46 protein-coding genes and 2 pseudogenes are annotated in these 57,671 nt (G+C 65.7%); 28 read left to right on the top strand and 20 right to left on the bottom strand.

Annotated features, from left to right (window positions below):
- The first annotated feature begins 248 nt into the window (after positions 1-248).
- The 4 genes from EU513_RS16005 to EU513_RS14000 all read left to right on the top strand — a co-directional run bounded on the left by EU513_RS16005 (position 249) and on the right by EU513_RS14000 (position 4,883).
- Positions 249-416: a hypothetical protein gene (locus EU513_RS16005; RefSeq protein WP_168990293.1), complete on the top strand. Its 168-nt coding sequence runs from the start codon at positions 249-251 to the stop codon at positions 414-416.
- A gap of 1,091 nt (positions 417-1,507) precedes the next feature.
- Positions 1,508-2,098: a helix-turn-helix domain-containing protein gene (locus EU513_RS14010; RefSeq protein WP_168990292.1), complete on the top strand. Its 591-nt coding sequence runs from the start codon at positions 1,508-1,510 to the stop codon at positions 2,096-2,098.
- On the top strand, positions 2,095-3,363 hold the full coding sequence (locus EU513_RS14005) for an MFS transporter (protein WP_129626971.1): 1,269 nt from the start codon (positions 2,095-2,097) through the stop codon (positions 3,361-3,363). Before EU513_RS14010 ends, EU513_RS14005 begins: the two co-directional genes overlap by 4 nt.
- A gap of 1,145 nt (positions 3,364-4,508) precedes the next feature.
- Entirely contained in the window at positions 4,509-4,883 is a 375-nt protein-coding gene (locus EU513_RS14000; protein WP_129626969.1) for a hypothetical protein, read from the top strand.
- A 103-nt stretch (positions 4,884-4,986) separates the two neighbouring features.
- On the opposite strand, the gene EU513_RS13995 is transcribed toward EU513_RS14000, so the two are convergent.
- The 3 genes from EU513_RS13995 to EU513_RS13985 all read right to left on the bottom strand — a co-directional run bounded on the left by EU513_RS13995 (position 4,987) and on the right by EU513_RS13985 (position 7,214).
- Positions 4,987-5,388, bottom strand: a complete 402-nt coding sequence (locus tag EU513_RS13995; protein ID WP_129626967.1) for a hypothetical protein — start codon at positions 5,386-5,388, stop codon at positions 4,987-4,989.
- A gap of 774 nt (positions 5,389-6,162) precedes the next feature.
- Complete coding sequence (locus tag EU513_RS13990) at positions 6,163-6,612, bottom strand: hypothetical protein (RefSeq protein ID WP_129626965.1); 450 nt, start codon at positions 6,610-6,612, stop codon at positions 6,163-6,165.
- A gap of 149 nt (positions 6,613-6,761) precedes the next feature.
- A complete protein-coding gene (locus tag EU513_RS13985) occupies positions 6,762-7,214 on the bottom strand; it encodes a hypothetical protein (protein ID WP_129626962.1) in 453 nt (150 codons plus the stop codon).
- 21 nt (positions 7,215-7,235) lie between these two features.
- On the opposite strand from EU513_RS13985, the gene EU513_RS13980 reads away from it, so the two are divergent.
- The 11 genes from EU513_RS13980 to EU513_RS13930 all read left to right on the top strand — a co-directional run bounded on the left by EU513_RS13980 (position 7,236) and on the right by EU513_RS13930 (position 21,928).
- Positions 7,236-8,921 carry a M23 family metallopeptidase gene (locus tag EU513_RS13980; RefSeq protein ID WP_129626960.1) on the top strand — a complete coding sequence of 562 codons (1,686 nt, stop codon included), beginning with the start codon at positions 7,236-7,238 and terminating at the stop codon, positions 8,919-8,921.
- A complete protein-coding gene (locus EU513_RS13975) occupies positions 8,918-9,568 on the top strand; it encodes a DUF6668 family protein (protein ID WP_129626958.1) in 651 nt (216 codons plus the stop codon). The genes EU513_RS13980 and EU513_RS13975 overlap by 4 nt, the downstream gene beginning before the upstream one ends.
- 10 nt (positions 9,569-9,578) lie before the next feature.
- Positions 9,579-10,061 (top strand): hypothetical protein, encoded by a 483-nt coding sequence (locus EU513_RS13970; protein ID WP_129626956.1) that lies wholly within the window; start codon positions 9,579-9,581, stop codon positions 10,059-10,061.
- Positions 10,062-10,105: 44 nt separating this feature from the next.
- Positions 10,106-10,900, top strand: coding sequence for a hypothetical protein (locus EU513_RS13965; protein WP_129626954.1), 795 nt, complete (start codon positions 10,106-10,108; stop codon positions 10,898-10,900).
- The gene (locus EU513_RS13960) at positions 10,897-12,804 is read left to right on the top strand and encodes a hypothetical protein (RefSeq protein WP_129626952.1); all 1,908 of its coding nucleotides are present in this window, start codon (positions 10,897-10,899) and stop codon (positions 12,802-12,804) included. Before EU513_RS13965 ends, EU513_RS13960 begins: the two co-directional genes overlap by 4 nt.
- A gap of 35 nt (positions 12,805-12,839) precedes the next feature.
- Positions 12,840-14,354 (top strand): SCO6880 family protein, encoded by a 1,515-nt coding sequence (locus EU513_RS13955; RefSeq protein ID WP_129626950.1) that lies wholly within the window; start codon positions 12,840-12,842, stop codon positions 14,352-14,354.
- 27 nt (positions 14,355-14,381) lie between these two features.
- The gene (locus EU513_RS13950) at positions 14,382-16,013 is read left to right on the top strand and encodes a hypothetical protein (RefSeq protein WP_129626948.1); all 1,632 of its coding nucleotides are present in this window, start codon (positions 14,382-14,384) and stop codon (positions 16,011-16,013) included.
- The gene (locus EU513_RS13945; RefSeq protein ID WP_129626946.1) at positions 16,010-17,353 is read left to right on the top strand and encodes a toprim domain-containing protein; all 1,344 of its coding nucleotides are present in this window, start codon (positions 16,010-16,012) and stop codon (positions 17,351-17,353) included. The genes EU513_RS13950 and EU513_RS13945 overlap by 4 nt, the downstream gene beginning before the upstream one ends.
- Complete coding sequence (locus tag EU513_RS13940; protein ID WP_129626944.1) at positions 17,353-19,146, top strand: type IV secretory system conjugative DNA transfer family protein; 1,794 nt, start codon at positions 17,353-17,355, stop codon at positions 19,144-19,146. Before EU513_RS13945 ends, EU513_RS13940 begins: the two co-directional genes overlap by 1 nt.
- A gap of 140 nt (positions 19,147-19,286) precedes the next feature.
- Entirely contained in the window at positions 19,287-20,030 is a 744-nt protein-coding gene (locus EU513_RS13935; protein WP_168990291.1) for a DUF4913 domain-containing protein, read from the top strand.
- Positions 20,027-21,928, top strand: a complete 1,902-nt coding sequence (locus tag EU513_RS13930; RefSeq protein ID WP_129626940.1) for a hypothetical protein — start codon at positions 20,027-20,029, stop codon at positions 21,926-21,928. The genes EU513_RS13935 and EU513_RS13930 overlap by 4 nt, the downstream gene beginning before the upstream one ends.
- Positions 21,929-21,994: 66 nt before the next feature.
- On the opposite strand, the gene EU513_RS13925 is transcribed toward EU513_RS13930, so the two are convergent.
- Together EU513_RS13925 and EU513_RS13920 are read right to left on the bottom strand one after the other, a co-directional pair.
- Positions 21,995-22,351, bottom strand: coding sequence for a hypothetical protein (locus EU513_RS13925; RefSeq protein WP_129626938.1), 357 nt, complete (start codon positions 22,349-22,351; stop codon positions 21,995-21,997).
- Positions 22,344-22,592, bottom strand: a complete 249-nt coding sequence (locus EU513_RS13920) for a hypothetical protein (RefSeq protein ID WP_129626936.1) — start codon at positions 22,590-22,592, stop codon at positions 22,344-22,346. The genes EU513_RS13925 and EU513_RS13920 overlap by 8 nt, the downstream gene beginning before the upstream one ends.
- Positions 22,593-22,910: 318 nt before the next feature.
- Here EU513_RS13920 and EU513_RS13915 point away from each other — a divergent pair, with 318 nt between their 5' ends.
- Entirely contained in the window at positions 22,911-23,120 is a 210-nt protein-coding gene (locus tag EU513_RS13915; RefSeq protein WP_240796070.1) for a DUF6364 family protein, read from the top strand.
- A gap of 129 nt (positions 23,121-23,249) precedes the next feature.
- Here the strand turns inward: EU513_RS13915 and EU513_RS13910 are convergent, their stop codons facing one another.
- Positions 23,250-24,998, bottom strand: a complete 1,749-nt coding sequence (locus EU513_RS13910; RefSeq protein ID WP_129626933.1) for a relaxase/mobilization nuclease domain-containing protein — start codon at positions 24,996-24,998, stop codon at positions 23,250-23,252.
- Between the two features lie 38 nt (positions 24,999-25,036).
- Entirely contained in the window at positions 25,037-25,462 is a 426-nt protein-coding gene (locus tag EU513_RS13905) for a plasmid mobilization relaxosome protein MobC (RefSeq protein WP_129626931.1), read from the bottom strand.
- 523 nt (positions 25,463-25,985) lie between these two features.
- On the opposite strand from EU513_RS13905, the gene EU513_RS13900 reads away from it, so the two are divergent.
- Positions 25,986-27,278, top strand: coding sequence for a hypothetical protein (locus EU513_RS13900; protein WP_129626929.1), 1,293 nt, complete (start codon positions 25,986-25,988; stop codon positions 27,276-27,278).
- Positions 27,279-27,602: 324 nt separating this feature from the next.
- On the opposite strand, the gene EU513_RS13895 is transcribed toward EU513_RS13900, so the two are convergent.
- Positions 27,603-28,220 (bottom strand): recombinase family protein, encoded by a 618-nt coding sequence (locus tag EU513_RS13895; protein WP_129626927.1) that lies wholly within the window; start codon positions 28,218-28,220, stop codon positions 27,603-27,605.
- 266 nt (positions 28,221-28,486) lie between these two features.
- Here EU513_RS13895 and EU513_RS13890 point away from each other — a divergent pair, with 266 nt between their 5' ends.
- Positions 28,487-28,837 (top strand): hypothetical protein, encoded by a 351-nt coding sequence (locus tag EU513_RS13890; RefSeq protein WP_129626925.1) that lies wholly within the window; start codon positions 28,487-28,489, stop codon positions 28,835-28,837.
- 415 nt (positions 28,838-29,252) lie between these two features.
- Complete coding sequence (gene pyrE / locus EU513_RS13885; protein ID WP_129626924.1) at positions 29,253-29,789, top strand: orotate phosphoribosyltransferase; 537 nt, start codon at positions 29,253-29,255, stop codon at positions 29,787-29,789.
- A gap of 1,427 nt (positions 29,790-31,216) precedes the next feature.
- On the opposite strand, the gene EU513_RS13880 is transcribed toward pyrE, so the two are convergent.
- From EU513_RS13880 to EU513_RS13870, 3 genes and pseudogenes are all read right to left on the bottom strand, one after another.
- Positions 31,217-32,326, bottom strand: coding sequence for a hypothetical protein (locus EU513_RS13880; RefSeq protein ID WP_129626922.1), 1,110 nt, complete (start codon positions 32,324-32,326; stop codon positions 31,217-31,219).
- Positions 32,327-33,282: 956 nt separating this feature from the next.
- Positions 33,283-33,813, bottom strand: a pseudogene (locus EU513_RS13875) (transposase); the annotation flags it as partial.
- Positions 33,814-33,971: 158 nt separating this feature from the next.
- The gene (locus tag EU513_RS13870; protein ID WP_168990290.1) at positions 33,972-35,654 is read right to left on the bottom strand and encodes a carboxylesterase/lipase family protein; all 1,683 of its coding nucleotides are present in this window, start codon (positions 35,652-35,654) and stop codon (positions 33,972-33,974) included.
- Positions 35,655-35,733: 79 nt separating this feature from the next.
- On the opposite strand from EU513_RS13870, the gene EU513_RS13865 reads away from it, so the two are divergent.
- Positions 35,734-36,120, top strand: a complete 387-nt coding sequence (locus EU513_RS13865) for a TetR/AcrR family transcriptional regulator (protein ID WP_168990289.1) — start codon at positions 35,734-35,736, stop codon at positions 36,118-36,120.
- Here the strand turns inward: EU513_RS13865 and EU513_RS13860 are convergent.
- Both EU513_RS13860 and EU513_RS13855 read right to left on the bottom strand, forming a co-directional pair.
- On the bottom strand, positions 36,046-37,419 hold the full coding sequence (locus EU513_RS13860; RefSeq protein ID WP_240796069.1) for an ISL3 family transposase: 1,374 nt from the start codon (positions 37,417-37,419) through the stop codon (positions 36,046-36,048). The two genes, EU513_RS13865 and EU513_RS13860, sit on opposite strands and share 75 nt — an antisense overlap.
- A gap of 251 nt (positions 37,420-37,670) precedes the next feature.
- Positions 37,671-38,519: a hypothetical protein gene (locus EU513_RS13855; protein ID WP_129626916.1), complete on the bottom strand. Its 849-nt coding sequence runs from the start codon at positions 38,517-38,519 to the stop codon at positions 37,671-37,673.
- A 52-nt stretch (positions 38,520-38,571) separates the two neighbouring features.
- Here EU513_RS13855 and EU513_RS13850 point away from each other — a divergent pair, with 52 nt between their 5' ends.
- The 7 genes and pseudogenes from EU513_RS13850 (at position 38,572) to EU513_RS16475 (ending at position 51,402) form a co-directional block, all read left to right on the top strand.
- Complete coding sequence (locus tag EU513_RS13850) at positions 38,572-42,066, top strand: hypothetical protein (protein ID WP_129626914.1); 3,495 nt, start codon at positions 38,572-38,574, stop codon at positions 42,064-42,066.
- 35 nt (positions 42,067-42,101) lie between these two features.
- Positions 42,102-44,339, top strand: coding sequence for an RHS repeat-associated core domain-containing protein (locus EU513_RS13845; RefSeq protein ID WP_205744790.1), 2,238 nt, complete (start codon positions 42,102-42,104; stop codon positions 44,337-44,339).
- 531 nt (positions 44,340-44,870) lie between these two features.
- A pseudogene (locus tag EU513_RS13840) lies at positions 44,871-45,020 on the top strand (ISL3 family transposase); the annotation flags it as partial.
- 102 nt (positions 45,021-45,122) lie between these two features.
- The gene (locus EU513_RS13835; protein ID WP_205744792.1) at positions 45,123-46,547 is read left to right on the top strand and encodes an IS1380 family transposase; all 1,425 of its coding nucleotides are present in this window, start codon (positions 45,123-45,125) and stop codon (positions 46,545-46,547) included.
- A gap of 390 nt (positions 46,548-46,937) precedes the next feature.
- A complete protein-coding gene (locus EU513_RS13830; protein WP_168990288.1) occupies positions 46,938-48,008 on the top strand; it encodes a site-specific integrase in 1,071 nt (356 codons plus the stop codon).
- Between the two features lie 1,010 nt (positions 48,009-49,018).
- Entirely contained in the window at positions 49,019-50,668 is a 1,650-nt protein-coding gene (locus EU513_RS13825; protein WP_240796068.1) for a class I SAM-dependent DNA methyltransferase, read from the top strand.
- Positions 50,665-51,402, top strand: a complete 738-nt coding sequence (locus EU513_RS16475) for a hypothetical protein (RefSeq protein ID WP_240796067.1) — start codon at positions 50,665-50,667, stop codon at positions 51,400-51,402. Before EU513_RS13825 ends, EU513_RS16475 begins: the two co-directional genes overlap by 4 nt.
- A gap of 457 nt (positions 51,403-51,859) precedes the next feature.
- Here the strand turns inward: EU513_RS16475 and EU513_RS13815 are convergent, their stop codons facing one another.
- Positions 51,860-52,261 carry a hypothetical protein gene (locus EU513_RS13815; protein WP_129626906.1) on the bottom strand — a complete coding sequence of 134 codons (402 nt, stop codon included), beginning with the start codon at positions 52,259-52,261 and terminating at the stop codon, positions 51,860-51,862.
- A gap of 92 nt (positions 52,262-52,353) precedes the next feature.
- Positions 52,354-52,680, bottom strand: a complete 327-nt coding sequence (locus EU513_RS13810) for a hypothetical protein (RefSeq protein WP_129626904.1) — start codon at positions 52,678-52,680, stop codon at positions 52,354-52,356.
- A gap of 900 nt (positions 52,681-53,580) precedes the next feature.
- On the opposite strand from EU513_RS13810, the gene EU513_RS13805 reads away from it, so the two are divergent.
- Positions 53,581-53,934, top strand: coding sequence for a helix-turn-helix domain-containing protein (locus tag EU513_RS13805; protein WP_168990287.1), 354 nt, complete (start codon positions 53,581-53,583; stop codon positions 53,932-53,934).
- Between the two features lie 85 nt (positions 53,935-54,019).
- On the opposite strand, the gene EU513_RS13800 is transcribed toward EU513_RS13805, so the two are convergent.
- The 5 genes from EU513_RS13800 to EU513_RS13780 form a co-directional block, all read right to left on the bottom strand.
- On the bottom strand, positions 54,020-55,012 hold the full coding sequence (locus EU513_RS13800; protein ID WP_129626900.1) for a hypothetical protein: 993 nt from the start codon (positions 55,010-55,012) through the stop codon (positions 54,020-54,022).
- Positions 55,013-55,389: 377 nt separating this feature from the next.
- Positions 55,390-55,962, bottom strand: a complete 573-nt coding sequence (locus EU513_RS13795; protein WP_129626898.1) for a hypothetical protein — start codon at positions 55,960-55,962, stop codon at positions 55,390-55,392.
- Complete coding sequence (locus tag EU513_RS13790) at positions 55,959-56,744, bottom strand: ParA family protein (protein WP_129626896.1); 786 nt, start codon at positions 56,742-56,744, stop codon at positions 55,959-55,961. Before EU513_RS13790 ends, EU513_RS13795 begins: the two co-directional genes overlap by 4 nt.
- Positions 56,741-57,055, bottom strand: a complete 315-nt coding sequence (locus EU513_RS13785; RefSeq protein WP_129626894.1) for a hypothetical protein — start codon at positions 57,053-57,055, stop codon at positions 56,741-56,743. The genes EU513_RS13790 and EU513_RS13785 overlap by 4 nt, the downstream gene beginning before the upstream one ends.
- Positions 57,056-57,228: 173 nt before the next feature.
- Positions 57,229-57,671, bottom strand: a 443-nt coding sequence (locus tag EU513_RS13780; protein ID WP_205744789.1) for a hypothetical protein, incomplete at its 5' end; no start/stop codon positions are given.

Genomic DNA, 57,671 nt, shown 5'->3' with positions numbered 1-57,671 from the left:
TTTCGTCGGCCGCTTGCGGCCGGTCTGTGGCCGTGAAGGTTGAGAAGTTGAAGGTTGGTTACTCGAAAAGCTGCCCCTAAGGGGGAAGGTGGACGAAGACCTGGTGAGTCAGTCGCGACCGCGGCGGCGTGGCTACCGAGGTAGATAATCCAGCGGCCGGCGTGGTGGCGGGTGAGTCGGGTGAACCGGCGGCTGATCGTCGGGGGGATGTAGGCGAGCTGCCACACCGAAGGGATCCCGCGTTGCGGGTGGCGTCCGAACTCGGCCGCAAGGGCCATGCGCTCGTCTCGACCGAGCTCGCGGCCGCGGTACAGCTCGAGAGCGATCCCGAACTCGGCGGCGATCGCCAGAGAACGTTGAACGGTCTTCGCCTCGCGACTGCAGTCGGCCGCCACGACCGCCTTTTCCGCCCGTAGCTCGCCGGTGCCGCCGTCCGCGTGCATCGCAGCTGACGTCATCACTGCGCACCAGGTGGTCACCGCGATCTCGTGCCGGCGGCACGCCGCGCGCAACTCGGGAGTGCCCGCGAGGGCCTGCACCAAGTCGATGTAGGACGATCTGCTCGACCACACCGGCAGCCGACGGCGAGCACGACGCGGAAGCGAACCCGGGCCAACACCGGACACCGGGGGAGCTGCAGGACGACGGGCACGCGTCGCAATCGCGGCCACCGTCGAGGCGCGCGCAGCCGGCAGCAACGGTTCCGGCACTCGTCGAGAAACACGGTGCCGCGTTGGCTTTACCGGAAAATGGGTAGGGGGTATCGTGGGCAGCAGACAACCCACCTCTCTGGCGAGTAGGTGTACATAGAGGCCGAGCGCTAACTCGGTTTCGCTTACGAGGGCTCCCGCGGTAACGGGGGCCTTCGTCATGTCGCGGCACTGCCGCGAAGCCTCATCCGGTCAAAGGCAACTCCCGTTGATGCACCGGACCCGGAGGAAGGTCACGTGGAGCTACGCGGTCGAGGGCTTTCCACTCGAGGTACGCCTGGACGCTGACTCCGCACTCCGCGGCACGTCGCTTCAGCTCGTCCCGGTCTGCCTTCGAGAGTCGGAACGCGACCGTGTGGCCACGCTCAGAACTGCGGTGCGCGGCGGCTGGAGTCGGCATGTTTCCTCCTTCAGAATCCTCGAAACGTTGTTTGGCATCCTTGCATGCAGGGAAGCGGGAGTCTGGAACTCACATGCTTGGCGTGTCGCGATGCCTCGCAGCCACCTCTACCCTACGACTTAGAGTACAGGTGTACCTTCTGAGCGAAAAGCGATGGGCCATCACCTTTCGTGGATGATGGCCCGTCAGATTACGGGAGTCAGCACATGGTGCATCGAGCAGCTTCGACTGATCCCGATGCCGCATCGCCGCTCGTCACGATCGGCGAAAGCACCGCAGCCGCGAGCATGAGTGCTGCAACGACCTTCCTCACGGGCCCCACCTCCGTTCTCCTTGTCACAGCGGTTTCAGCCCTGATCCTAGCGGGCCTTCGATAGACATGACTAGGGTCTACGCCGTGACCACGACCCCCCGAGACCACCTACAGCTTCGGTTTCGTGCGCTGTCAGACCCGACTCGGCTACAGATTGTCGAAGCCTTGCGCTACCGGCGACAACTGACGACAGCCGAGTTGATGAAGGTCACTAGCAGTCGGTCATTGGCTCATCATCTGCGCACTCTTGAAGAGGCTGAGATCATTCGCGTGGTCGGCGAACGGGACCGTACTCGGACGGTGTGGGAGGAAGTGCCCATCGGGCATCGGCCTCAAGCTGCTTGGGATGAAAGTATGACGACCGATCCAGAGATGACGGCAGCGATTCGCGCCCTGGAGCGCGCCACCACCTATCACCGAATCTCGCGGATGAGGGCGTTTGATGACCAGGTTCGTGATGGTGAATGGCGGGATGAGTGGGCGGACGCTGCAATCGGCCGCGACTATCAGCTCCAGCTGACAGCCGAGGAGTTGCAGCGCCTTGATACAGAGCTAGCCGAGGTGCTTGAGCGGGCAAAAAAGGCGTCGCAGAACCGGGGTTCAGGCGACAATGAGACTCAGCACATCTTTGTCACGCTCGCCGGCTTCCCAGTGGACTTAGGGATTCCTCGTTGAGTACAGCCGTAGAGCCCGTGGTCTGGCACCGCCGCCCCGGCGTGCGCCCCTACATCGCTGCCTTCGTGGTCGACACAGCCGCATCTGCCATCTTCTTCGTAGCACTGGCCTGGGTAATCGTTCACTCGACTAGCAGTGCATGGGTCACTGCGGCGCTGCTTGGCCTGGAGAGTGTTCCTCGCGCAATCTTGCTGGTCGCTGGCGGCTTGCTGGGAGATAGGTTGGGGCTCCTCAGCACAGCCAAGTGGACACTGACAGTGCGGATTCTCCTCGCGGCTGGCTTCGGTGCCGTCCTTCTCATGGACCCAGACACCCGACTAGTTCCTCTGATAGCGGTGACCCTGGTGTTCGGTCTAGTCGATGCGTTGCACATGCCGGCAATCGACGGACTACGCGGCCTTGTTGTGACCGAGCAAGAGGAACAAGAGCAACTGACCGCCACCATCGGGTGGACCACCCAGGTCGTCGAGGTCGCGGCGGCACCAGTCGCTGGGTCCTTGGTCGTTCTGGCTGGAGGAACGGTCGGGTGGTCGATGCTGGCCTTGCTCCTCTTGGCTCGGGCGCTGCTTGGCGTTGTGATCCGGGCGGGAACGATCAAGCGGGTAGAGGGTGAGACCGTCGAAGGGCTCGGACACCGGCCGCGAGCATTTCGACACCAACTAGCCGAAGGCATCCACATAGTGCGGTCTGACCGCGCAATCAGCTCGCTTCTCGGGGTGTTCATGCTGGGGAATATGGCTAGCACGGCGCCCCTGATCGCCGGAATTCCACTGAAAGCAAAGGAATTCGGTTGGTCAGGGACAGTCTTTGGAATCGCTACCCTCGGTTTCTCCCTAGGCGCTGCCCTGGGCGCTTTTCTCTACTCCCGCGCAGCTCGTCGACGTTCTGATCGCCTTCGCGCTGGCCTGCTGGTCATGCTTGCTGCCTGTGTGGCATTCGCTGCACTGGCGGTCTCCACCGAGCCGTGGCAGGTGACAGCTTCCGCGTTCGCTGGAGGCGTGATGTTGTCCTTCGCCGCTCAGACCTTCATCGCTTACATCACAACTGCAACACCCAGCGAGCATCTAGGGTTCGTTACTTCCCTGCGACAGGCGGCTATCTTCGGCGGTATCCCCGTGGGCTTCGCGATCTACGGTGCGCTCACGGCCGTCCTCGATGTCCCGAGAGCTGGCTTGGTCATGACATGCGTGCTAGCCGGCGTCAGTGTCCTCGCACTTGCGACAGTTAGAGCTCGTGACCACGACGAGCATCCCGCTCGAACGTGAGCCGGCGAAGCTCGTCGGCAAATATGCCCTCATCAAAGAAGACCCGAACGTCGACCGAGAGCGTTGAGGAAATGGCGAGCAGAACATAGCCAGACGGGTTCTTTGTGACTCCAGCCCGCAGGTTCGACAGCTGGCCGCGGGAGAGCTTGAAACCCTGTCGGGCCATAGCTGCCCGGAGGGGCAAGAGTCCCCACGGGCGAGGTGACTGCTGGTCGGAAAGATCCTCACTCGCCCCGAGGAGTGCATTGAATCGGTCGGTGAATGCCGGCAGGTGCATGGCGCGAGGATACCGCAGCCACTATCCAATATTGTGGATAGTAAAACCTTGTTCAAGAGTCGCCGCGACACCTTCCATGCCCGGCGTCGAGCAGGTTTGATGGCCGTCATCGGGCACAAGCTCGGAAGGGTCCGAAGGGGAGGCGCGCGATGGGGGATCAGAGCGTGATTGAGACACATTCTGACGGCGTCGCGACATGCGATCACCTAGCCGCTGAGCCGCACAGCCGCGAAGAACTGGCCCAGCTTGGCATCGTGGGAGTCAATCCTGACCTAGCCGCGCGTTTGCTCGCGTACGGTTACGCGGACTCGCCTGCCGCCTGAGTAGTACGCCGCTGCTTCACAAGCTGATCGATCTCGCGCTTGATTCGGTCAGCCTCGGACCAGAAGAAGCGGGGATCTACTCCAAGAACGTCTGATAGAACGAACAGAAGCTTGGCTGGCGGGGCCTTTCTTCGGCCGGACGCGTAATGTCGAAGGGCTGCTGGTGAAATCTCCGCACCCCGTGCAGCGCAGGAGTGGGCTAACGCCACGTACGTCCACCGCGCACCGGCAGGGTCCGGCAGGTGGTCCATCAACCACTGGAGATTCTCAGCAAGCCCGGGAAGGTCCTGTGATCCGGCGCGGTTAGCCATCCGCCACGGTTTCCTTCCTCTGGTTCTGGCTCACTCAAAAGGAGTTTGGGTGACCCGAGCTTAGGCCTACCTGCTGTTCCCGAGTTGGACAAGTAGTCAAGTCCCTTACGGATCGCAGTTCAGAAGAGGAAGCCGCTTGCACTGCGGGCGTACAGGTGTACTCTTGCAACGAACGGCAGGGGGTACACCTGTACGCAGAGTGTGCCGGCGACGGAGCTACGAGGGAGGCACAACATGCCGCACACGCCCGATCTACCCAGTTGGTCGATGTGTCTTGGGATGCCGGGGATCTATGTCGAGGTGGCCCGCGAGGTTGCCGCGCATGCTCTGGCGTTGATGCGGCTGGGGTCCCCTACGTCTGTGACGGTGGAAGGCAGTGGCCTCACGGTCCAGGGAGCGACCCGCCGCGATCTCATCGCGGGGTTAGGAGAGTCGTCCCGGCATTGGCAGGAAAAGGCTGACCGTTTGGCTTTTGTCGACCTTGATGGCTGGAGCGCTGCGGTGCTTCGCTGCGAGCACGCCCGCAGCTTGAAGGATTGGCTGCAGATCACCGAAAACAGTTCGCCAAGCAGGCGTGCCGAAACGCGCTTGTTCGGAGCTTTGGCGTGAGGAAGCAACCGAAGTCCTCCGAATCGAGACAGTGCCCGAGTGTGCCTGCTTTTCCGGTCTTGTCGGCTGAGGTCGATGAGGAGGGGGTGGCGTGGTTCCAGGGTCATCGTGTGGACCTGGCTGAGGGGGAGGAGCCGGCGTCGGCGATTGTTCGTCTTGCAGCGGAGTCTGCTGCGGCGCGTGAGGGTGTTGTGAAGGCCGTCCGGGTGCGGGCTTCGAGTGGCGGTTCGGTGTGGTCGCTGGTGGTGGACGCGTCGGGCGAGGTGTGGGACGCACCGGTTGTGACGCGGTCGGCTGTGTCGCGACGCCAGAAGGCCGGTTTGGTCGCTCTCCTGACGGGTGTGTTGGTCATTCCCGTGGGTGGGGCTGCGGCGATCGTGGGGTCGCGGATGTCTGACTCGGAGCCGTCGACGAGGACGGTGCGAACGGTGACGGTTGCTGCACCGTCTGCTACGGCGACCCAGCTGCCGGTGCTGTCTCCTTCGGGGGAGCAGATGGTCGCCATGTGGTCATCGGATGCCCTGGCGAACAGTGGGGCTGGATCACTGGGTGCGTCGTCGACGTCGTCGCCGGCTGTCGCCCTGGGTTCGTGTGTCGCGACGGTGATGCGTTCCGGGCGCGATAGCGCGGTGCGGTGTTTGCGGGCCGATAACGGCGCTCAGGTGTGGTCGGTCCGTGTTGATGCATCGGGGACCTCGTTGTGGCCGTCTGGTGATGGGGTCGTGGTCATCTCGTCGTCGCAGGTTCGCGTCTTGGATGCTCGAGGTCGTACGCGGGCCTCGCGCACGCTGGGAAATGGTGAACGACCGCTGTTGCTGGGTTCGGGTGTGGCGGTCCAGGTATCGAAAACGACGGTCCTGATTGACCAGGCTGGCCGGTGGGTGCCGCGTGTTGTTCCGGCTGGAGCGTCCGTGGTGGGCGCGCACGGTGAGGCTGCGGTGGTGGCTGACCGGTCGGGTCAGGTGTGGTCGGTGACCGATGGGCGGGTGGCTCCGGCCGCGGCCCGGTTGGCGGCTCCCGACAAGGGCGCGAAGCCGGCGGGTGTGCTTGGTCTGACGCCGGATGGTTTCTTGTACGGCTGGGAGTCGCCGGCTAAGGAGCTGGTGGTGCAGCGGTTCCGTGTGAGTGCGCCGACCAGGCCGGTGATGACGGCCCGCGTTCCTGGGGGAACTGGGGTGGGGTCTGGATGGTCAGCCTCGACGGTGTCGGGGAAGGCAGTGGTGTCACCGGGGGGCCGGTTGGCGGTCATCGAGGACTACCTGGTGGATCTTGCCTCGGGTCAGGCGCGGGTGTTGCCGAAGGGGTGGCTCACGACTCGCGTTCTTGATGAGCAGGTCTTCGGGCAGGCCAGTGGTTCCTCGGTCGTCGTGGATGCGCAGGGGCGCACCTTGTGGAGTGTGGATGCTCCGTCCGGGGTCGACGTGGGTGTTCCTGCGGCCCAGATTTCCGGTGTCTCGTTCATTCCCGCCTCGGTGGGGTCCGAGACCCGTTTGTACGCGACGCGCACTGTCCTTCCTGGTGGTGCTGGTAGTGCGTCGTCGCCTTCGTCTGTGCCGTCGTCGACGGCCACCTCCTCCCTCCCCTCTGGGCGGTCGGCGACGGCACAGACCCCCTCTTCCTCGGTTCGGCCGTCCTCGACGGCTTCGCGTTCGAGTTCGTCAACGAGCTCGTCCTCGTCGACTTCGAAGGGCAGTGGTGCGAAGTGAGCAACGCAGTTCGTCGGATTCACCGATGCGTTCCGGGGCTCCTGATCGGCGCGGTCGCCTGGGCGTGCCTGACCGGGTGCGGCGACGACACGGCCCCGTCCGGTGAGACCCGGACGGTGACGGTGACGGCATCAAGTCCGGTGTCGGTTCCGACTCCCTCGACCGCGACCACTCACGCAGGGGAGCTGAACTCGTCGTCTTCTTCGCCGGCTTCGTCGTCGTTGTCGTCGTCGAGTGCTGTTCCTCGTGATGAGGAGGGTGAGTGGCAGACGACTCCGCCGGCCACCCACGGGCCGGGTTCGCTGCCTGCCGACAGTGAGCGGGCCTTGCGGGCGGCCGCGAAACGGTTTGTCGAGCTGTGGGCTCGTCCCACGGTGGGGGAGAAGGCGTGGCGGGGCGCGTTGAACCCGTTGATGACGCCGCGGGGACGGTCACTGATCCAGTGGACGGACCCGGCGAATGTGCCGGCGTTGCGGATCTCGGGTGAGCCACAACGGGTGCCTGAGGGGTCGACCACAGGGGTGTTTCCGGTGATGGTGCCGACCGCGCAGGGGAATGTCGTGGTCAACCTGGTGCCTGCTGCTCCTGGTGGCCCGAGCACGTCCTGGCTGGTGGAGGGCTTCACCTTGCCGCAGGGGATGCATTGATGAACAAGATCGTGGCCGGTGTCGTGGCCGGTTTCCTGGGCTTGGTGCTGTTGATCGCGGTCCTTGTGGCGCCTGGCGTTGACGAGGACGAGACGTCAGCGGTGTGCGACCCCGCCCTCGCGGCCTGGGGTGGCACCGCAACGGGTCCGGTGCGGCTGCCGATGGTGGGCCCTGGCGTGGTGACGAGCGACTTCGGGATGCGAGTGAACCCGGGTGGGATCCTTAAGGGCACGTACATGCTGCATCCCGGGATCGACATCGCCGGCAACGGGACGCAGATCGTGGCCGCGATGGCAGGCCGGGTGGTGACGGTCCGCGACGACCGCTACTCGGGGCATCAGGTTCAGGTCGACGTCGGATCGGGAACCCGGATGGATTACAACCACCTGGTGGCCGGGTCGGCCAAGGTCAAGGTCGGTGACACCGTGTGGCCCGGCCGGTTGATTGGCACCGAGGGTGCAACGGGCAACGTCAACGGTGTTCATCTGCATTTCGGGATCTTCGTGGGCGGGAAAGCGACTGATCCGCGGCCGTGGATGGCTCAGCACGGGGTGACCCTGCCGGCGGTGGGTGGCCGCGTGACGGGTGCCCCGGCGGCTGCGGCACCCCCGGCTCAATCGGGTCCGGGCGGGTCGACGCAGTACGTCGGGCTGGGGAAGGTTCAGCCACAGACGGTGTCTGTGGCGAACCGGGTCGGGCCGATGTTCAACATCAAGACGGTTGGCGGGTACCGCCCGCCGCCGACGTCGGGCCCGAACTATGACCCGCAGGGTCATCAGGCCGGGCTGGCTTTGGATTTCATGACCAACGACATCCCGAACGGGAAGGCCACCGGCGACAAGGTTGCCAAGTACCTGCAGGACAACGCCGGGGCGCTCGGGGTGCGCTACATCATCTGGTATCAGCGCGTCTGGCGCGCTGAGCGTCCCGGTTCGGGATGGACCCCGATGGCTGACCGGGGATCGGTCACTCAGAACCACAAGGATCACGTACACGTTTCGCTGCACGGCGCGCAGGGCGCGGTTCGCCCGGTGAACCTGGAGGGTGCCGGAGGGCAGCTAACGAAGCAGGGTCAGGGCACCGCGGCCTGGGCGTCGTGGATGCCGAAGTCGGTGGGTCCCTACGGGCGTGAGCAGGTCGCGAACGCGGCCCAGATCATCAAGGCCGGCTTGGACATGCGCCTGGACGCCAAGGCGATCACCATCGCGGTGATGACGGCGATGGGTGAGTCGTCGCTCCAGGTGCTCGACCGTGGGGACGCGGCTGGTCCGGACTCCAGGGGTCTGTTCCAGCAGCGAGACAACGGTGCGTGGGGCAGTTACGCGGACCGGATGACCCCGTACATCTCCGCGCAGAACTTCTTGAAGGTGCTGCGGACGTTCGACTACGCCTCGATGCCGCCGACGCTGGCGGCGAATCGGGTGCAGCGCAACGCGGACGCGAACTATCACGGCGCGTTCTGGGCGGATGCGGTGCAGATGGTGGCCGCGTTGACCGCGAACCCGGAGCTGTTGCGGCAGCTGCCGGTGTCGGGTGGCAGCGGGCTGGCCGGTCCGTGCCCCGAAGGCCCGTCCAGTGACCCAGCGGGCGACACCAAGGTTGCGGCGGGTCAGAACCCGCTGCGCTTCATCGCAGGAATCGAGGCTCACCGCTGGTCGCGTGAGCAGAGGGGAGTGAAGGCATGAAGTTGTTGAAGGCGACTCCGGAATCCGAGAAGCAGAGGAGGCAGCCGGCTCAACTGGTGAGCAACCCGTTCACCCGGGCCGAGGTCGAAATGGAGAGCGAAGCGCTGCAGCCGGTCGCTGAGCCCGACCCGCTGATTCTGGGTGAGCGGGTTGTCGAGCCCGGTCCGCGGGCACCGCTGCACGCGAACCAGTCAGCGGCACCGCTGACGACCGGGCCGTTGCAGGTCTGGGGTTTGCATGGGGGAGCGGGTGCGTCGACGCTGACGATCCTGCTCGCCGAAGCGGGCTGCGAGGTGGTCGACGCGGGCCGGTGGGATCCGTCGACGGCGATCGAGGGCCCGTGCGTGGTGGTGGCCACCACCCGTGGCGCGGGCCTGGCAGCGGTCAAGGCGTTCGCGCATGCCTGGCACACCGGCCAGTTGCCCGCCGCAACGGTGCTGGGTGTCGTGCTGGTCGACGACGCCCCACAACAGCCAAGGGCCATGAAGAAGGCCGCTCCCGGCGCGTCAGGGGTGCTGCCGAGGTTGTGGCGGATCCCGTGGTCCGAAGACCTCCGGATGGCCACGTCCCCCTCACCAGATCTTCCGCTGTCGTGGCGAACTCGCCTGTCTATCAAAAGCATTCATCGCACATACACCTCTTTGTAAGGAGAACATCATGGAAGTTCCTGACGCAGTCGCAATCCCCGGTATCGACCGGTTCATGACCTACCTCGGGTGGGGTCTCTACACCGCTGGCATGGCGGTGATGCTCGGCGTGGTCTGTGGCGTGATCTGGATGATCGTCGGCGCCTTCCGTCGAGGCGCGTTCGAGGGCGGAAAGCTGATCTTCATCGGCTTTGTCGCGGGCGCGATCATCTCCAGCGCCGCGGTCCTGGTCGGTTCATTCCTGCAAGGCGTCCCTTCGGTCACCCCGCAGGAGCCGCCGTGGCTGAACGCGGTCAACACCCTCATCGGCTGGGCACTGTTCGGCGGTGGGCTTGCCGCGCTGGGTGCAGTCATCGCGGGCGCGGTGTGGCTGATCATCGGCGCCGTCCGGCACGGCGTGTACGAGGGCATGAAGGCGATCGGTATCGCTCTGGTCGGTGCCGCTCTGCTCGGAACGATCAGCACCTGGTTCGGCTCGGTCCTCGCGTTCTGAAAAACCCTGCACCGCAACCTGTTTGGTGACCGAGGAGGTCAAACATGTTTAACAAGAAGAACGCGGATAGCGGACCGCGTGTGGACGATCCGCGACCGTGGGGGATGCGTGGTGCCGGGTGGCCGCTGTTCGCGGTTCCAGTGATGTTCCTGGTCGTGGTGGCGATGATCGCGGTCTTTGTGTTCGGTCGCGGCGCAGACGACACGGCCACGAGCGAGACGACCGTCACCGTGACCCCCTCGGCACCACCAAACACAGCGGCACCCTCGACGCAGGCCCCGACCACCGCCACCAGCGAACCCGCTCCGGCGGGGACATGCCCGACACCGAAGGAAGACACGGTGCCGGCGGGCACCGTCGCGTGGAAGACCACCTGGGAGATCGCCGGCCAGACGATTGCGCCGCTGACCGAGTCCGGTCCGAAGGTGAAGCAACCCGACGGGGTCCGGCGCTGCTTTGACCGCTCCCCACGCGGCGCGGTCGCGTTCGCTGCAAACGTGTTCCTTGGGTTTATGCAGTCGCCTGCGATCGCACGACAGGTGGCTACGCAGCAGATGACACCTGGTGCTGACCGGGATCAAACGCTGCAGGACCCAGGTACGACGGACACGTCGATCCAGTTCAGCATCGCCGGCTACCGAGTCTTGGCGTGGAGCCCGGACGCGGCACAGATCGAACTGGCGATCTCGGTCAGTTCGCGCCCGAACACGTGGACTCTGATCTCGCCGCGCATTGTGTGGACCGGTGGGGACTGGAAAATGGACGGTGCCAACTCCGGTCCTGACCCAGCACCACTGGACTCGCTGGCGACCCTGACTCGCTGGGGAGCCGCATCATGATGCCCGCTCAGAGTGCCGCAGTACCTGATCTCGGAGACGTCGCCGGGTGCGCATTGAGTCTGCCCGCCTGCATCCTGAGCAAGGGTGCAGGCAAAGCGGTCGACGCGGTGACCGATGGTGCTTGGGAGAAGATCGTTAAGGGCTTCCTTGAGGGCATGGTGATGCTCCTGGAGAAGCTGTCGACGTTCTGGATGAAGTTCCCGGATCCGCAGATCACGGATGTGACCAAGCCTGACGGCGCGATGATCGGGCCGATGCAGCTGCTGTCCGATCAGTTGTCGGGGTGGGTGGCGGTCTGCAGCCTGGTTTCGGTCGTCGTGTGCTGTGTGCGAGCGATCCGGCAGGTCTCGGCCCGACCGTTCAGCGAGGCCGCCATGTCAGTGCTGATGGTGGTGGCGGTGCAGCTCGGGCTTGCTGGAGCGGTCCAGGCCGGACTGGCCGCGACTTCGGCCCTGTCGGAGTCGCTGCTGGCCACCACGGGGAAGAACAAGTCCCTGTCGGGGTTGGTCAGCGTGAACGACGCGATGTCGTCGAATCAGTCACTTGCGGTGTGGTTCATCCTGGCGTTGCTGGCCATCCTCTCCTCGCTGATGCAGTTGATGTTCATGCTGATGCGGGGACCGCTGATCATGTTGCTGGTGCTGTGGATGCACTTCGCGGCCGCGACCGCAGCCAGTGATGAGGGGCGGGTCCGCGCCAAGAAGGTGATCGGTTTGTTGATCTCCTTCTTGATCTACAAGCCGGCGGCGGCGGCGATTTACGCGCTGGGGTTCATGTTGATCTACGGCAACGGCACCGACGGTGCACCGTCCAAGGACGCGTTCATGAACACGATGTACGGGTTCATGACCGTGCTGATGGCGGCGATCGCGCTGCCGGCCGTGATCCGGTTCATCGTCCCGTTAGCTGCTGCCACGACCTCGAACGCGTTCTCCGGTGGTGCGGCCGCGGGAGCGGGGCTCGCTGCCGGGTCGGCGGTCGTGACGATGGGAAAGGCGGGTGCGGCCAGAGGTGGTTCGTCGAGGGCCGCGCAGGGCTCGGCGGTGAAGTCGACCACGGGCCGGATGTCACAGACGGCCAGTAGCACCGGACAGACCGGCGGCGGTGGAAACCAAAGCCAGAGCGGTGGAATGAGATCCGCACCGGGCAGCCGGCAGGCCGCAGCTCTCATGGGTGGCGGCTCGAGTGGCGGCTCGGGTGGCGGCCTTGCTGGTGGTGCTCAGGGTTTGAGCGATCCGGGGTTGTCGAAGGGGGCGTCCAACGCGATCCCGTCCGACTCCGGGACGGGTGGGTGGGGATCGGTCGGCGGTCCGGTCACGAAGACGACGGGGGCGAACACAGGCACGAATGTGTCGACGCCGCAGTCGTCTTCACCGATCCCTGCTGCACCGGCTGCTATGGCAACGGGTGGGCACGGTCAGAGCGCACCCAAGAGCCAGACCGGTGCGACGAACGGTTCGACGAGCACCGTTCGCTCCGGTGCAGGTGCCGGTGCCGGGGCGAGCAGCGGGGTAGGAAGCGGGGCCGGGTTCGGTTCTGCGCCTGCTGGGGTGCGGAGTGCGTACTCGTTCCCCGGGGGCGTCAGCAAGGGCGGCGGCGGGACGAACCCGGCACCGGCTGCGCCACCGGCACCGTCCGCGCCACCGGCACCGTCCGCGCCACCGCGGCCGTCACTGCAGGCACAGTCCGGCGGATCGGCGTCCGGGTCGTCGTGGCGACCGTCCGGGTCGCCGGCCTACGGCCAGGGCCGGGGTGGAACGACCCGTCCGATACCGACCCGCCCAGGCGGGCAGGTGTCGCCGTCGCGGCGGGACCAGATGGCTTTGCCGTCGTGGGCGCGCGGGGCTGGTGAGGCGGGTCGACGCATGTCGTCCTCGGACCGACTGATCCCTCCCGGCCACTGACACCGGCCCCCTTTTCGAACTTCAAGGAGTAGATGATGACGACCGCTGATGAAGTGACCGGGACCAAGGAGCGGATCCGGTACGGCAACTTCCGCAAGCCGGGCTGGCCTGGATTGTTCAAGACCTCACCGGGTGAGAGCGCCGTCGTGGGTTTGTCGACGTTCCTGCTGGTGCCGTTGATGTTCTTCAAACTGTGGTGGCCGATGCTGGCGCTGGCGGCGTTCGTGTTGCTGGTCGAGATCCCGTTGGTGTGGCCCTCACGCAAGGGGTCACGGGCCCACCGGCTCGCGCGACGTAGGGCGTTCAGCGCCGCGCGGCGTCGTGGGGAGACCGCGTTGGTGCAGGGCCCTACGGGTCGCACCCCGGATGGTCGGACCCGGCTGCCGGGTATGGCTGCACAGACGGTGCTGCACGAGTGGGAGACGAACCTGGGTGACCCGGTTGGGGTGATCGAGTGGCCCAAGTCGAAGCTGTGGACGGTCGCGGTGCGGTGCATGCCTCCGGGTCGTGCCGGGCGTGATCAGGAAACGATCGACCGCCTGGTCGCGACGTGGGGTGGCTTCCTGGCCTCCCTGGGCCTGGAGCGGGTCGCGGGTGCGTCGGTGATCGTGGAGACCGTCCCCGGCGCGGGTCGGCGTCAGCGGGCCAGCGCCACCCGTGGCCTGGTCGAGGGTGCACCGGAGTTTTCCCGGATCGCGTTGGAGCAGGCTCTGGCGGGGGAGGACGACTGGGAACCGATGACCCGTGTGTGGGTCACGATCACCTTCGATGCGCGTCGCACGTTGGGTTCCAAGCCGCGCACCGAGGAACAGATGCGCACGTACCTGTCCGGCCGACTGCCGTTCATCCTGGGTGACATCCGGACCACGGGGGCCGGCGAAACGGCTCGGTTCTGCGACGCGCAGGAACTCATCGACACCGTGCACGGGATGGTCAACCCCTCAGCCGAGGCCGCGATCGACGAGGCCCGTCAGACTCGACGCGGGACCGGGCTGGACTGGCGCGACGCCGGCCCCATGCTCGCGCTGGAGCATTACGACCGGTGGGAGCACGACGGCGCGGTGTCGCGGTCGTGGGTGATGCTCAGCCCGGCGCGTGGTGAGCAGACCGATGAGGCGTTGGACCCGCTACTTGCTCCGCACGCGGAGGTTCAGCGCAAGCGGGTCGCGGTCCTGTTCCGTCCGGAGGAAGCAGTGAAGTCCGCGCAGGCCGCCGAAGCTCAGGTGAAGTCGGCCTCGTTCGGTGCCTCCAAGAACGAGCGTGTGACGTCCCGGCAGCGCGACGAACTGACGGCTGCGCTGAAGACCGAGGACGAGGAATCAGCCGGTGCCCTGCTGCAGCGGTTCTCGATGATCGTCACCGCAACGGCCTTCTCCGATGAAGAGCTGGAGTTCTCCAGCAACACCATCGAAGGGTTGCTGGATCGTCGCCGGCTGGGTCACCGCGTCGCGTACGGGTCACAGACCGTCGCGGCGATGGCCTCGACGCCCATCGGCCTGGTGGTCGCCCGCGAAACCAAGCTGCCCGACGTCGTCCGCGACGCCCTGTAAACCAGACGAACTGTTGAGGAGCCAGTGATGACTGACCTTCTGGAACGAGACCAGCACGAGGCAGCACGGGTCACCGTGGGGCGATGGGCCGGGGCGGGCCCGACCAGCCAAGAACTCGACAAGCGCGAGCGTGCGCAGCGGCGCAAGCAGCAGACCAAGATGTTGTTGAACCCGTGGGACGCGGCCGGGTCCGAGCCGGGAGAGCGAGGCTGGACCGGCCCCGGGGGTGGCCGCACGTTCTGGCGGGAACCGCCGCCGGAGATCCGCGGAACCTCGGTGCAGGTGAACGGGGCGTTCTACCCGTTCGGGATCAGTGGCGGTCTGCCCAGTGTCGGTGTCCCGATCGGCCGCACCCTCACCCCGGCCGCCGAACGGGTCAGCTGCGACCCGATCAGTTGGTTCCTGGCCAACCGGTTGCTGTCACCGATCATGTTCGTGCTGGGGCTGCCTGCACTGGGCAAGACGTCCCTGATTCGTCAGATGGTGTCGATCATGCCCAACTGGGGCATCACTCCGATCATCATGAGCGACATCCGCCCGGGTACCGACTTCGGCCCGGTCATCGACTCAATCGGCGGGTACCGCATCGAGGTGGGCCCAGGAGCGGGCACCATCAACCCGCTCGACCCCGGACCGATGGCCCGGTACATCGGGGACTTGCCGGACAAAGAACTGCTGGAATGCCTGGCGATGATCCGCAACTCCCGGATCAACCTCACGCAGGGACTCCTGGAGATCGTGCGTGGAAAACCGTTGGCAGACACCGAAAAGACGCTGCTCGCGGCCGGGATCGACGTCCTGGACCAAGAGCATGACGGGATCCCGGTCCTGGAAGACCTGGTCGCCGTGGTGGCCGCGCGGCACCCGCGCCTTCGCCAGGTCGCCTATGACCGCGGCGACGACAACCGATACGACGACCTGTCCGAAGGGCTGCTGCGGTCGCTGGCAGCCCTGGGCGGTGATGGGCCGTTCGGCTCGACGTTCGCCGGGCAGTCCAGTTTCGAGCTGGACCTGACCCGTCCGGTCGATATGGACCTGTCCTCCATCCCGCAAGGCGCAGACGAGCTGATGGGCGCGGCACAGTTGGCGACCTGGTCGCTGCTGTCGTCGACCGTCGCGGCCGCGAAGTACCTGGCCGGTGCCGGTGTCATCGAGGACCGCACCTATCTGCTGGTCGGAGACGAACTGCACCGACCGCTGAAGGCGTTGCCGGTGATCGCGAAGTACCTGGACGTGATGATCCGGTTGATCCGCACGTTGAAGCTCGGGGCGATCTTCTGCACACACACGATGGAAGACCTGCGCCTGCCGGACCCGCAGCTGACGACGCTGGCGTGGGGGTTCGTGGAGAAATCGCCCCTGGTCGTGATGGGCGGGTTGTCGCGTAAGGAAATGGGCAACCTGGTGACCGTCTTCGACATGTCCAAGACGGAGCAGGACCAGCTCGTGGGGTGGACCGACCAGCCAGCGGTGGACCCGGACACCAGCCAAGAAGGTGAACCGCCCGGGCGAGGGAAGTTCTTGCTGAAGGTGGGCCGGTCACCCGGTGTCGCGTTCCGGGCGAACCTGTCCCCGGTGGTCAAAGAGGTCAACGACACCAACAGCTCCTGGGATGAGTTGCGGGCCGCGCGCATGTACGACGAGCGGAGCCTGCGATGAGCGACACCGACTTGAGCACCAACGCACTGACTAGCGACGCGCTGACCGAAGCGGCGATCGCGGCTTGGCAGACCGACGCGCAGCACCGCGCCGACGAAGCGGTGGAGCGGCAGGTGCGGCGGGCCGCAGATCGGCAGTGGTTGGAACCGGACCTGGCCGGGCGGTTGTACGCCGCCAACGAGATGGCCGCCCAATGGTTCCAGGACCAGTTCGTCGGGTCGTGGGCGCAGCCCTACCTGGCCGGTCGGATGGACGTCGACCTGACCGGTGACCGGGGCGTCCGGCCCGGGTATGCGCCGGACTCGTGGCGCGACCTGGTCGACCACCTGCAACGCAATGGGGTCGACGAACAAACCATCCTCGAGACCGGGTTGGGGTTCCACACCAGCAAGGGCAACACCGTCGCGCTCATGCGCGACCGGTTGGTGTTCCCGATCCATGACGACACCGGCCGGATCGCCGGGTTCGTCGGCCGGGAAGCACCTGGTGCGGACAGCGGAGCCCGCTACATCAACACCCGCCAAACCGAGCTGTTCCACAAGGACGAACTGCTGTACTCGACTCTACCGCTGCCACGCGGCGGGCAGATCGCGGTGGTGGAGGGACCAGCCGACGCGCAAGCCATCACCCTCGACACCGGCGGCGCGGTGGTGGGTGCCGGTTGCCTGGGCACCGGGTTCACCGAGGGCCAGGCCGACCTGTTGGCCAGTCTCGACGCCGAGGTGACACTCGTGTTCGACGGTGACGCCGAAGGGATGAAGGCTGCTGGCCGCGCGTTCGAGATCTGCACCCGGGCCGGGTTGGATCCGCGCATGGTGCGGCTACCAGAGGGGCAAGACCCAGCATCACTGCGGGAGACCGCAGGCGCCGGGGCGGTCTCGGCGCTGCTACGGGATTCGCAGCGAGCCGGCCAGGTGTTGATCATCGACGCGGTCGAGGCCGGCCGCCCGGAGGATGCGTTGCGGGTTGCGGCACAGAGCCACCCGGCGTATTGGGCGCCGGATGCCTCGATCATCGCCGCCATGACCGGTGCCGACCTGCAGGACGTCCGCGACGCGTTGGCGGAGACGATCGGGGGAGCGGACCCGGCCTTTCCTGAGCGAGCGGCGCCGGCCTCAGCTGTCGCGGTGGAGCGTGAACCACGCGCTGCCGCAACGCAGTTGGGCGACAACCTGAGCGCGGAGGCCCTCGCCGCCGTCGCGGCCGCGGATGCTGGCCAGGCGAGCATGACCGATCAGATCCGGGCCGCAGCCCGACCCGGCGCGGCACCGACCGCTGACGCCGCCCAGCGACCCCGCGAGTACGGGCAGCCGGTCGCCGACTACGGCAGGGGTGTGTGATGCGAGATCCAGCACGGCAAGACACGACACAGAACGACGCGATCCTGGCCGGTGTTGCTGCGGCCGCGCTCGGTGTGGTCGTGGCCGCGGCGGTGGCCACCTGGTGCGCGGCTGCGGTCACCGGTCATGGCCACGGGTCGCCGATCGGGTGGATCAAAGCCCTGGTCGACGGACAGACCGGCTGGTCGACCGCCGCGACAGTGGTGCTGATCCTCGAGGCCGTGGCTATCGTCGCGGCCGCCGGCTACGGCGGCTGGCGGTGGTGGCAGTGGGACAAGTCCCGGGCACGGATCGACCGGAAAGCCAAATACATGTCGACCCGCCGCGACATTGCCCCGTACGCACAGCGGGCCGCGACCAAAGACGCGGAACGGTTGGGACTGACGACGCCTGGCCTGCCGCTGGGGAAGTCGATCGTGGGCCGAGCCGTCATGTACTCGCTGTGGGAATGGTCAATGGCGTGCGTCGTCGGCACCCGCGGCGGCAAAACGTCCTGTTTGGCGGTGCCGCGCATCCTGGCCGCACCCGGCCCGGTCGTGGCGACGTCGGTCCGTCCCGACCTGGTCTACGACACCAAGGTTGGGCGCGAAATGATCGGGACGGCCTGGACCCTGGACCTGCAGGGCATCGTGCGGGAGAAGGTGCAGCCGGGCCTTCCCGATGGTGGCAGCGATTGGTACTGGCCGATCCTGAGCGATGTCACCAGCTACTCCCGCTCCGAAGAACTCGTCGACGTCCTCTCGGCCGCGGTGATGAGCGCGGACGCCCGCACCGACGCCTACTTCAACTCAGCCTCCAGGGCCTTGCTCGCCGGGCTGCAGTTGGCCGCGGCGCTGGAAGGCCTGGAGTACACGCAGGTGTACGCCTGGACAGCCGACCCGGGCCTGAGTGGCGACCACGAGAGCCCGTTCGAGGTGTTAACCCGGCACGGGTACGGACTGGTGGCAACCGATATCCAGGCCAAGATGGATCTGACCTCCAAGCAGCGCGACGGTGTGTATGCCGGCGCGCAGGAGTGGATCTCGTTCATGAAGTCGCCGGAGATCGCCCGGTGGGTCGTCTCCGACGGTCCTGGTGAGCGGCGCCGACGGTTCGACGCGGCTGCGTTCGTCCGGTCCACCGACACCCTCTACTTGCTTTCCAAAGGTCAGGGCGGATCCGGTGGCCGCGCGATCGTGGGTGCATTGACGCAATCAGTGATGCGCGCCGGAGAAGAAGTGGCGGCGCTGCAGGGTGGCCGGTTGCAGGTGCCGTTGGTGCTGGAGCTCGACGAGGCCGCGAACGTGTGCCGCATCCCGGGCCTGCCGGACAAGTTCACCTTCTACGGCGGCCTGGGCATCATCGTCAGCACCTACTTCCAGAACCCCGCGCAGCCCGAAGAATGCTGGGGCGTCAACGGGTGGCGCCAGATCCTGTCCTCCTGCAACGCGTTGCTGATCGGCCGAGGCATCCGCGATGAGAAGTTCTTGCCGGCGATCGTGGAGATGATCGGCGCGCGGCACTTCATGCAGAAGTCACGCTCCCGCGGCCGCGGCGGCGCCACGACCAGCGACAGCCCGCACAGCGAGCAGATCGTTCCAGTGTCAGAGCTCGTTTCGTTGGACACCGGCCGCTGCATCCTGCACGTGTCCGGTGCCAAACCCATCGTGGTCGCGATGCAGCACTGGTCCACCGACCCGGACCTCAACGAAAAGGTCACCACCTCCCGGGCGGTCTATATGCCGGATCGGGAGAAGCCAGCCAGTGAGGGTGAGCGACCGGTCGCTTGGCTGCCTGCGAAGGAGAGCGCATGAAACGGCACCTGACACCCGTGAGCGGTCCCAGCACGGTTGGGACGGACACGGCAGCAGCCCCGACGCGTGAGGAGCCTGTGCGGCCCAGGACGGACCCGGCGAGGGTGCGACTTGAGCAGAAGCTCAGGACCGCTGAGGCCGTGGTGCGGGAGCTGGATCTGAAACGGTCCGAAGCGTTACGCCGCGCCGACGTCGCCGGCGAGCAGGTCGACGCGCTCGGTGCGGAGCTGGAAGCCGCCAGCAGCGGCGACCTGGACCAACGGGTCCAGGACCTCGACCGTTTGCAGCAGCGAGCCGAAGCGGCCGGGGAGGATCGCCACCGTCACGCAGCGCGGGCAGAGATCCTGGACGCGCAAATCGACCAAGCGGGCGCCACTGTGGAGATCGCCCGGGCAGACCTGGACGAGTACGACGATCGGCGGGCGCGGCTGGCGGCGATGACGTCGACGGCAGCCGGCGCCGATGCTGGCCAGGATGATCCCGACCAGGACGCGGTTGTGCTGCGGTTCGCGTCGCTGCCGCTGTTCGTGGAGGGGTACGTGCTGCCGAACTGGCGTCACAAGCGACCCAAGGAGATCAACTGGTGCCGTTCGTGGTGGTTGCACAGTGAAGCGATCGTGCGGCTGACCGTGTTGTGGGAGGCGTTCGAGGCGATGCGCCTGGAGCCGCCGCCGTCTTTGTCGGTGCTGTGGCGTGACCACATCGATGTGCACATGGCCGCCCTGACCAGCGATTCCGGCACGTTCGCACAGTGCGATCCGGTGGCCGGGACGCACCGCCCGCAGCCGATGTGGCCGGCGGCCGCCGCACCTGCAGGACTGTTCAAGCAGAGCGAGAACGCACACTTCACGACCCTTCCAGGACAACAGGAGCAGGCGCAATGACCGAAGAAATTGGACGCGAACTCGATCAGGTGTTGCGGATGGCGCTCATGGCTGCCGGCCAGTTCGTGGAACGTCGAGCGCACCGCTCGGCCGAGAAGGATCGTGCCGCGGCCGACCAGGTGCGCGCTCAGCAGCAGGTCGCTGCCGAACAGGACCGTGCCGCCCGTGAATGGGCTCGGGAGAACACCCGCCAGGCCGAGAAGTTCGAGCGTGAGCAGCAGTCCGCGGCACGTGATCTGGCCACGTTCGAACGTGACCAGGTCCGCGCTCTCGAGCGGGAATGGCTCGACGAGCGCGATGCGTCGCGGATCGTGTACCGGCCGTTCACCAACGGGTACACGATGGAGAAGGCGACCCCGGAGCAGGCCGCGAAGGCGTGGGAGATCGCCAAGTATTGGTCACAGCAGGACCCCACCGCCCGCGAAGCTGAACAGATCATCCGGGCCGCGATCGTCAAACAGTTCAAGCAGGAACCGTCCGCGATCCTGGAACGCGTTGCGACGAAACCCGCTGCAGCAGAACGCACCCCAGACCAGACCGACGCGCCACCGGTGGGAGCCGAGCAAGTGGCGGCCGCGGTCGAGTGGGCCGGCGCGGATGCGCCGGCCTATTACAGCCGCCACGACCAAGCTCGACTGACCGGACCGGATGGCCAGGTCGACCAGGCGGCCGCCCGTGCGTTGGTCGACGACCACCAGGCCTGGCTCAAAGACGGGATGCTGTCGCACGAGACCTTGACCCGGGAATGGGCGCGGTACATCGGGCAACCCGACCTCGACCCTGCCGCCGGCGTGGCACCCACACCGACCCAGCAGAAGGCGCTGGATGATGCGTGGACGCAGTCACGGCCGGGCATGGACCTGGACGAAGCACGTTTGCTGGCGCAGGCCACGGCACCGTCGTACTACACGCTGCACGATCCCGACCGCGCCAACGAGGCCGGTTCCCTCACCGCCGACATGCGGGAGCTGCGCGACGCCGGGCAGATCCCCGACGCGTCGCTACGCCAGGAATGGGCGCGGCACGTCGGTGTCGACCTGGCCGGCCTTGAGGGACAGGCACGCACCGACGCGATCGACACCGCGTGGCGTGACGGCGTCGACGAACGTGGCGCGTTGGAGGCCTTCGACCACCAGGAACGGATGGCCGCGGCAGGGATGGACCCGGAGATCTTCACGCTGACCGTGCAGGACCTGAACTCGCGCACCGTGAACGAGATGCGGCAGACGTACAGTGCCCGGTACGCGCAAGGCTTCGAGACCGGTCCGGTCGCGGAGGCCGAGATGGCCCAAACGTGGTGGACCGCAAAGACATTGGGCGTCATGCACCCCACTGACGCGATGGCCGCCGACGAACTGGAACGTAGTTTCATCAACCGCACCGGGCAGACACCGCAGGAGTGGCTGAACGCTGAAAGGACTGGCCGATCGGCCGCGTTCGTGATGGACGTGGCCGCCGATCGGGCAGCTGAGCACGGCGACCAACTCGACGCGGCCGCGGCTCGGTCGGAACGGGCGGCGGCCCTCGGGGTCGCAGCGTCGTCGACCGACTCGGACGTGGTCGAGGCAGCGGAGCATCGGGCCGGCCAGGCGCGCAGTGATGAGGTCAACGCCGAGACCGACGCGGACCGCTGGCACGAGCAAGAGCGAGGCCACGACACCGCGGCCGAGGTCGCTGATGAGTTCGAGGCGCCGTATGACCGGGCGGAGGAATCCGACTTCACCGCAGCTGGCGTCACCAGTGAGGCGCGCGACGCAGTGGTGACGTCGTCACACGGGTTCTCCCAATCGACGGCCGCGGCCGTTGGGAAGTCCACGAAGTCGACGAAGAAGCGGAAGGCGCGCACGACCCGGAACCCGTCGGTCGGGCGGGGCGCAGAACGAGGCGTCAGCAGGTAAGTTCGTTCGTAATAGTCAGACGGCCCCGCATGAACCCCTTGATGCGGGGCCGCTGCATGCGTGGAGCTACCGGCGTTCGCTGAAATAGAACGCGAGGGCTACGCCCGCCAACGTGAATACCGGTGTGGTGAAGGTCGCCCAGTCTCCGATGGGCTTGTCCGTGAAAATCCACCCGATGAACCCGCCGGCCATGGCCAGCCCCACGAGTACGACGCTGGCGTAGGCGAGGCGTTTGCGGACCAGGTCAGGGTGGCTCTTGTGCGGCGCCACGATGTCCTTGAGGGTCGCGCCGGGGTCCGCGTATTCAGTAATAGAACTATCTTCGCTGGTGGGTACGTCGGGCAGATTGCCACCATCCGACGAAGCCGCGTCCTTGCGGGCGGCCGCGTCACCCTCCGGGTTCGGCGCCGTGTGATCAGTCACTCTTAACCGCCGCGTCTTCCCACCGGTCGAGGACCGGATTGTAGAAACGGCTGAGGTTGCCGAGTGAGAAACCAAGACCTTGCTCGGTCCACGACTCCTCGGAGGGAACGGATCGAAGCTCTGGCCCGTCTGTGGGAGGGGAGGTTTCTTGTCCTTCACCAATCAGGAAGTAGGCCTCATCCAGTGACGGCTCTACAAGATCAGGACGCTCCCGATTCTCTTTCGTGGCAACGATGTTCACGCGATGTCGACCCTCCTCTACCCCAACACAACCGCACCTTGTGGGACGACTTAATTGCAATGATGTAACTCTGTGCTACTGAGCGTACGGGCCGGTGCTGCCACAAGCAACAGGATGCAACTTCTGTCATGTGCATAACGTGTGCATAAACGTGTGCATGTTGTGTGTGCACGATGCGCAGCGTGTGCATACGTCAAGCGGCTATTTAGGGTGAAGGCATGTTGACAAGGGGTGTGAAGTGATGGACGATAAGGCATCGACCACCACTGCTTGACTTATTGTCAAGCACGATGTATGAGACAGGGAGCTGTCCACCCTATGACTACGCGACTGAACGTGAACATCAACGACGAGACCGCCGCTGCTCTGAAGGAGCTGGCGAAGAAGAATCAGACGAGCGTGACTGAGATCGTGCGCCGCGCTACCGGTCTCTACAAGTTCGTCGCCGATGAGCTCGGCGAGGGATCCAAGACGCTGCAGGTCGTGGACGACAAGTCGAACGAGCGCACCACGCTGCACGTCCTCTAACCACGCTGGAGGTTGGGCGCAACCGCGCCCAACCTCGAAAAGGGGCCCGGAGTCAAGTGACTCCGGGCCCCTTTTCGCTCGGGAAGACCATCCATCCGGGGATTAGGGCTGCCGAGTCTCGATGCTGGGTCAGTCGCGCTCATACCCGCGATCTGCACCGTCGCGGGCTGAACGGCGCGGCCTGGTCAGGTCGGTGCGGCCAGGTCCCTGCGGTGCAGGCCCTGTGCGGCAGTGGCTGGCATCGCGCTGCGCCTCCAGCGCCTCCTGCCACTGCTCGGGCGTCACACCGTCCGGCGGGGTCGGGGGTGTGACTGTGACTACTTCGGGCGTGTGATCCTCAGCTACGACGTTGTGGGTGCCGGCGGCCACGAGAACGGGTTGAAGTTGTGTCTGTAGCACCGCCGCGCCGCGGTGTGCGTCGACGAGTTCCTGCCGTGCGCGCTGTGCATCGTTGAGTGCGTTCATGACGCGCTGCAGTTGCTTCATCACCGCGTACCAGCCACGAGTGCTGTCATGACCACCAGCACGGATCGCCAGATTTAGGTGGCGGGCTGCAAGGCCGGCGGAACGAGAGCGTCGGATCGTTGATCCGTGCTCGAACCCGGTGCGGGTGGTGACGTCACGTGGCCGCGGGTCGAACGAAACGCGCGCGTACTCATCGGCGACCTTCCCCAGCTGCGCAGCGTCCTGCGGATCGGGGTGGTGAACCGCTGCCAAAGCGGTCATACCGGCCGCCGAGGCGGCGTGCGATCGCCACTGCTCAATGTCGTGCGGGTCGGCAGTCTCCACCTCACGGGCGAACTGCTCGGTGTGGTGCGCGGCCTCGGCCAGATGCTCTGATGCGTTCACCGGTTCGTGGTCGGTGACGACTTCCTCTTCACGCCACAGCCGCAGCGCTTCGGCCCGTGTTTCGGGCGTCTCGTGCGCGCCCCATTGCTTGCGCAGCGATGTCAGAGTGAGATCCGGAGCGATCTTCGATGCGGCGATCATGAGCCGGTCGGCGGGGGCGCCGTCGGCCAGGCCGGCGCTGTACCCGGTGACCTGATCGCGGCCGCCCTTCGCCCACCGCGGTACCAACTCCAGGCCCACCATGGCTGCGTTGCGCAGCCACTCGGCCTCGGTGTTTGAACCGGTCGCAGTACCCCGTAGAACGCGCTGCAGGTGAACCCTGTCGGCGTCGATCGGACGGTTCGCCGGGATGCCGTTGGCTGCGTCTGCGGCGTTCGCGGCGGCACGTTCGTTGCCACGGCGTTGCTCGGCCTGGGTGTACGCACTGAAACCCGGTTGACGGTCCGCCGACTGTGCTGGCTTCTCGTAGGTGGGCTCGAGGAACGCGGAGAACTCCTGCTCCAACTCGCGGCCGATGCGGTCCGCGGTGTTCTTCGATTGGTGGACGGATGCCCACTTCTCGTCACCATCACGGCGGACCAGATTCACCACAATGTGGATGTGGTCGTTGCCGTTCGCGGACTCACCATGACGGGCGGCGTACCAGGCCGAACCGTGGCCGTTCTCGTCGACGAACCCAGCGCGCTTCACATACTCGTGAGCGAGCGTGTGCCACTGCTCGTCCGTCAACGATTCATGTGTTGGTGGCAGCGACATAGACGCGTGGAATACGTGATCCCGGCCCGTCGCAACCTCCCCCTCCCTGTGCAGTTGCGCGCGGCTAATGCCGCCGCGCGGTGCCCCACCAGCGACCGCGAGTTGTTCCACATACTCCTTGCGCCAGGCCGACTCGACAACACGACCGAGGATGCTCGCATCGGCCAATGAAAGGGGTCCGGAGAACTCCATCTCCAGGCCCGGTGAACCGGCCACCAGACGCGGGTTAGTGTGCTCGTTCGCCCGGCCTTTACCGAACAGGTAACGGCTCAAACCGGATGCGTCCGAACCGGATCGGAGAACTGAAATCCTCACGACCGCTCAGACTCCGGCAGCTTGCCAATGAGATCGGTAATGCGATCGGCAACCTTCGCGAGATGTTCGACGAGGGCAAGCAACTCCTGCTCCGCCTCCAGGCGCTCAGTCGTGTTCGCGATACGCGCCAACTGGTTCAGGTTGTTGCTGTCAATCGCCAGCAACCGACGAACCCCGTACAGCTCGTCATGGATCGCCGAAAGCTCCGCGGCGGCAACCACACCGCCCGCCAGCAACGCGCGCTCGTACAGCCGCGGAACACTGATGCTCTGCGCTGCAGCAAGCGCACTCACCCGCACCCACTCATCATCGGTGTGGCGGATGACCACGCGGTGCTGCCGCGGGCCCGATGCCGAGTTCGCGCGCCGCCGGCCGCGGAACAACTTTGCGACACGAGGCGTATCAGGCTGCTCGTCAGCCACGCCGAACCACCTCCCGCAAAGTCACGGCAACCGGCGCCAGCCGGGGGCCGAAAAGCCGTCTTTCGTGGTTTCAGCTTCTCACACTTCATCCGCCAGGCGAAGCCCAAGGATGAAGTTAAGGCACCTAACCCTCCGACTTGCTCCCGCCGAAGTCGGTGGCGCTTCCACGTTAATGCCCCTGCCGGGAACCGAAGCCCCTAGAGGGCGGCCTAGTGCGGCCCTCTAGTCGGTGGCCCGCCTACCATGAGTGCATGAGCGAGATCACAACAAAGGCACAAGAACTGCTCGAAGGGCGCCTCGACAGTGTGCGAAAGCTCGAGCAGGCCCACACAGAGGTGAGCCGAGCACGCGAACGTCTTGTCGTTGCAGAACGCGCGCAGGCTGAGGCCTGGAGCGTGGCAGCTGGGGCTGGCTGGACGCCGACGGAACTGAAGCGTCTCGGATTCCCACGACCAGCGTCACGACGGGGTGGCCGCCCACGTGGATCCCGAACCACTGCGCCTCAACCAGCCGACGGCAACCAGTGACCAATCAGGGCATCGTCCTAAGCCCGGACGCAACTCCCCGCGTCGCCTTCATCGGAGACCAGGAACAGTGCTCCAGCCTGCAGGGAATCTTCCCAACCGAGCGTCAATACACGGCCCTCGATGGCACGCTTCACCCTCCGGACTACGACGCATTCGTATCCGTAGGTCAGTCTGAGCGCCCCGCGATCACCCGGGGCGTCCTCTTCGGTCAACAAGCACTGATGATCGGATCCCGCGACTACCCGGTGAGAGCCCATTGCTCCACTGTGGCAACCGGCACGAAGCTTGTGATCGCGGCCGGCCTTGACGATGAAGTGACGGAATTATTGAAGCGGACAGTAGTGCCGGAAGCTAGCAAGCTGTTAGGTTCCGGGGCTCTGCGCGGCTGGATACTGAACCCCAACGTCCGCCCACCTTCCCTCAAGTCTCTCCTGTGCACGTCGGATGGCGTGGACTTAGTTATGCACGGCGCTCCGCGTAGCAACAAAGCAGAAGAGCTGTGGCTCCTTCCGTCGTTTGTGACCGACCGCAAGGCGTGGTTGCTGCTGGCTTGGCGTAGCTGGGCGAAATCCGACGAACGCCTGCCAGGCCCCCCGCACGGATACGAACACCAGGCATGGATGACGCCGGCGGAACTCAGTGCGTGGAACGCACTAAAGCAGGTCGAGGTCGACCGCGAGCGAATGCTGGGCGAGCTACAGAAACGTGAGGACGATGCACAGAGAGACCTTGACGCTGCCCAAGACGCCGCAGTGCAAGGGGCCCGCCGACTGCTGACCGAGGAAGGTGACGAACTGGTATCTGCGGTCATGGATGCGCTGCAGGAGCTCGGTTTCGAGGCGACCGACGCAGATGCTGCTTTGAAGCGGGGGGAGATGCGCCGTCACGACGTTGAGGTCCGGTCCCCAGATGCCGAAGGGGTGATCATCGCGGAGGTGAAGGGAACCAAGAAGGGGACGGCTACAAGCTGGTTCCAACAGATAGGCAGCCACGAGAGGTACTACATGTCCCAACACGCTGGCGACCAGCCGGCCGGAAAGTGGCTCGTCGTGAACCCAGAACGCGGGAAGGCTCCTGATGCGCGCGGCGTCCCTTACACCAACAACAACGCTGCGGATCTGGCCGTCTTCGGCCAGGACGGGGGCCTCGTCGTCCCAACGAAGAGCCTGTTCTCGTTGGTGCGTGACGTTCAGCTCGACGAGCTCGACGCCACAGCCGCACGACGGCTACTTCTAGAGACGACTGGGCGCTTGGATTACCCCTCGCCAAACACGGACGATGCTGGCTGACACTTACGGCGAGCAGCCGTGCAGCAGACCGGACGGACCACGCTCATAGAGGCAACTCAACCTCATAGGCGCCAGCCAACGGCTGCCGAGATGCAGTGGAGGTTGTGGCGGTTGCGTAGGCGCCGCGGCCGGCGATCGCGTCGTAGAGCACGCTGCGAGAGCATCCCAACTCACGGGCGATCTTCGCTTTCGGGACGCCGGCGCCGCGGCGCGTCGTGCGTGCAGCACCTGGTCGTGGGTGAGGAGGCGGGCACGTCCCTTGTATGCCCCGCGCTTCTTCGCCAGCAGGAAGCCCGCGCGAACGGTGACTCGCTGACCGGCCTGTCAGGACTGTTGAAGGCTCTCGTCTTGGTCGACCACGCCATCGAAGCGTGCGAGGGAAGCGATCTCCCCACGGATGACGCGACCCACCACAGCACGAGACAGGCCCGTCGTGGACGCGATCACCCCTTGGGGCTCACCAGCAGCCGCCATCTGCTGAATGAGGGTGTACTGGTGCCGGTTCACTCTGGAAGGGCGGCCAAGTCGGCGATCGCTCGCCCGCGCGGCCGCCAGCGCTGCGCGGGTGCGTTCGGTGGTCATCTCTCGCTCGAACTGCGCGACAGCGCCTACGACGTGGAACAGCAGCCGGCCTACCGGCGTCGTGGTGTCCAACGCCTCCGTGATCGAGCGGAACTCGACGCCCCGGTCTCCCAACTCGTCAACAACGCGGATTAGGTGCGACAGGGACCGGCCGAGGCGGTCCAACTTCCACACCGTCAGAACGTCGCCGGTTTCCAACCGTCCCAGCAGTTCATCGAGGCCAGGTCTCGACTCTTTCATGCCGGAGGCATGGTCGACCACGATGTGCGCGCGGTCGACACCGGCCGCTAGCAGTGCGTCGAGTTGCAACGCTGCGTCCTGGTCGACAGTGCTGACTCGCGCGTATCCCCATTGAGTCACTGTGTAACCACCTGGCTGCTCGAAAGTGCCGAAACTGAGAGGTTTCGAGCATACGGGTCAGTGAGCAGGGTTTTCGAACAGCGTTTACGGCGTGTTTCAGGAGGTCTCAGGGCCTGCTCGAAAACGATCGGTTACGACCCGGTGACCGGGTTGTGTTGTTCCTACAAGAACATGCACACCGACGGTCGCAGCCAGGTTCGTGCGCGACTCCAGCCCACTCAGGAAAACCGCTAGTCAACTAGCCAAGTGGATGGAAGGCTTGAGCGATGCGGATGCTGGATGAGAACACGGCGGTAGCGGCCGGCGGGTGGGATGCCCGTTGGGCGAAAGTCCTGGCGGTCGCGACGCATGAGGACGTAGGTGCCGCGATCATCGATACCAACGGGGACGGCGGTGACGTCGACCTCGATTGGTACGAACGCATCGACGGCGAATGGCAGCCAGGTTTCAGCGGCAACATCTCTGACACCGGTTCCAGCGAATCACCCACCGGATCAGCGCAATGGGGACGCGGGGCACCAGGATTGGAGACCCAGATCCAGCACCGGGGGACCCCACGAACCGTGTCCGTCGCGGACACGGGTTGGTGGCTGTTTGTCACCTCCAAGGGAGCGTAGGGCACCTCCGGGCGAGGCCACGACAAGTAGTCCTTCGATCCGAAACTCGTACCCGTCGCCGTGTCACGGCTCGAAATCGATCGACCAGTGAATTGACCGCTTTGTCCGGATCGAACCACAAAAACAAAGAGTTATGGATCACCCCTGACCTGCCCGAGCGGCCTCGGTGGTTGACTCCTGCGACGGCCGCGATGTCAGCTCAGGCTCTGTGCACTTCCCTCAGTGCGCCGCTGAGGCTCTTTCGCAGCGGGGTGCGAGCCAGGCAACGCAAGCGCCAGCGCGGCCAGAACGGCCTGTGGCGTCGCCAACTGACCCGGGCGATCCAACGGGCAGGCAGCGAACCTGCACAAACGTAGTACACAGGTTGGACTTGGACGTGTCGCCGGAGCTGGTGGTCGGTGGGACGATTCGACCTATGCCCAACGACCTGACACGACTGGCCGCGGCGATCGACGGGACCTGCCGTATCCGAGGCTCCTTCACGCTACGCAGCGGGATCACAACTAACGAGTACTTCGACAAATACCGCTTCGAGGGCGACCCGGACCTGTTGCGAGAGGTTGCGCAGGCGATGGTGCCACTTCTGCCGAGCGACACCGACGTCGTCGGTGGATTGGAACTGGGTGGCATCCCAATCGCAACGATGGTTAGCTCGATCACCGGCCTGCCAGCAATCTTCGTGCGCAAGGAGGCCAAAACCCATGGCACCTGCAAGCTGGCCGAGGGCGGGGACTTCACCGGCCGCACGGTGACTCTCATTGAAGACATCGTCACCACGGGTGGGGCCGTACGTGACGCGGCGATCGCGCTGCGCGAACTCGACGGAATCGTCCACACCGTTGTGTGCGCGATCGACCGCTCCGAACCGGGGCAGAACGTACTCGACCAAATCGGGCTGTCGACGGTCTCCATCTTGACCAAGGCAGATCTCGACACCGCTCGAAGAGTCTGAGAGCCGCCAGGTCCACCCTGGTCGGCCCGCTCAGCCAACCCTCCCGGACTCACATAGGGGCCTCGTTCGAAACTGTCTGAAGCACTTTCGAAAGTCGTCTGCGACGGTTTCGAACCGTTTGACCGTGCGCCCCCCGCGCACGGCGCGTCGCCCTACGAAACCGATCGTTACTGAGCGACGGCGACTGCTGCGCATCTAGGGTCTAGACCCTCGACGAGGCTCGTGCAAGAGACGAGTCGGTGACCCTAGATGCACGCGCCCTGCTCCAGATCCCGGCGTGCGAATGGGGTGTACCGCAGATGCACGTCTGACTGCTCCTTAAATTTTTGGTAAAGCGCGTGCCCGGGGTGGGTCTGTGCCTGTTAGATCAGCGCAGCGAGTCGGCAGTCGATCGGCTCTTAGGTGTTCAAGGGGTTCCGGCGTGGTTGCTGGTCTGGGTTTTGGTTCGTCGGGTGCTCGTGATTCTCGTGCTGTTGACCGTGACGTGTCGGGTTGGTTGCGGTGGTGTGCGTGGTCGACGGGTGCGGTGGTTGCTGCGGCGGCGTGGGGGATGCCTGCCGCTGACGCGCAGGCGCGGCCGGTGTCGGCGGTGACCGCTGGTACTGGTGCTGGTGTTGGTGGGGTGAAGCAGGCTGCCGCTGCTGTGAAGCCGGCGAAGGTGTCGTCGCGGCCGGACATGGTGTCGGCGGCGGTGTCGGCGCGGGCGCAGGGTTCCCCGGTGGAGGCGGAGGATGCGCGGACGGAGTACTCGACGTCGTGGGCGAACCCGGATGGGACGGTCACGGTGCGGGACTCGTTCGGCAAGGTCCGGTTCCGGGATGCCAAGGGTGCGTGGGCGAGCGTTGATCTGAACTTCAAGACCGGCACGGACGGCACTTTGGTAGCAGCCACGCCGGATGGGTTGCGGTTGGCGTCTGGGAGTAAGGACGCGAACGGTCAGGTCAATGCCGGTGCGGCGTTAACCGGTGGGGACCTGGTCACCGCGGCACCTGGTAAGGACCGGCAGGTCGTGTTCGGGTGGGGCAAGGGTGTCGGGGCGCCGAAAACTGCGGGGAACATGGTCACTTTCCCCGCTTCGTCGGGCGGCTCGGGTGCCTCGGGTGTGGATGTGCGGGTTGCGTCGACCCGGGATGGGTTTGAGTCGTTCTTCGACATTAAGGACGCTGCCACGTTGAACTCGTTGGTGTTGGGTGATGGTCCGGCCAAGGGCCGGGTCGGTGTGGTCTTCCCGGTGAAAACGAAGGGGTTGACCGCGAAGGTTGAAAAGGACGGGTCGGTTTCGTTCACCGATGCCAAGGGCAAGGTGCATTCGAAGCTGGCGCCGCCGCGGGCGTGGGACGCCAGGATCGATCCGAGGTCGGGGTTGCCGACCGCTGAGACCCCCGCGCGGTTGGATGTGACCCAGCAGGGCAAGGGCAAAGCCACGGTCACCGTGTCGGTGCGTCCACTTCGGCGGTCATGGCCGTCAGGGCCAGTACAGAGAGTGCGTCCAGCACGCGGCGATCTGTGGGGCCTCCGGGCTGGCTCCAGCGGCCAGCGGCCGCGTCGGCTCGGATCTGGAGCTGGTCAATGTGAGCGGCTATCGCTTCGGCGGCGGCCGCGAACTCCGGGGCATCGTCGCGTGCGGGTTGGTCGGTTAGTCCGGCCGCGACAGTGAGCACGGCCCGTCGCCAGTCACGGCGCAGCCGGTCGGCTGTGTCGTCGGGCGCTCTGCGCGCCCGTCTACGGCGCTGTGAGGGGCTGCGGGCGCTGCGGTAGTGCTCCAGGCCCGGCGCGGTCTCAGCGAGGCTCTGAGCGTCGCTGTGTCGCCATCCGGCGCGAGCAATGCCCAGGAGGCAGCGGAATGCGTGTGCGGAGTGGTCCTCGTCTGGTTCGGGCTGAGTGTGCAGCGCAGCGGCGGTGTTCTCTGTGAGGTGTTTGCGGGTCACAGGTACGTAGGGGTGGCCCTGAGCGTCGTGGGGGACGGCAGCGGTGTTGGTGTCCCCAGCAGGGCTGCGGGTCGCCCAGGCGGCCTCTCCGGCCTTCTGGCGCAGTCGCGTGACCAGGGCGCGGATATGCGCGGGACCGCTTCGAGGCTGGGTCAGCGCGTCAAGACTGCCCCGGATTGGCTCAGAGCGGCCTCCGGCTGCGTGAGGAGCACCGGGCGGGCGTACCGCCCCGGTCGCTTTGTTGGTCAGCGGGCTTGGGTCAAAACTGGCATGCAGGCTGCTCAGCAGCTCTGCAAGCTCGGAGACGACATCGGCGCTGATCGGCTGGGCCAGGCCGATCCAAATGTGGCGGCCGCCGGTCGGCCCTGATGAGCACACCAGGTGATCGACGCCCATAGTTTCCAGCAGCGCGGAGACAGTGGCGGCATCGTCGGCCGCGTGAGCGGCCGCGTTCTCTGTCTTGGCGTCGAAGTCGAGCGCGATCAGGTGGAAGTCTCCGGCTCGGTCGGCCAGGTGGACCGCCCACGGTCCATCCGGGGCGACATCTGTCACCCGGCAGGTATGAGAGTAGGTGCCGGTGACGAGTTCACCGGCTGCATCACGGGGCATCACCCGCGCTGTGGAGCGCGGGCTGATGGCACGTGTCAGTGCCCACGCCTCGCCGGTTTCAGGGCAGGGTGGTAGTGAGGGGGTGGGGTCGGCTATCCTGATAGCAACCCCCTTGGTTCAAATCGCAACTGGTCCAAAGGGTTTCTTCTCCTAGCAGGGAAGCAACTTGGGTCATCGGAGGTGGTGCTCCGTGATCCACAAGCCTCTCGGCCCTCCGCCCCTAGCAGGGCGGGGGGGCCGCTTGCTTCTCAGCTCACTTTTAGTTGTAGGCGCTCCTGCCCCTCAGCCTGTTCGATGTCCTCGGCGTGGTGGTCGAGGTAATCCATGACAAGCCGGGCAACAAGGTCGTTCCGGGTCTGACGGGTCATGCTGACATGGCGCTGTAGCTTCTCGGAGTAGGACTGAGGGATACGAAACGTGACAACTGCTCGGTCTCCCTTGCTTACCTGTGGCATTGCGTCCTCTTCTCCTATCGCCGGTACAGCGATTCCCACTCAACCACGAGTCAGGCAGCTCAGGGGGAATCTGATTCAGCGTGTCGCGCGCAACTTTCAGAGTCCGCGTGCTGCTGCGGCGGCAGCTTGCAGCCAGGCCCGCTGCGTGGTCGGACGCAGCGCGTCGAACTTGAGGTGTCCGTCAACCATCGCCGGGTCGAACGGGATTTGGACGACCTCTCGGGCGAGGGTGCTGAACCCGGTGGCAACCCGCCGAACCTCTGCGGCCGGGGCCTTGGGCTCGGCCTGGGAGACAACCACGACGGCGTTATCGGCCAACTTGGCGGAGTGCTCATTGCCTTCGGCCAGTCCGTCGAGCAGAAGCGCTCCGGCTTCTGCATGGTCGGCGCGGGTGGTGGTGGCCACCACGATCTGATCGGCCAGTTCGATCATCTTCAACCACAGCGGGTCGGACTCATCGTTGCCAGAGTCCATGAGGATCAGCCGGTAGTACTTGGCAAGCGCCTGATGGGTTCGGGCCACCATCGCGTCTGCGGCGACCAGGGTGTAGGGCCCGGCATCCAACGGCCGGGTGCGGAAGGCCTCGACCTGCTCATCGAGCTCGGCGGCCATGTCACTGACCTGGGACTTCGACAGGCTGGTGATCCCCAAAGAGCCGACCAGCTTGTCCATCCGGCGGGTGCTGACACCGAGCAGGTAGCAGGTGGCCACCACCGAGGTCAGAGCCCGCTCCGCGCGTTTCTTGCGCTCCAGCAGCCAGTCGGGGAAGTAGGAGCCTTCCCGCAGCTTCGGGACTGCGACATCGATGGTCCCAGCCCGGGTATCGAGCTCTCGGTGCCGGTAGCCGTTGCGCCGGTTGCTCCGGGATGCATCACGGGCACCGTACTCGGCCCCACAGACCGCGTCAGCCTCGGCCGAGAGCAGGGTGTTGATGAAGATCTGCAGCAGTTCCCGAATCAGGTCCGGAGAGGCCTGCAGGACCTCTTTCTCCAGAAGGGCCTTCAGGTCGATACTGGAAGGGGTGACGGTCATCGTCGTGGCTCCTTTCGAGAGTGCTGTGAGAGGTTCACTCGAAAGAACACGCGGTGGCCGTCACTGTCATTCCAACAGCCAGCTCACCGAGGCTCGTACACCACTATCCCGGACGCTACTCCACAGGACGCACCAGATCGTCGTCCACGCCGCCGGCATCACCCGCGCCAGAGACGCCGCCCCAGCAGCAATGCCCCGGCCGCCAGACCGAGCAGCACTGCACCTGCAGCGCAGACCCGCCCCCATCCGATGACAGCACCGATGACTCGTGGGTCGTATGTGTTGGTGCCGGCGTACTGGAATGGGGTGAGGCCTTCCAAGCCGGGCTCGGCACCGTTGAAGGACAGCTCGCCCCACGCCTGTCTGGCGGCCGGATATGGGTCGCTCTCGACGCGCAGGTCAGTGTCCATGATTAAGGTGGACCTGGTGTCCTCGTCGTACTGAGTCCAGGTTGTCTCCGCGGTGGTCGGAGTCTGCCCCTGGGCGAAGGAGACCCACAGATCCTGAACCTGCTCGGAGAGGCGACGGTTGGCGGCATCGTCGGCGACGAACGTCGTGGCGGCGCCGGTGGTGCCGAAGACGAATGGAAGCTCCACCGCGTGCGGGGAGCCCAGAGCGCCGTCCATGTCTATGGTCGGAACGGTCGCGAGGTACATGTGGGTCTCGACGCCGCGGGCTGAGAGCGCATCGGCCATGCGGATCGCCGGCATGCGGAACCCGACGTCGCCGATCATCGCCAGCTGCAGCTCCGAGTCAGTCAGATCCGGGCGTTCGGTCCGATACGCCTCGATGACCTCATCAGCGCGGTCGCTGACCAGGGCCTCCAGCCAGGGACGCGAATAGACCAAGGGGAGTCGTCGGATCACAGGCAGTGGGTAGTACCAGTAGCGGGCCTCGTCGAGTGTGGTCCCGATGATCACCGGTGTGCTCGGGCCATCTGGTGAGGCGATCCGCGCAGACGGCAGTTCGGGGATGAGCCCGCCATCGACCACCGGGTGGAACACAGTGTCGGAGAACTCGGAGGAGGAGTACAGCTTCGATGCGGCCCGGAGCATCTGTTCGGTGCTGAGCTCGAGCACCTCCGCCAGGTTCTTCACCCGAGCCTTCTTGGCGAAGGTCTTCGCCACGCCTGCGGCCCACTTGCGGGAGGCTACAGTGCCGGCGGTGCCGCTTTGCAGAATGGCCCGATCATAGAGTCCATCAGCCTCCGGGGCTCCCATGAGTGCGGAGATGCTGATCGCGCCAGCAGATTCACCTGAGACCGTCACGTTCCGCGGATCCCCGCCGAAGGCAGCGATGTTCTGCCGGACCCACTGCAGTGCGGCCATCTGATCCTTCAGGCCGTTGTTCATGCTCTGTGCGTACTCGGGGCCGAGGTCGCTGAGATCGAGCCAGCCGAACGGGCCAAGACGGTACTGGATCGAGACCACCGTCGCCCCGCGCCGGGCGAGGTCTGCACCGTCATACCAAGGAATGCTGGCCGATCCTGCGACGAAGCCGCCTCCATGGATGAACACGATCACCGGATCATTGCCCTCCAATGAGCGTGACCACACGTTGAGGGTCAAGCAGTCCTCAGAGATGGGCGAGCCTTCCGGAAGCTCCAGGCCTTCCGGAAGCTCCAGCTCGCTGTACTCCTGGGGACAGGCCGGGCCGAACTGCGTCGCCTCTCGCGGCTCAGTCCATGGTTCCGGGGGCTCAGGCGCTTTGAACCGCCGGTCACCTACTGGCGGTGCGGCATAGGGAATGCCGCGGAAAGCCAATATCGAATCCTCGACGGTGCCGCGCACCGGACCATATGCCGTCTCGACCACTGGGGTCTCCTGGCGGATCTTTTCCATCGTTTCCTCTCTCCGTCGCTCACCGCGTACAGGCTGATAGTATATTGTCATTAATGACAAACAAAAGGGAGGAGTGGTTGTGGGGCGTCCAAGTCTGGCGGAGGAGCGGATCGCGACGATCCTTGCTGCGACCGGTCGTTCTATCGCCCGCAACGGCGTAAATGGCACCACCCTGGAGAAGGTTGCCGCCGAGAGCGGAATGAGTCGCAGCCATATTCGGCACTATGTCGGCAATCGGGCTGACCTCATCGCGCTGTTCCGGACCCGGATCCTTCAGCGCTACGCGCCGCCGAGTCTTGCTGATGCTGAAGTGACCGGTATCAGTGCCACGGAGTACGCCTTGAACTTCCTGTTCGACCATGAAGTCGATCTGGACGAGTATGCCGGCTATTCACCGTTGAGCGTGGAGCCCTTGTTGGTGGGGGGTCCTGCGGCGTCGGCGTGTCTGCCTGACGCTGGTGCCTAGGATACGTGATTGATAGTTCTTCTGGTTGCGGAACCCGCGGCCGGTGCGCTTGATCTGCTTGATCCCGGTGTTCGCCGACTCGGTCCTGGCGTTGGTGACTTGGGTGCGGACGAAGACTTTGATCTCGGTCCACCACTTCGCCACCGTGGCGGCGAGTTTATCGGTCTCGGCCATGTCAGCGGCGGCCACGGCCATTTCGAAGTCGATCCGGGCGTTCTGGGCTGCTGGGATGTCTTTGGCGGCCAGCAGGGCCCGCAGGCGCTCCTTGACCGCCCAGGCAGCTGCGACCTGCTCGTAGTCCTCATCATCGAGGACTTGCTCTAACCGGTGGAGTCCGGCGTCGGTGAGTCGATCTCCTGCCCGGAGTAGCAGCATCCGGTGAGCCCACACCGAGTCCTCTTTCCGGCCCCGCCGGCCCAGGACTTCGCGGGTGACTCGTTGGCGGACCTCGGTGAGCATCTGGTTACCGAGGCGGACTACGTGCCAGTGATCAACGCTGATCTCCACCGCCGGCAGCACCTGGCGTACGGCGTTGCGGAACGCGCTGGAGGGATCGATCGCGACCACCTGCAGCTGCTCCAGCCACGCCTGGGAGCGTTGCTTCAGCCAGCGGGTGATGTTCGCGCTGGAGCGGCCATCGACGACGCCGAGGATGTGGCCGGTGTCGGCGTCGACGAAGGTCGACATCCACGGTTCGACCCGGCACCACTGAGCAGTCTCGGGGTGCTTGAACCACTTAGCGCGGGCGAAGCGGTGCTCATCAATCCCGAGTGCTCGTACCGGCACCATGTCGGGGTCGGGGATGGTGAGGGCATCGGCAGTGACGGCGGTGTTGATTGTTGCCCACCCAAGCTGGTAGCGGGCGCAGGTTCGCCAGATCGGCATCCCCTCATCCAGCACTGCTTCGACGGCGGCTTCCTTCAACCGGGCGGTGCACCGGGCACGGAAAGGAAGCTGGTCGGTGACCTGGGTGAAGGTCCGCCGAGCACAGGCGGCCTCGCTGCAGAGGAACCGGGGTTTGATGATCACCAGTTCGATGTCTTTGCCGCCGACGCCGAGGTCTTTGACCTTCTGGCGGGTGCGCTGATGCACCCGAGTCGAGACCACCCCGCAGTCAGGGCAGGCCGCCTCGACGCTGTTGGCAGCGGCGGTGACCCGCCGGCCGCCCAGCGGCAGATCACAGGCTGCGAGAACCTGGTAACCGTCCAGGTTGAACACCACCGAGGCCGGATCCCGAAAGAGCTCGGCAGGGCTGCTGACAGTGGGCAGGGACAGGTGTGGGCCCGTAGGCTGGAACATGGCTCGCGTCCTTCGGTAGACGATGTGATTCTTCGCAGAACCCATCATCCAACAAGGGCGCGAGCCCCTTGACTCACGACACCTCCACGCTCAACCGCGAATGGCCAAATAAGCGCAGCGCCGTTGAGAAGTTCGGCCCGCGCCGAGTCCCCGTGTGCGGGGACTTGTGCCCGTTGCGGCCGCGTGCATGATCCCTTGGGACATCACGGCCAGGCAGAGAGGTGCTGAACACTGCCGGGGAGTTGTCGGGCTCACGCTGCGGCTCCTTGCTCAACGCCTCGGGTGATGGGGCGGCCGGTGAGGTAAGCCTGGGCGGCGTGATGATCGGGGCGGCCATCGTCGTCGCGGGGATAGATCGGGGCCAGTGCGTCGGCGGTCATCAGCCCATCAAGACTGAGCTGTCCGGCGGCGGGACGACGGCGGGCCAGCTTCTTCTTCTGCGCGCGTGGTTTCCGTAGCCATTCGACTTCGGAGCACCACCAGGACCACAGGGCGCGCTCGACCTCATAGCGCGCAGCGCGGCGAGTCAGCCGCCCGGTGGTCTGATAACGATGAGCCGCGAAGCGGCGGCCGCTGTGTGCTCGTGCCCGCCAGGTGCGGGCGCGGGTGTTCTGTTGAGCGAGCCCATGAGCCTCCAGCCGAGTAAGGGCTCGGGCTGTGGCTCTTGTACTTTCTCCAGTGTTCTCAGCAAGGACCTCGCTGGTGGTCTGGGGCTGTTCGTACAGACGCGCGTAGACATTTCCCGCATGGTGCCCCAGGGCTCCCAGGGTGAAGGCATCGTGAGCGGAGGTTTCCAGCCTGGTAGTGAGGCGGCTCAGCAGTGCGCGGCGGGAAAGGGGGGCTGCCAGATGCGGGGGGCGAGATTCCTCTTGTGTCCAACTTCTAGAGGCGGCGCTGTGGAAACGTCCGTGGGGGTCGGTGCTCCAGCGTGCGGCGTTGCGGCCGTGGCCTTCGGCCGCTGCGCCGATCCAGCCGTCACGACTCAGCCGTGACAGGGCCAGGGAAACGGTTGAGCGGCCGATTCCGGCCATGAGGGCCAGGCGGCGCATGTCGGACGCGGCGTGGGCGAAGAACCCCGCACGGTCGTTCCCGGTCACCATCGACCCCACCTATGCTGCGGGCGCGAATATCGCGCCGTCGTTCGATACCCGGGTGCAAACCGATGGCGGGACCCTGGACTATTCCAACGACGCGGAGTTGCGGGTCGGGACGTTCAATGGTGGGTCCACGGTCGCGCGGTCGTTCATCATGTTCCCGACCGCTGCGGTGCAGGGCAAGCAGGTCACTGCGGCGTCGTTGTCGTTGTATGAGAACTGGTCCTGGTCGTGTACTGCGTCGGGGATGACGTTGTCGACCTCGGGTGCCCCCTCGGCGGCGACTCGTTGGGGTAACCAACCGACCATCTACTCGGCGTTCACCACCGCCTCGTTCGCCAAGGGTGCGTCCTCGGCGTGCCCGGCCGGGCGGGTGTCGTTGAACATGCTGCCGCTGGTCACTTCGGCGCAAACGAACAAGTGGACGCAGATGGCGGTGGCGTTGAAGGCCGCGAACGAAGCCGATTCGAATGGGTGGAAACGGTTCGGGTCGTCCGAATCGGCGAACCCGCCGTATGTGACGTGGACGTACAACCGGGCCCCGAACCAGGCCGCCGCACCGACGTTCGTGACGTCGGGTGTCTACGGGAACGTCGGGTACGTGGCCGGTGGGAAAGTCACCTTCACCACCAAAGCCGCCGATGCTGATGGGTCCCAGGTGAAAGCCCTGGTGGAGGTGCACAACTCCACCACGGTCAGCTCGTCCTCGAAGGTTGCGTCCTGCACCACACCCTTGGGTGCCTCCGCCGCTTCGGTGTCGTGTGTGAACGATATGGACATGCCTAACGGCGGCACGTATTACGTGCGGGCGTTGACCACGGATGAGAAGGGTTTGTCGGCGGGGTCCTGGTCGTCCTGGACCACGATCCGACGTGCTGGAACCGCGCCCGTGGCGCCGAGTATCTCGTGTCCGGGGTATGCGAACGGGTCCTGGACCAGCGCGGACCCCGCGACTGATGTGACCTGCACCGTGGCCACGTCCGGCAGTGGTGTGCTGGCCGCGACCCGCCTGGACATCTACGTCGATGGTGCCGCGACCCCGACGAAGAGCGTGGATGCGAAACAGACCGCGACCTCGACGACCGTGGTGATCCCGCGGACTGCCCGTGGTGGGCATTCGGTGCGGGCGGTCGCGGTCGGTGGGGCGAACCTGTCCAGCACCACGACCAGTACGTTCGGGTGGGGCCCGGCCTCGATGGTGACACCGGTCAACGGTGCGACCACTTCCGGCAGGGTCCGGGTGACCGCCACCGGAACGGCAACCAATGTGAAACCGGCCGCGCGGGTGCAGTGGCGCCTGGCGGGCACGGGAAGTACCGGCTGGGTCAATACCGCCACGGCAACCGTAACCACAGCCAACGGTGTAGCAACCGCGTCCGGGGTGTTCGACACGGCCAACGCGAAGAACGCCGCAGACGGCACCGAAATCCCGGAACGGACCCCGGTCACGTTCGAGGTTCAGGTGTGTTTCGACTTCACCACCGGTAGTGAGCAGTGCACCTTTGCCCAGTCACCGTGGACGTTGACGCGGGTGCCGCACGCGTTCGGTGACGGATACCCCACCAAGGACGCGGGCGATGCTGCTGCGGGTCAGGTGGCTCAGTTCACTGGGGAATACCAGTTGTCCTCAACCGATGTGACCGTCCCGGGGATGGCCGGTGACCTGTCCGTCGGACGCAGTCACTTGTCGATGGGTGGCGACGGCACCCTATCCGGATGGGCTAAGACAGGTGTGGCCTCCAGCGTGTTCGGCCCGGGATGGACCGCGTCCTTCGATGGGCCCGAGGCCGGCGCGGCCGGGTTGAGCGTGATCGATAACACCGGTTTGGACGGCACGATCGTCCTGGCTGATGAGGACGGGACCGGGTTGGTGTTCCGCCAACCCGGCGGCACCACGACCAGCGAGAAGGCCGGCGAATACAGCGCGGTCACCCAGGACACGGTCGACACCGGGTCCACCCTGAAAGTGACGGCTACGGACCCTGCGGCGGGTAACGCGGTGTCGATCACGTTGACCGATACCGACGGCACGATCACCCGGTACACCAAAACCGCGGAACGCACCGGTGCCGGTACCACTGTGAAAGCGGCACAGTGGGGTCCGCACAGTGTGACCGAGCCGGGTGCTGCCGGCACGACCACGTTCACCCGTGACAGTGCGGGACGCCCGACCCGGATCACCTCCGGGTTGCCGGACGGTTTCACTGCTACGGACTGCCCCGCCACCGGGTTGGGCAGGGCCGGGTGCCGCTACCTGGACATCAGCTACGGCACCACGAACGCCGGCACGGACGCGGCACCGGGCGAGCGGTCTGGTCAGGTGAAGACTGTGTCGGGTGTGGTGTGGGATCCGGCCGCCTCGGGCATGGTGTCAACGGTGATGGCGTCCTACGCCTACGACGGTTCCGGCCGGTTGGTGCGTGCGACTGATGCCCGGACCGGTTTGGTCACCTCCTACACCTGGGATGGTGCCGGCGCGTCGGCGTCAACCCGGTTGGCCTCACTCACCCCGCCCGGGCAGGCAGCGTTCCGGTTCTCCTATGACTCGGCCGCATCAGGCGCGAAACTGGTCACGGTGACCCGCGACGCGCCGGTTACGGGTGGGTCGCCCGTGACATTGGCGAAGTTCTTCTACAACCAACCGGTGGCTAGTTCGCCGGTACCGGACATCGCATCCAAGGCCGGCACCTGGGCGCAGACCTCACTACCCGATGCAGCCGATGGCGTGTTCGTGATGTTCGGGCCCGACCGTGCCGGGGCGGTGGGTTCGGTCATCACGACCGCGGATTGGCCGTACGCCGACGTGTCGTACACCGACGCGTTGGGGTATGAGGTGAACACCGCCAGCTACGGTGCCGGGCAATGGTTGCTGACCGCGACCGATTACGACACCCAAGGCAACGTGGTCCGCACCTTCGACACCGGCGCCACCTCAGGGATGTTGTCCGGGGACCTGCCCGTCACCGGTGCCACCGTGGATGCGAAGCACAGTTCCTCCTCGCAGTACTCCACCGAAACCAGGTACAACAACGACATCAAGGACGCCGCGGGGGCTGTGGTGGTCCCGGCCGGGACCCGGGTGGAAGAACAAACCACCCCAGCGGCCACGGTCACGATGCCGGACGGGACCGAGTTGACCGGTGCCCGCCGTACCGTCACCACCACCTACGATCAGGGCGCACCGAACGCGAACAAGAACCCGGCCACCGGTAAGCCCTACGGGTTGCCGACCACGGTGACCACCACCGTTGACGGAACCACTGTGAAACTCACCGAAACAACCAACTCCTACACCCCGGTCGTGGCCGGCGACGGAGACGGGTGGGCCCTGGGATCAGCGGTCAAGGTCACCACCGACGGCTCGTCCACGACCACCCGGTTCGACACCGCCGGCCGGATCATTGAGACCCGTGACCCGTCCGCGACCGCCGCGAACACCAGCGCATCCCCGCAAGCCACCCAAACGATTTACTACACCGCGGGCGCGAACGCCCGGGACGCGTCCTGTGGTGGCACCACCCAGTCAGCGGCTTGGCCGGGTCGGTCTGTGTGATCAAACCCGGTGCCGCACCGGACAGCGGTCCGGTGTTGCCGACGAAGAAAACCACGTATGACCGGTGGCTACAGCCGGCGGTCGTCACCGAAACCGCAGGCACGCTCACCCGAACCACGACCACCCGGTACGACGGTGCGGGCCGGGCCTACTGGACGAGCGTGACCGCACCGATCGGTCAGGCACGCGCCGCGACGTTCACCAAGTACAACGCCACCACCGGCCTGGTGGACTACGCGGGTGTGGCGAATGCGGCCGGGACCGACGCGACCACCGCCCGGACCTCCACCACCTATGACCGGTGGGGCCGCGCGCTGACGTACACCAACGACCAGGGCGAAACCACGGCCACCACCTACGACGGTGCGGGCCGGGTCTCGACCGTGACGAACCCGACCGGCACCACTACCTACACCTGGGACGGGACCGACGCCACCGGCAGCACCGAACGGCGCGGGCTCACGACCGGACTGACCATGACTCGGGCCGGGACCGGGGGTGCCTTGTCCTACAAGGGTGCCTACGACGAGAACGGCACCCTGGTCACCGAGCAGATGCCCGGGCAACTGACCCGCACCATCACCACCAACGCACTCAAGGACGAAACCGGGCTCGCCTACTCCGGCCAGGTCACCCCGACCACCGCAACCACTGACCCCGACACCGGTGAGGTCACCTGGACCCCCGGCACCCCGGTCACCGGCACCTGGTTCGCCTGGTCCACCGACCGTGACGGGATGGGCCGGATCGTGCGTGAATACACCGGCAACGGTGCCGGATTCGACGGAACACCCGGTGTCCCCGAAACAGGTGACACCTCCCATCTTCCTGTCGGGGAGGGGTTGGCGTACGACCGCAAGTACACCTACACCGCGCGGGGTCAGCTCGCGTCGGTGACGGACCGGACCGTCAACACTCCTGCGGGTGCGATCGGTCCGGACACCACCCCGGGCGAGGTGGCGGGCATGTACTGCCAGACCCGGTCCTACGGGTTCAACACCGACGGTGCCCGCACCACCCAGACCGTCAAGCAGTACAACGCGGGTGACTGCGCCGGAACACCGGACCACACCGCCACCAGGACCCACGCCTACGACAGCGCGAACCGGCTCACCACCGCAGTCAGCATCGACGGGGCCGCCCCGTCCGGGTCCTACACCTACGACGGGCTCGGTCGGCAGACCACCCTCCCGGCCGGCGACACCCCCAACGGTGGTGCCGCCGCCACGCTCGGGTACTACGTCGATGACCTACCCGCCAGCGTCACCCAGACCGGAGTCACGACCACCTTCGCCCTCGACTCCGCCGGCCGCCGCGCCACTCAGTCCACCACGGGCGGGTGGGGTGATGGGCAAGCCGTTGTGCGGCACTACGGCGACAGCAGCGACAACCCGGCCTGGTCGGTCACCACCCCCAAGAACGGTGCCGCCGAGCTGGCCCGGTACACCGACTCCATCAGTGGTGACCTCGGCGCCACTATCACCAGCACCGGTGACGCCTCTATCAGCGTGGTCGATCCGCACGACAACGCTGTGACCAGCATTGCAATCCCCGCGGCTCAAACCTCGGGGATGGCCGCGACGGTCGTGACCGGATGGGCTCGGTGGGGAGAATACGGATCCCCTGCAGCCAGCCCAACAGTCACCGGGCCGCTCGGCTACGGGTGGCTCGGCGGCAAACAACGCGAAACCAGCACCGACGCCGCCGGCCTCACCCTCATGGGAGTCCGCTACTACAACTGGACCACAGGCGCCTTCACCAGCCCCGACCCCATTCCCGCAGGCAACCACACCAGCTACGGATACCCCACCGACCCCACCAACAACACCGATGTCACCGGCCGAGCGAGTGGCAGTTCGAACAAGTGGGAAAAGGCACTCTGCGCACTTAACATTAGCGACTGCGTATACGTTCGGCGAATCGTTAACTGGTCAACATCGACAGCGAATGCAGCATACCGCGACGGACAGCGCCGGAACGCCATGCGTCATATGATCTGGCAGGCGATGCTGACGTGGTGGCTGGGGGCAACTAAAGCGACAGCATGGGGGAATGCCCATGAAAAGACGACCACATTCAGGGGTGACTCAATCCGCGACCAAAAAAACAATGTGGCTGGAAGGGAGTTGGGACGTGGGCTGCGCAACAAGTATGGGAGGGTCGGGTGGAACACAGACAACGCGATGCGTGCAGCAGTAAAATGGGCACGTGGAAGGATAGACCGAGGTATATACGCGAGATGTACGGGTTCATGGTCGTACTGCGGTGGTTAACGTAATGGCTGCCCGATCAGCACGAGTTGTGTTCGTACTACTTGCCGTAATCGGCGGTGCGGCTGGACCAATGGCTGCGTGCGCACCAGGGCAGTCTCCTCGCTATCTCTGCGAAGAGAAGAATGTGCAAGCGAGCTTTCTTGAATTGAAGACGGATCTCGAGCAGATAGGGGCAAGGGTTCAGGATCGTTTGATGTGTGATAGCGATGATCCAGCGCCGGCAGCGGATGGCGAGATCGGAGCGCCCATTCCGAAGGCTGTTGCCGGATGTATATCCATGTCACCCACTGCGTCAACCAACAAAGGATCATCATTTGAACCGCGACCGTTTACGTGTCGCCGGCTGGACGTCACCTGGATTCTATTCCTCGAACCGGATGGTGGCCTCCAGATTAATTATGATCATTAGCCTCGAAAATAGCGTCCGATTTAACGAGCCCACGGTTCGGCTGCGCCCGGACGGTAGAGGCATATTGAGCGAATCACCGACCGGATTGTCGGCTCATCCCAATCGAGGGATGTAGCGGGGGTGTGCGCCGGCTCGCGCATGAGCCATTCGGGCACAGGCCCACGGACCTGCAGGTTCGGGTGCGTCGCTACAGGTGCGCATACTGCGGGCGCATGTGGCGGCAGGACACCACGGCGGCCGCGCCGCCGCGGGCGAAGATCTTTCGCGTCGGGCCCGGCTAGCCCCGATCGTTCACGTGTCGTGATCTGACGCGGGTCTTGAAAGCGCGAAAGTGCCTGTCGCGTAACGAGATACTGGACTTCTCAACGGTTCAGATCGTCGTTTCGGAAGGCACTTCGCAGGTGAAGCGTAACGCGTGGTCGGCAGGGTTGTCCGTGACCGGTGATGGTGTCGGAGTAGTGGCCCACGCGGGCAGTGTCGGACTGCGGCTGCTGGCCGACCGGGTTGGGCTGACCGGCGAGTTGTCGACGGCGATGTCCCGTGGTGGCTTCACACCTGGTCACGACCGTGGCCGGGTGCTGGTCGATGTCGCGGTGATGATCGCTGATGGTGGTGAGGCGATCGCCGACATCGACGTGTTGCGTCACCAGTCGTGCGTGCTCGGTCCGGTTGCCTCGCCGCCGACGGTGTGGCGCGCCCTGGACGAGGTCACCCCGGGCCGGTTTAAGAAGATCGCGGTCGCGAGGGCCCGCACCCGCCGCCACGTGTGGGCCCACCTGCCTGGTGGGGTGCCCGCAAGCCAGGTCGCCGGGACCGATCTCGGTGCCACCGTCGTGCTCGACGTGGACGCCACGATCGTGATCACCCACTCCGAGAAACAGAACGCTGCGGCCACGTTCAAACGGACCTTCGGGTTCCACCCGATCGGGGTGTGGTGTGACAACACCAGCGAGTTCCTCGCGGCGAAACTACGGGCCGGGAACGCCGGGTCGAACACCACCACCGATCACATCGAGGTCCTGACCGGCGCGATGGCCCAGATCCCCGGCACCCACCGTAAGAAGCTGTTGATCCGTTCCGATGGTGCGGGCGCATCCCATGGGCTGCTGGACTGGCTCACCGAACAAGGTCAGATCCGTGGCCGCAGCCTGGAGTACTCGATCGGGTTCGCGGTCACCGAGAAGATCCGCGAGGCGATCAGGCTGGTCCCGCAGCAGGTGTGGTCGCCCGCGACGAACGCGGACGGCGGGGTGCGCGAGGGTGGTGACGTCGCCGAACTGAGCAGTCTGCTGGACCTGAGCGGTTGGCCGGCCGGGATGCGGGTGATCGTGCGCCGTGAACGGCCGCATCCCGGTGCGCAGCTGTCGCTGTTCGAGGAGACCGACGGGTGGCGCTACCAAGCCTTCGTCACCAACACCAACACCAGCACCGGGCAGCTCGCCTTCCTCGAAGCGCGGCACCGGGCTCATGCCCGGGTCGAGGACCGGATCCGGCACGCCAAGGACACGGGCCTGGGTCGGTTCCCCTCGCGTGAGTTCGGCATCAACAGCGCGTGGTTGACGTTGACCATGATCGCGGCGGATCTGGTCGCCTGGACCCGCCTGCTCGCGTTCACCGCCGACGCCGAGGTCCTGGCTACATGCGAACCGAAAGCGTTGCGGTACAGGCTTCTTCACGTCCCCGCCCGGCTCATCCACGGTCAGCGACGACGACGGTTGAAGATCCCTGAAACGTGGCCCTGGGCGGCCGCGATCGTCGCGGTCTTCGCGAACATCGCCGCCATCCCGTGGTCAGCCTGACCCAACCCGTCCGCCCGCGACATCAGCACCCGGAGAACCGCAGACCGGCAGCGCCAGCCGGCACGACGTCATACCCACCCACCGCCATCGAGCCACCTCACCCAGCACAGCCGTGATCAGCTTCCCCATGAAAGACCGGGGCTAGCAGACAGCCCCGAAGGGTGGATCTGTCGTGACAGGTGGGCGGGTCTCGACACTCACCCACCCGCATGGAGACCCCGCCGGATGCGTGAGCACGTGGACAAGGCGCATCATCTTGAGCAGCCCGGCTGTGACCTGCTCCGAGCCACACAGCTTCCAGCCCGTGCGCGCACGCCTGGCGGAGACTCTCGTGATTATTATACGGGATAATGCATGGAATCCCGTGTAATAAGTCGTAAGGTGGCTGCCATGACCACGCCGGCCGACCCACCCGCAACGCCCTCGGTCTCGGTCTCGGTCTCGGGGACAGTCGCACGGGCACCAGCGACCACGGATGCGGTGCGGCTGCTCGACGACGTGCCGCTCACCGAGGTCGAGACCGAGTACGTCGAGGCCGCGCGGGCGGCGAACACGTTGCGTGGGTACCGCTCGGACTGGACCGAGTTCACCACCTGGTGCGTCCAGCACGGCCGGGACCCGTTGCCGGCGGCCGCATCCACGATCACCGGGTACCTGTCCGACCTGGCCAAGGCCGGCGCGAAGGTCGGCACGATGAGCCGGCGCCTGTCCGCGTTGAAGTTCGTCCACCAGTTGCAGGACCTGCCCGACCCCACCAGCAACGCCCGGGTGGTCGCAGTCTGGGAAGGGATCCGCCGCACCCACGGCGCACCACCAGACCAAGCCGCTCCGCTCATGCCCCCGGAGCTGTTCGACGTCCTCGCCGCCTGCCCCACCACCAAGACCTGGAAGACCAAAGGCAAGGCGCCCGAACCCGACCTCGCCGGGCATCGCGACAGGGCGCTGCTGCTCGTCGGGTTCGTCAGCGCCCTACGCCGCAGCGAACTCGCCGCCCTCCAAGTCGAGCACGTCGACGAGCACCCCAACGGGCTCGTCCTCTCACTACCCCGGTCCAAGACCAACCAGCACGGCACCGAAGCCGAACTCGTCGTCCTCCCCCGCTCCGGCAACCCCGACCGGTGCCCCGTCACCGCACTGCGCGCCTGGCTCGAACTCGCCCAGATCACCACGGGCGCTGCCTTCCAAGGAGTGACAAAAGGGAACAAGCCGACTGGCCGGCCACTACATCCCGAGTCGATCAACACCCTCGTGCAGCAGGCGATTGCCCGCGCAGGGATCGACCCACTCCCCTACTCCGCGCACTCCCTGCGCGCGGGGTTCATCACCTACGCCCACCTGCGCGGGGCGACCGACCGCGCGATCGCCCACCAATCCCGACACAGGTCCCTCGCGACCCTCGGCGGCTACGTCCGCATCCACAACGCCTGGACCGACAACGCCGCCACCAGCCTCGGCCTGTAATTGAGCTACACGCGCCACGAAGGCGCAGCTCGCGGCCGAACAGCACGAATTCACCTACCATCAAGGCATGTCTACGGTGCCACCAGAACCCGACGACCAGGGCTCCTCGCCGATCGTGGAACCTGAGGGTCCGCCCACCGGCGTTGTGATCAAGCACAGTGCAGAAGATGACGACAATATGGTGGTCGCGGATGGCCAGTAGCGACAAACCGGGGCCTGCCTCTAAACCTCCCCCTCCACCGACCGAGTCGGTATTGAAGAAGTGGGCGAGCAAGCAGAAGCCACCGCGACCTACCCAGCCCCCGCCAAAGCGGTGACGCCCCCCAACGAATCCGCGGCCGCGCCGCAGGGAGCCTCCGAGGGCAACGTGGAACAGAGCGTCGGTAGCGAACTGATCGAGCTCCTGACCGCCCAACTGACTCTCGAGGTCCAACGTCTCGATCGGCACCTTGGGCGACTGGCGACCTTTCAAACAGCCGTTCCTTTCACGATCACAGTGCTGGGCGCAGCGGCCGCAATCGGTCGATACGCCGCGCCGACGGCCCCCACCCCGTCAACCGCACCTTGTCCTTGGATCCTTCTCGTGGCCGCCCTGATCTCGCTGATCACCAGCTTCGCAATCTCTCTACATGCCATCGACAAGTCGGGCGTGGCTGGCATGTCCAGCGAGCAGCTGAAGAAGTGGTTCCCCGACCACTGGACGACACCTTCTGTCGAGCTTCGCCGATACCGTTGTGAAAGCATCCTCAACGCGATCGTGGCTCAGGAAGGGGTCGCAGATCGGCTTCGCTCAGCGTGGAGATGGGCCGCTGGGGCCCACTTTCTCGGATCCGTCCTCTCAGTTGGGGGACTCCTAATTTTGTTGACGTCGTAACCCTCCTGACGTCAGCGGCGCACCCGTTCAACGACATGACGGCCTGTCGAGCCACGCGAACAAGTGTTCGCCAAATGGTCAAGTTGTTCGGCGGGTCCAGCCTCCGACGCGGCCGCAGCGGTGGGAGACTGTCGGGGTGACCACGCCGCTGCCCCAAGAGCCCGATACGGGAGCGGCTAGGAAGGCTCGTGGGGCGTTCTTCACGCCTCGCGTTCTGTGTGACTGGGTCTCGCAGTGGGCGATCCGTTCCGTCGATGATGTCGTGCTCGAGCCGTCGTGCGGTAATGCCGAGTTCTTGCTGTCGGCGGGCCGGCGCTTGTTCGCCCTTGGAGGTTCGGGAGCACAGTTGCGTGGTGCCGAACTGCATCCCGCGTCGGCATGGGCCGCGGCGCACCGGCTGGAAGAGGCTGGGTTCGCAGCGGATATTCACGTTGGTGACTTCTTCGACGTGACGCCTACTCGGGACGTGTCTGCGGTTGTGGGTAACCCGCCCTACGTCCGCTATCAAGGCCATAGCGGTGAAGACCGGGTCAAGTCGCGTCGAGCGGCACTGTCTGCTGGTGTTCGGCTGACTGCTCTGGCGTCGTCCTGGGCGGCGTTCACGGTGCACTCCGCAGAGTTCCTGGCACCGGGCGGCCGACTGGGCCTGGTCGTGCCGGCCGAGTTGCTGTCGACGAACTACGCCGCCGCTGTACGGCGGTACCTGCTGGAGAAGTTTGCTTCCGTCACTTTGGTGATGTTCGAGGATCGAGTCTTCCCCGGGGTGGAGGTGGAGGCCGTGCTGCTCTTAGCGGACGGGTTCGGCCTGGGCCCAACGGATCACTTCACGGTCACTCAGGTGCGAGACGCAGCCGCCCTCGCCGGCGGTGGCGTTCAGAGCACGTGGGCCCCGGCGTCTTTGGACGAGAAGTGGACGCCTTCCCTGATTGCTGCGGATGCGCTCAGCACCTACCGGCGTGTGGTGTCGGACGAGCACTGGTCCCAGTTGTCCGACTGGGGTGAGACTTCACTGGGCGCGGTCACCGGACACAACAAGTGGTTCACCATGACCTCCGTGCAAGCGGCCGATCTGGCCTTGGATCGGGGTGACTTGGTCCGCATCTCCCCTACCGGGTCGCGGCACCTGCGAGGACTCGAACTCACTGCGGCGGCTTTGAACGAACTGGATGCTGCCGGTCAGGGAACATGGCTGTTTCGACCGCCAACGGATCCGTCGCCAGCAGCGTCGCGACGCATCAGCGCCGGCCAGGAGGACGGTGTCGACCAGCGGTACAAGTGCCGGGTCCGCAAGCCGTGGTGGCGGGTCCCGGTGCTGGCGCCCCCGGACCTCTTCCTGACGTACATGAACGCTGACACCCCCCGGCTGGTCAGCAACAGCGCGCGCGTCCTGCACCTGAACTCCATCCACGGGGTCTACGTCCGCAAGGGCCAGAAAGAACTGGCGCGAGAGCTACTGCCCCTGGCGTCCATCAACTCCATCACCATGCTGGCCGCCGAGACAGTCGGACGCGCCTACGGTGGCGGCATGCTGAAGATCGAGCCTCGCGAGGCCGACTTATTGCCGGTGCCCGCACCCGAACTGCTGCGCGCCGCAGCCGACGAACTCCGCGCGGTCAAACCCTCGCTGGGCCAGGCGCTACGGGGTGGCGATCTGTTGGCCGTTGCCAAACGCGTCGACGACATCCTGCTCGTGCAGCACCTGGGGCTGAAACGAGCCGACTTGGCACGGATCCGAGCGGCCCATGCCACGCTCAGCGACCGGCGCAAGGCGAGGTCGAAGGGATGACACGCGTTGACGACACTCTTGCCGCGGCGTTGAAGGGGCTTCCCCCTAAGCCTGCCGATGACGCTGGCCAGGCGGAGAAGAAACGGTACTCCGAGCTGATGTCGGCCGCCGTGGCGCAGGCGTTCGCCGCCGAGTTGCGGGCTCGCGGGATGGTGGAGGCACGCCCGTCGCCGCCAGGAGTATCCGGGGCCAGCGGAGCCGAACGACGCCTAGCCGGCGGACTCGGCGCCAAAAAGGTCGACGTGTCCTGGGCCACCGAAGAATCCGGGCTGATCGCCGCGATCACGGTCAAGACAATCAACTTCCGCGACAACAAATCCCGGTCCTTCCAAAAGAACCTCACCAACCGTCGCGCGGACCTGCTCAACGAAGCAGTCACGTTGCATCGTCGCTTCCCTTACGCCGTGCTCGGCGGGTTCTTCTTCATCGACGCCGACGCCGCGAACGACGGCACGACCCGCCGACAGTCGACCTTCCTCAACGCCTTCCCCCGATTCCGACTGTTCACCGGCCGAACCGACCCAGCAGGCCGCGACGAACAGTACGAACGCCTCTACCTCGTCCTCGTCAGCGCCAACCCGTTCAACCCCACCTGGCGCTGCTTTCACATGACCGACTCCAACAACGAAGTCACCCTCGACGACGCACTCACCGCCATGGTCGACCTCATCGTCGAACGCAACTTCGATACCTACGAAACCGACGGCAACGGCGGCGTACAGAAACTAGGCTGATCCCCGCGAGCCGGAGCATCGCACCGTTCAGCGCCCGACCAGGATTTGGCTGGGTGTACCCCATTCCGCGCAAGTAGGAACCCCCTCAGATGCGCACTTTTCACCACCGCGCATCTAGGGATACTCCTACTCACACAGTCGAGAGCTCAGAACAGGCGGGTCATCATCGAACCGGCGGGCAGCCCTAGCGGTGTAGCAAAAACCTTCGTTTCAGCTACCGCCCCTCCGTGGGTGCTGAGATGGCCAAGTCCGATGTGCGCCACGCGATGAAGAATGCACACATGTCGCGCATCGGCTTCTTGCACACGTCGCCAGTCCACGTTCCAACTTTCGACAACCTTCTGAGCGAGGTCGCCCCCGAAGCGCACCCCGTGCACGTGGTCGACGAGTCCCTTCTAACTGATGCCCGCGTGAATGGTCCACAGTCGGTCGCTGACCGCTGCTGTACCAGAAACGGTCATTTCCGGTCGCCGCGCAAGTGGGGATAGACGGCCGCAGCTACGTCGCCGCCGATCGCGTAGCGCCGTGCCCCGTCCTCGTCGACGTGAACCTCGAAGGGTGCTCGATCGATCTGTTGGCCAGGTGCCTCGGCCCAGGCGGCGTTGTGCGCCGCAACGTAGCCCGTGGGCGTCGACCAGGCCTCCGGGAGTGAAGTTCCGACTCCGAGGCGAATGCGGTGGATCGTGCTTTTGGGGATGCGTAGCGCTTTCGCGATATCCCGTGTCGAGTGGCCCTGGTGGGTCGCCTCTCGCACGTAGGTGTTCATCGCCAGCCGGGCGACGGTGGCGGTGTCGGCCGCTGCCGCGCGCGCCGCTTCGTATGCCGTCAAGGCTTGGTCGAGGGTGGGGTTCTCGCGCATCTGCATCCTCCTGCGATCTTGGCGTGTCCCACGGCGGGACACGCCGAATGTCCCACCGTGGGACGACCGATGTCAAGGCCTGAGATCGGTCGTTACCGGGCGGTGAAGAACAGCCACAGGCCAGCGATGCCGAGGACGAAGGAGGCGGCCGCCGCGACCTCGGGCGCGGTCACGAGCTGGGCCGTGTGGCTGTGGGTGCTGAGGTCGCATCGCCGGAACGGCCCAGGACGCGCCTTGGCGCAGCGTCCCTGAATGGTCCCGTTCCACGCCGTGCAGCGGTAGGCCAGCCACGCGGCCACGGCGAAGGGAAGGAGCAGCAGCAGGCAGGCCAGAATGACCGCCCACACTCCGCCGGTCTCGTAGAACCGATCCCACGACTTCGTGACAACGAGAAGGGCCAGCAGGTCGACGAGACTCACGCCTCCGGCTCCGGCCGACGTCCCGAACCGGGACGGTCCCTGCGGTGCTGCCGGGCGTGGCCTCGACGCGGCCACGGGTCGGGGTGCAGTAGCCCACCCACTCCCGGTGCCTGACAGTGGGCACACCGTGCCCGGCCGATGCCGTTGCACCTTGCAACGGCTGTTGTACTGGCACACGGTTCAGTCCTCCTCGGTGCCGGCGGGAGTGGCCCCGACTCGCGGCTTGTGCTGGCAGGCGCAATGCCGCCAGGGCTACTCACGCCCGGCGATCGCGTCAATGCACGCGGCCGACGAGTGCGGCTCACGGCACGCTGGGCAGATCATCGGCTCGACCGGGAGCCCAACACTCCCCGGAAGCCCCGCAACATGGCCCATCCGATGAGACCCACTGAGGCGCCATGAAACAGTCTACGCGCTCGGCCGAAAACGGTGCATCCACGTTTCGGTCGGATTTCGTTTCGGTCGCCAGTTTCGGGCGGCCTCGACGTCCAGGCTTTTCGGGCTTGCTACTGGCCGCGCCTGGGCCGTCAACAAACGATCGTTAACGGACGCTCCCACCGTGCGCGGCAGGTGGGTCGCGCGAAGTGCGCGCCCATGCCGACGCGCGTCGCGAACGGAAGACCCCTCCTAGGAATCGCCGGGGCTGTGCTCACCTCCCTCCTGCACCCAGCCGCGGCCTACGCCGATGAGCTGGACGGGTTTTGTTTCAACTCGCCAGTCACCCGACGAGCGGCCCGAGGTCGGGACATCGTCCGGATGCGGCCGATCGGGGATCATCGAGCACAGCCATGGCGAGTCGGTGTTACGCCACGCGCGTGTAAAAGGATTGACACTCGAAGACTTTGCATGTAAAGTTTTTTACATCACTTCAGGATGAGCCCGAGAGGATTGATTGAAGTCATGGCACAGCGACACGAGATCGAAGCATGGGTCAACCCAGACGCGTGGGACGACCAGGACGATGCCGAGCGTGTCATCGACGCGATCGAGGCATCCGGCACCGAAGACGAAGCGGAGTGGGTCCGGATCGCCGGCGGCGACACCGCCGACATCCTCGCGGCCGCATCCCGGGACGTCGACCACCAGGACCGGGCCGACGCACTCGCTCAGGCCGGCGCCGCACGAGAGGACGCCCTTAACCGGCTTCGCGTCCTCGCAGTCGAGGCCGTTGCCGCTGGAATGCCGAAACGCCAGGTCGCCGAGTTGGCCGGCACGTCCCGGCCGACACTGGACAAATGGCTCCGCGAAGGCTGACCCCAGCCGAGTGCAGCGTCCACGGATGCGACCGGGTCGCGGACGCCAAAGGGCTGCAACCGCCCGCGCAAGCACTGGGTGCCGACTACTCCCCCCGGATAGGGCCTTCGAGATCCAGTGGGTTGGGCTCCCATTGACGGGCGTATCGACGCAGCACCCTCAGCTGGTCGGTTTCGTCACGGTAGGTGTCATCGCTGAGGGTCCGCAGGACAAGGAGGGCAGCCTTGACGCTCGCGTCTGCGTCATCGCGGGGGGTGGATCCGTCGGGCCCCGGTTGACCGGCGAGATGGTCGGGCAGCTCCGCCAGCGTGGTGAGTGCTTCGAGGATCGTGCGTGCGGCGGATTCGGCAGTGACTTGTTCGTCTGGTGTGAGCCGGTGATACCGGGTGTCGACGCGGTCAACGACCGCGGCGTTGCCTGTTTGCCCCGCCGCGCGGAGCGCGCCGGCCGCGTCGGCCATCGTGGTGTGACTCTCCTGGCCAATCTCCAGCACGTCGGCCGGGTGGAGCTCGAGGCCGTCGCGCTGGCCGGGGGTGGTGCCGAGGATCGCATCGAGCTGCTGGGCCATCCCTACTACTCGACTGGTGTCACGCGCCTCCAGGGCCCGCATGAATTGGCGCGCGGCAACCATGATGTCGGTGTTGTCCGGGTCGAGCCGCAGCCCCGCTCCGAGCGTGTCAGCCAGGGTTGTGACCTTCTCCAGCTCGTCCGTCGTCTTGACCGGCATCGTCATTCTGTCGATCCACAAGCAGACCGCGGCCACGATGGCAGCAACCGCTGCGAGCATCCCGGCGTCGCGGTAACCGACGAGCGCGAGAACCATCAACAGCGTCGTCATGGCACCACCGATGATGCCGATGTTCCGCAGCGTGAAGCTGATGCCGTAAGCAGTGATCGCCGGTTGCTGGCTGATTTCTCGGGTGAACGAACGGCCGTTAGCCCATGTCACCTTGATCACGGTTTTGGGCGTGGGCTGAACCATTCCCGGTGAAGGATCGAGCACGCGCCGGGTCTCGATGCAGTACCGCCGATCTGCAGCCCCCGCGCTCTGCCCTGACATCGCCGCATTGTTCGTCACGACTGGGTCTCCTTCGTTGCATGGGTGTCCAGTGAGCCTCGCAGCGCCCTACGACAGGTTCCGGAGATGTAGTTCATTGGTCTACCTCGTGGTTGTGGGTGGTACCCCGTAGTGATGTATTGAGTGTTCTTGATGTGTGAACTAGTTCGGTTCCCTTTCTTGGTCTTCCCCCGCACCGAATGAGTCATTCGCGGTGAACACGATGTCGATCCGTCGGGGTTTGTGTTGACAGGCGCAGTGCCGGTCGGGGTATTCGCGGCCGGCCTGTGTGTCGATGCACTGAGCGGCATCGTGCGGTTCCTTGCACGGGTCGCAGATCATGGTGTGCCTTTCGGTTGTGGGTGGTACCCCGGGTACGTGCGGTGACGTCTTCTGATTCAGCTGGGTTTGATGGTGAGGTCGCCGCCATTGCGGTTTGCGGCGGCCGCAGCGGCGTAGAGAACGGCATGGGTCACGAAGGTTCCGCGGCCTTCGAGGTGACCGATGAGCTCGTCGGCGCGCATCGCCTCCTCGAGGGCGATACGGGCGCCTTCGGGGAGAGAGAACTGCCGCGGGCGGGATGCGTTCTTGGTGGCTGGCGGGAAGGTCATGCGGTCGCGCTCTTGAGCGCGCCGTTGCGGCGACAGTCGGGCCCACATCTGCACGGCGATGGTGACCCACCCATTGAATGCCTTCGGGACGGCATTCGGGTCGTCGATGCGGTCGACGACGTGGGCGGCCTTCGCGAGAGCCATCGTCTCGTCGCTCCAGCGGGTCGAGAACACCAAGCCCCCGCCGGCTGCACTGGTTGACTTGCTAGTCCTGGCGGTCGAGGTCGTCCTCGCTGATCCTGCCGAACGAGTGCCGCCGGCGGACCGCGGTGCGCTCTTGGCTGCGTCGTCGGGGTCGATGCCGCTGTGCTTGACGGCGCCGAAGCTGGTGGGCTGGCGGCGTCCGGTGGGGCTGGTCATGAGGCCACTCCTGTCTTGTCACGGATGATGGTGCCGATCGCGTCGATGTAATCGGCCGCAGCGCGGGTCTGTGGGGTGGAAAGGGTCACGGGTCGGCCCGCTCGACGGGATGACCGGTACGCCTCCGGCACTCGCGCGTCTTCCCTGATGGGGCTGGTTACCCGGCCGGCGTAGGTGGTGGTGAGCCGGTCAAGGATCTCCCTCGACATCACTCCCCTGCTGCGATACCGGGTCGGGACGATCCAGTTGATGCGCGCCCCGGGCCGCATCCGCTTACCGACCGTGGTTCGCAGGACTTCCTCGAGCCGCTCCAGCTGCTCGATCGCTTCGCGCTCCATGCTGACCGGCGCGATCACAACGTCGGCCGCCACCAGGGCTGTGATCGTGACGCCAGCCAGCGACGGCGGCGTGTCGATCACGACATCAGTCCAGGGCTCGATGCCACCGCGCAGGTAGTCCCGCAGCCCGGTCGCGAGGTCGGGCACATCCTGCACGGTGAGCCCACCGAGTTGGTGCGTGCCGACCACGATGCTCGCCCCGGGCACGGTCGGTGCGTCGATCGCGACTTCGTGCAGCGTGGCAGTGCCTTCAAGCACCTCAGCTGCGTGGCCGTAGATCGTCGTGTCATCGACAACCCCGACCCAGCTGGTGAAGTTTCCCTGCTGATCCAGGTCGATGCCGATCGGTTTGCGACCGACACGGGCAAGGGAGGCCAGGAGCTCGCCAGCCACGCTCGACTTGCCCACTCCCCCCTTGCCATTGGCCACGGCGTAGATCGTCATGACGGCGCCCCTTCGGTCTCCCGGCGCAGCTCCTGGGCTTTGGCATTGATGGCCGAGCAGAGGGCAAACTCCAACTTCCCTCCGCGATCGAGGATCGACCGCATACGTGGCGAGGCCTCAGCAATCGCCTTCTCGCAGTCTTCCCACGTCACGCCGGCCTGCCCCATCACGAAGGCCAGTTCGCGAGCGAGTTCGACGACGTCGTCGAGGTAGGCCGGCTGCTGGTCGTCCGACCGCTGCCAGTACCGCTGTCCCTTCAGCTCGTTCCGTGCTTCCGTGACGGCTTCCCATTGAGGGTCGCGCCCGCTCATGACGTTGTCCTTTCGGTCGGTGGTACCGCTGATGTATCGACAATAACTCATGTGTGAGATGTATCTATCAAGTTGCTGGGCGGTGGGTCGCCCATAGACTGTGGGCACCTTTTGGTGTGGTACCCCGAAGGTGAGGATGGGCCCGGCCGCTCGGTCGGGCCCATCCGATTACCTCAGGCCGCCCCGTCACCCCCGCACTGTTGGCAGGCCGGGGAGGCACCGATCGGCAGTCGCCCGCTGATCCACCCGCACCATTCGCAGATGGCCAGGCGGTCGCCGTTGCTGACAACGAACACGACGCCGCCCTCCCCCGGCGTGCCCCACAGCGCCGGCCGGTCGTCCTGATTGCGCGCTTCGCCCCGCCAATCGAAGGATGGCCAGGTCACTGCCGCCCGGCGCAGCGGGTAGCGCCACGCGTCGAAGATCTGCTCGCTGGTCAGGCGTTGCCGCCGCGCCTGGGCGTAGGCGTTCCGGTACCGGTCGCGATCACCCGCAACAACGGACTCCCCCAGCTCGTGCAGCGTGCCCATTACCTCTGCAATGCTCGGCAGGCACCGTCGAGCACGACTTCTTTCACTGGCCTCACTGGCCATCCGGATGGCTTCGTCTTTGTTGG

This window comes from Yimella sp. RIT 621 (genome assembly GCF_004146205.1).
GTDB lineage: Bacteria > Actinomycetota > Actinomycetes > Actinomycetales > Dermatophilaceae > Yimella > Yimella lutea.
The sequence above is the reverse complement of the archived record's forward strand: the minus strand, read 5'-3'. Positions and strand labels throughout refer to the sequence as shown.

What these genes read in the sequence shown, in the direction of transcription:
- EU513_RS14000 (WP_129626969.1), top strand. Translation starts at nt 4,509, where the DNA reads ATGCCGCACACGCCCGATCTACCCAGTTGGTCGATGTGTCTTGGGATG.
- EU513_RS13995 (WP_129626967.1), bottom strand. Translation starts at nt 5,388, where the DNA reads ATGGCGACCATCTGCTCCCCCGAAGGAGACAGCACCGGCAGCTGGGTC.
- EU513_RS13980 (WP_129626960.1), top strand. Translation starts at nt 7,236, where the DNA reads ATGAACAAGATCGTGGCCGGTGTCGTGGCCGGTTTCCTGGGCTTGGTG.
- EU513_RS13975 (WP_129626958.1), top strand. Translation starts at nt 8,918, where the DNA reads ATGAAGTTGTTGAAGGCGACTCCGGAATCCGAGAAGCAGAGGAGGCAG.
- EU513_RS13970 (WP_129626956.1), top strand. Translation starts at nt 9,579, where the DNA reads ATGGAAGTTCCTGACGCAGTCGCAATCCCCGGTATCGACCGGTTCATG.
- EU513_RS13965 (WP_129626954.1), top strand. Translation starts at nt 10,106, where the DNA reads ATGTTTAACAAGAAGAACGCGGATAGCGGACCGCGTGTGGACGATCCG.
- EU513_RS13960 (WP_129626952.1), top strand. Translation starts at nt 10,897, where the DNA reads ATGATGCCCGCTCAGAGTGCCGCAGTACCTGATCTCGGAGACGTCGCC.
- EU513_RS13955 (WP_129626950.1), top strand. Translation starts at nt 12,840, where the DNA reads ATGACGACCGCTGATGAAGTGACCGGGACCAAGGAGCGGATCCGGTAC.
- EU513_RS13950 (WP_129626948.1), top strand. Translation starts at nt 14,382, where the DNA reads ATGACTGACCTTCTGGAACGAGACCAGCACGAGGCAGCACGGGTCACC.
- EU513_RS13945 (WP_129626946.1), top strand. Translation starts at nt 16,010, where the DNA reads ATGAGCGACACCGACTTGAGCACCAACGCACTGACTAGCGACGCGCTG.
- EU513_RS13940 (WP_129626944.1), top strand. Translation starts at nt 17,353, where the DNA reads ATGCGAGATCCAGCACGGCAAGACACGACACAGAACGACGCGATCCTG.
- EU513_RS13930 (WP_129626940.1), top strand. Translation starts at nt 20,027, where the DNA reads ATGACCGAAGAAATTGGACGCGAACTCGATCAGGTGTTGCGGATGGCG.
- EU513_RS13915 (WP_240796070.1), top strand. Translation starts at nt 22,911, where the DNA reads ATGACTACGCGACTGAACGTGAACATCAACGACGAGACCGCCGCTGCT.
- EU513_RS13890 (WP_129626925.1), top strand. Translation starts at nt 28,487, where the DNA reads ATGCGGATGCTGGATGAGAACACGGCGGTAGCGGCCGGCGGGTGGGAT.
- pyrE (WP_129626924.1), top strand. Translation starts at nt 29,253, where the DNA reads ATGCCCAACGACCTGACACGACTGGCCGCGGCGATCGACGGGACCTGC.
- EU513_RS13880 (WP_129626922.1), bottom strand. Translation starts at nt 32,326, where the DNA reads ATGCCCCGTGATGCAGCCGGTGAACTCGTCACCGGCACCTACTCTCAT.
- EU513_RS13870 (WP_168990290.1), bottom strand. Translation starts at nt 35,654, where the DNA reads ATGGAAAAGATCCGCCAGGAGACCCCAGTGGTCGAGACGGCATATGGT.
- EU513_RS13860 (WP_240796069.1), bottom strand. Translation starts at nt 37,419, where the DNA reads ATGTTCCAGCCTACGGGCCCACACCTGTCCCTGCCCACTGTCAGCAGC.
- EU513_RS13855 (WP_129626916.1), bottom strand. Translation starts at nt 38,519, where the DNA reads ATGGTGACCGGGAACGACCGTGCGGGGTTCTTCGCCCACGCCGCGTCC.
- EU513_RS13830 (WP_168990288.1), top strand. Translation starts at nt 46,938, where the DNA reads ATGACCACGCCGGCCGACCCACCCGCAACGCCCTCGGTCTCGGTCTCG.
- EU513_RS16475 (WP_240796067.1), top strand. Translation starts at nt 50,665, where the DNA reads ATGACACGCGTTGACGACACTCTTGCCGCGGCGTTGAAGGGGCTTCCC.
- EU513_RS13815 (WP_129626906.1), bottom strand. Translation starts at nt 52,261, where the DNA reads ATGCGCGAGAACCCCACCCTCGACCAAGCCTTGACGGCATACGAAGCG.
- EU513_RS13805 (WP_168990287.1), top strand. Translation starts at nt 53,581, where the DNA reads ATGGCACAGCGACACGAGATCGAAGCATGGGTCAACCCAGACGCGTGG.
- EU513_RS13795 (WP_129626898.1), bottom strand. Translation starts at nt 55,962, where the DNA reads ATGACCAGCCCCACCGGACGCCGCCAGCCCACCAGCTTCGGCGCCGTC.
- EU513_RS13790 (WP_129626896.1), bottom strand. Translation starts at nt 56,744, where the DNA reads ATGACGATCTACGCCGTGGCCAATGGCAAGGGGGGAGTGGGCAAGTCG.
- EU513_RS13785 (WP_129626894.1), bottom strand. Translation starts at nt 57,055, where the DNA reads ATGAGCGGGCGCGACCCTCAATGGGAAGCCGTCACGGAAGCACGGAAC.